This window comes from Anaerohalosphaeraceae bacterium, assembly GCA_035378985.1.
In the GTDB taxonomy this organism is placed as follows: Bacteria; Planctomycetota; Phycisphaerae; order Sedimentisphaerales; family Anaerohalosphaeraceae; genus JAHDQI01.
The window spans coordinates 115344-173014 of sequence record DAOSUR010000004.1; the positions used below are offsets into that span (position 1 = coordinate 115344).

The 57671-nt window shown below is 54.0% G+C and carries 51 protein-coding genes and 1 tRNA gene (2 of these 52 cut by a window edge); 33 read left to right on the top strand and 19 right to left on the bottom strand.

Going from position 1 to position 57671, the window contains the following annotated elements:
- From PKY88_04890 to PKY88_04900, 3 genes are all read left to right on the top strand, one after another.
- Positions 1–442, top strand: partial view of an HAD family phosphatase gene (locus PKY88_04890; protein HOQ04529.1) — the 3' portion only. Its footprint begins 164 nt before the window's first position; the window shows 442 of its 606 coding nt (coding positions 165–606); the start codon falls outside the window, past its left edge; the stop codon is at positions 440–442.
- A 91-nt stretch (positions 443–533) separates the two neighbouring features.
- The gene (gene surE / locus PKY88_04895; GenBank protein ID HOQ04530.1) at positions 534–1316 is read left to right on the top strand and encodes a 5'/3'-nucleotidase SurE; all 783 of its coding nucleotides are present in this window, start codon (positions 534–536) and stop codon (positions 1314–1316) included.
- Positions 1300–1866, top strand: a complete 567-nt coding sequence (locus PKY88_04900; GenBank protein ID HOQ04531.1) for a nuclear transport factor 2 family protein — start codon at positions 1300–1302, stop codon at positions 1864–1866. Before surE ends, PKY88_04900 begins: the two co-directional genes overlap by 17 nt.
- A gap of 80 nt (positions 1867–1946) precedes the next feature.
- On the opposite strand, the gene PKY88_04905 is transcribed toward PKY88_04900, so the two are convergent.
- The 6 genes from PKY88_04905 to PKY88_04930 all read right to left on the bottom strand — a co-directional run bounded on the left by PKY88_04905 (position 1947) and on the right by PKY88_04930 (position 9807).
- Positions 1947–2369 (bottom strand): response regulator, encoded by a 423-nt coding sequence (locus tag PKY88_04905; protein ID HOQ04532.1) that lies wholly within the window; start codon positions 2367–2369, stop codon positions 1947–1949.
- Between the two features lie 12 nt (positions 2370–2381).
- Positions 2382–4169: an ATP-binding protein gene (locus PKY88_04910; protein ID HOQ04533.1), complete on the bottom strand. Its 1788-nt coding sequence runs from the start codon at positions 4167–4169 to the stop codon at positions 2382–2384.
- A 347-nt stretch (positions 4170–4516) separates the two neighbouring features.
- Positions 4517–7501 carry a glycoside hydrolase family 2 TIM barrel-domain containing protein gene (locus PKY88_04915; protein ID HOQ04534.1) on the bottom strand — a complete coding sequence of 995 codons (2985 nt, stop codon included), beginning with the start codon at positions 7499–7501 and terminating at the stop codon, positions 4517–4519.
- Positions 7502–7513: 12 nt separating this feature from the next.
- Positions 7514–8383: a prepilin-type N-terminal cleavage/methylation domain-containing protein gene (locus PKY88_04920; protein HOQ04535.1), complete on the bottom strand. Its 870-nt coding sequence runs from the start codon at positions 8381–8383 to the stop codon at positions 7514–7516.
- Positions 8384–8443: 60 nt separating this feature from the next.
- Positions 8444–8516 (bottom strand) — tRNA-Ala (locus tag PKY88_04925).
- Positions 8517–8583: 67 nt separating this feature from the next.
- On the bottom strand, positions 8584–9807 hold the full coding sequence (locus tag PKY88_04930) for a CCA tRNA nucleotidyltransferase (GenBank protein ID HOQ04536.1): 1224 nt from the start codon (positions 9805–9807) through the stop codon (positions 8584–8586).
- Positions 9808–10080: 273 nt separating this feature from the next.
- On the opposite strand from PKY88_04930, the gene guaB reads away from it, so the two are divergent.
- The 8 genes from guaB to pheS all read left to right on the top strand — a co-directional run bounded on the left by guaB (position 10081) and on the right by pheS (position 18490).
- Complete coding sequence (gene guaB, locus PKY88_04935) at positions 10081–11556, top strand: IMP dehydrogenase (GenBank protein ID HOQ04537.1); 1476 nt, start codon at positions 10081–10083, stop codon at positions 11554–11556.
- Positions 11557–11567: 11 nt separating this feature from the next.
- Entirely contained in the window at positions 11568–13106 is a 1539-nt protein-coding gene (gene guaA, locus PKY88_04940; GenBank protein HOQ04538.1) for a glutamine-hydrolyzing GMP synthase, read from the top strand.
- Between the two features lie 12 nt (positions 13107–13118).
- On the top strand, positions 13119–14102 hold the full coding sequence (locus PKY88_04945; protein HOQ04539.1) for a lipid A deacylase LpxR family protein: 984 nt from the start codon (positions 13119–13121) through the stop codon (positions 14100–14102).
- 148 nt (positions 14103–14250) lie between these two features.
- Positions 14251–16176, top strand: coding sequence for a threonine--tRNA ligase (gene thrS, locus PKY88_04950; GenBank protein ID HOQ04540.1), 1926 nt, complete (start codon positions 14251–14253; stop codon positions 16174–16176).
- Positions 16177–16245: 69 nt separating this feature from the next.
- Positions 16246–16743, top strand: coding sequence for a translation initiation factor IF-3 (gene infC, locus PKY88_04955; protein ID HOQ04541.1), 498 nt, complete (start codon positions 16246–16248; stop codon positions 16741–16743).
- A 112-nt stretch (positions 16744–16855) separates the two neighbouring features.
- Complete coding sequence (gene rpmI / locus PKY88_04960; protein HOQ04542.1) at positions 16856–17050, top strand: 50S ribosomal protein L35; 195 nt, start codon at positions 16856–16858, stop codon at positions 17048–17050.
- Between the two features lie 90 nt (positions 17051–17140).
- A complete protein-coding gene (gene rplT, locus PKY88_04965) occupies positions 17141–17494 on the top strand; it encodes a 50S ribosomal protein L20 (protein HOQ04543.1) in 354 nt (117 codons plus the stop codon).
- A 9-nt stretch (positions 17495–17503) separates the two neighbouring features.
- Positions 17504–18490 (top strand): phenylalanine--tRNA ligase subunit alpha, encoded by a 987-nt coding sequence (pheS, locus tag PKY88_04970; protein ID HOQ04544.1) that lies wholly within the window; start codon positions 17504–17506, stop codon positions 18488–18490.
- On the opposite strand, the gene PKY88_04975 is transcribed toward pheS, so the two are convergent.
- Entirely contained in the window at positions 18487–19224 is a 738-nt protein-coding gene (locus PKY88_04975; GenBank protein ID HOQ04545.1) for a hypothetical protein, read from the bottom strand. The genes pheS and PKY88_04975 overlap by 4 nt on opposite strands.
- Before the next feature lie 161 nt (positions 19225–19385).
- Between PKY88_04975 and PKY88_04980 the strand changes: the two genes are divergently transcribed.
- The 12 genes from PKY88_04980 to PKY88_05035 all read left to right on the top strand — a co-directional run bounded on the left by PKY88_04980 (position 19386) and on the right by PKY88_05035 (position 31140).
- Positions 19386–21137 (top strand): GspE/PulE family protein, encoded by a 1752-nt coding sequence (locus tag PKY88_04980; GenBank protein ID HOQ04546.1) that lies wholly within the window; start codon positions 19386–19388, stop codon positions 21135–21137.
- A 4-nt stretch (positions 21138–21141) separates the two neighbouring features.
- Positions 21142–22344, top strand: coding sequence for a type II secretion system F family protein (locus PKY88_04985; protein ID HOQ04547.1), 1203 nt, complete (start codon positions 21142–21144; stop codon positions 22342–22344).
- 131 nt (positions 22345–22475) lie between these two features.
- A complete protein-coding gene (locus tag PKY88_04990; protein HOQ04548.1) occupies positions 22476–22784 on the top strand; it encodes a prepilin-type N-terminal cleavage/methylation domain-containing protein in 309 nt (102 codons plus the stop codon).
- A gap of 89 nt (positions 22785–22873) precedes the next feature.
- The gene (locus PKY88_04995; GenBank protein ID HOQ04549.1) at positions 22874–23335 is read left to right on the top strand and encodes a hypothetical protein; all 462 of its coding nucleotides are present in this window, start codon (positions 22874–22876) and stop codon (positions 23333–23335) included.
- Positions 23317–23733 carry a hypothetical protein gene (locus PKY88_05000; GenBank protein HOQ04550.1) on the top strand — a complete coding sequence of 139 codons (417 nt, stop codon included), beginning with the start codon at positions 23317–23319 and terminating at the stop codon, positions 23731–23733. Before PKY88_04995 ends, PKY88_05000 begins: the two co-directional genes overlap by 19 nt.
- An 8-nt stretch (positions 23734–23741) precedes the next feature.
- Positions 23742–24905, top strand: coding sequence for a type II secretion system protein (locus PKY88_05005; GenBank protein ID HOQ04551.1), 1164 nt, complete (start codon positions 23742–23744; stop codon positions 24903–24905).
- A 213-nt stretch (positions 24906–25118) separates the two neighbouring features.
- Positions 25119–25523 (top strand): hypothetical protein, encoded by a 405-nt coding sequence (locus tag PKY88_05010; GenBank protein HOQ04552.1) that lies wholly within the window; start codon positions 25119–25121, stop codon positions 25521–25523.
- Positions 25520–27025, top strand: a complete 1506-nt coding sequence (locus PKY88_05015) for a PilN domain-containing protein (protein HOQ04553.1) — start codon at positions 25520–25522, stop codon at positions 27023–27025. The genes PKY88_05010 and PKY88_05015 overlap by 4 nt, the downstream gene beginning before the upstream one ends.
- Positions 27000–27626 (top strand): hypothetical protein, encoded by a 627-nt coding sequence (locus PKY88_05020; protein HOQ04554.1) that lies wholly within the window; start codon positions 27000–27002, stop codon positions 27624–27626. Before PKY88_05015 ends, PKY88_05020 begins: the two co-directional genes overlap by 26 nt.
- 3 nt (positions 27627–27629) lie before the next feature.
- Positions 27630–28844, top strand: a complete 1215-nt coding sequence (locus tag PKY88_05025; protein ID HOQ04555.1) for a secretin N-terminal domain-containing protein — start codon at positions 27630–27632, stop codon at positions 28842–28844.
- A gap of 316 nt (positions 28845–29160) precedes the next feature.
- On the top strand, positions 29161–30024 hold the full coding sequence (panB, locus tag PKY88_05030; protein HOQ04556.1) for a 3-methyl-2-oxobutanoate hydroxymethyltransferase: 864 nt from the start codon (positions 29161–29163) through the stop codon (positions 30022–30024).
- 6 nt (positions 30025–30030) lie between these two features.
- On the top strand, positions 30031–31140 hold the full coding sequence (locus PKY88_05035; GenBank protein HOQ04557.1) for a glycosyltransferase family 4 protein: 1110 nt from the start codon (positions 30031–30033) through the stop codon (positions 31138–31140).
- On the opposite strand, the gene PKY88_05040 is transcribed toward PKY88_05035, so the two are convergent.
- From PKY88_05040 to greA, 9 genes are all read right to left on the bottom strand, one after another.
- Positions 31076–33511 (bottom strand): glycoside hydrolase family 2 TIM barrel-domain containing protein, encoded by a 2436-nt coding sequence (locus tag PKY88_05040; protein HOQ04558.1) that lies wholly within the window; start codon positions 33509–33511, stop codon positions 31076–31078. The two genes, PKY88_05035 and PKY88_05040, sit on opposite strands and share 65 nt — an antisense overlap.
- 34 nt (positions 33512–33545) lie before the next feature.
- On the bottom strand, positions 33546–36494 hold the full coding sequence (locus PKY88_05045; protein HOQ04559.1) for a DNRLRE domain-containing protein: 2949 nt from the start codon (positions 36492–36494) through the stop codon (positions 33546–33548).
- Positions 36495–36519: 25 nt separating this feature from the next.
- Entirely contained in the window at positions 36520–39477 is a 2958-nt protein-coding gene (locus tag PKY88_05050) for a DUF4982 domain-containing protein (protein HOQ04560.1), read from the bottom strand.
- An 81-nt stretch (positions 39478–39558) separates the two neighbouring features.
- Positions 39559–40413: a type II secretion system protein gene (locus PKY88_05055; GenBank protein ID HOQ04561.1), complete on the bottom strand. Its 855-nt coding sequence runs from the start codon at positions 40411–40413 to the stop codon at positions 39559–39561.
- A gap of 84 nt (positions 40414–40497) precedes the next feature.
- Positions 40498–41214: a DNRLRE domain-containing protein gene (locus PKY88_05060; protein ID HOQ04562.1), complete on the bottom strand. Its 717-nt coding sequence runs from the start codon at positions 41212–41214 to the stop codon at positions 40498–40500.
- 95 nt (positions 41215–41309) lie between these two features.
- On the bottom strand, positions 41310–42719 hold the full coding sequence (locus PKY88_05065) for a DNRLRE domain-containing protein (protein ID HOQ04563.1): 1410 nt from the start codon (positions 42717–42719) through the stop codon (positions 41310–41312).
- 85 nt (positions 42720–42804) lie between these two features.
- On the bottom strand, positions 42805–45093 hold the full coding sequence (locus tag PKY88_05070) for an NPCBM/NEW2 domain-containing protein (GenBank protein ID HOQ04564.1): 2289 nt from the start codon (positions 45091–45093) through the stop codon (positions 42805–42807).
- 2 nt (positions 45094–45095) lie between these two features.
- Entirely contained in the window at positions 45096–45623 is a 528-nt protein-coding gene (locus PKY88_05075) for a sigma-70 family RNA polymerase sigma factor (protein HOQ04565.1), read from the bottom strand.
- 203 nt (positions 45624–45826) lie between these two features.
- Positions 45827–46309, bottom strand: a complete 483-nt coding sequence (gene greA / locus PKY88_05080) for a transcription elongation factor GreA (protein HOQ04566.1) — start codon at positions 46307–46309, stop codon at positions 45827–45829.
- Between the two features lie 215 nt (positions 46310–46524).
- On the opposite strand from greA, the gene ahcY reads away from it, so the two are divergent.
- From ahcY to PKY88_05095, 3 genes are read left to right on the top strand one after another with little or no spacing between them, the layout of a single operon-like run.
- Positions 46525–47976, top strand: coding sequence for an adenosylhomocysteinase (ahcY, locus tag PKY88_05085; GenBank protein ID HOQ04567.1), 1452 nt, complete (start codon positions 46525–46527; stop codon positions 47974–47976).
- Between the two features lie 14 nt (positions 47977–47990).
- Positions 47991–48398, top strand: a complete 408-nt coding sequence (locus PKY88_05090; protein ID HOQ04568.1) for an archease — start codon at positions 47991–47993, stop codon at positions 48396–48398.
- A gap of 9 nt (positions 48399–48407) precedes the next feature.
- A complete protein-coding gene (locus PKY88_05095; GenBank protein HOQ04569.1) occupies positions 48408–49838 on the top strand; it encodes an RtcB family protein in 1431 nt (476 codons plus the stop codon).
- On the opposite strand, the gene PKY88_05100 is transcribed toward PKY88_05095, so the two are convergent.
- Positions 49839–50078, bottom strand: a complete 240-nt coding sequence (locus PKY88_05100) for a hypothetical protein (protein HOQ04570.1) — start codon at positions 50076–50078, stop codon at positions 49839–49841. It lies immediately after the preceding gene.
- Between the two features lie 103 nt (positions 50079–50181).
- Here PKY88_05100 and tatC point away from each other — a divergent pair, with 103 nt between their 5' ends.
- Positions 50182–50928: a twin-arginine translocase subunit TatC gene (gene tatC / locus PKY88_05105; protein HOQ04571.1), complete on the top strand. Its 747-nt coding sequence runs from the start codon at positions 50182–50184 to the stop codon at positions 50926–50928.
- A 65-nt stretch (positions 50929–50993) separates the two neighbouring features.
- On the opposite strand, the gene PKY88_05110 is transcribed toward tatC, so the two are convergent.
- Complete coding sequence (locus tag PKY88_05110; GenBank protein HOQ04572.1) at positions 50994–51206, bottom strand: twin-arginine translocase TatA/TatE family subunit; 213 nt, start codon at positions 51204–51206, stop codon at positions 50994–50996.
- A gap of 239 nt (positions 51207–51445) precedes the next feature.
- Between PKY88_05110 and PKY88_05115 the strand changes: the two genes are divergently transcribed.
- From PKY88_05115 to PKY88_05140, 6 genes are all read left to right on the top strand, one after another.
- Positions 51446–52039, top strand: coding sequence for a thioredoxin family protein (locus tag PKY88_05115; GenBank protein HOQ04573.1), 594 nt, complete (start codon positions 51446–51448; stop codon positions 52037–52039).
- A 12-nt stretch (positions 52040–52051) separates the two neighbouring features.
- Positions 52052–52843 (top strand): hypothetical protein, encoded by a 792-nt coding sequence (locus PKY88_05120; protein ID HOQ04574.1) that lies wholly within the window; start codon positions 52052–52054, stop codon positions 52841–52843.
- Positions 52844–53827, top strand: a complete 984-nt coding sequence (locus tag PKY88_05125; protein HOQ04575.1) for a DUF362 domain-containing protein — start codon at positions 52844–52846, stop codon at positions 53825–53827. It begins immediately after the preceding gene.
- Positions 53828–53960: 133 nt separating this feature from the next.
- Positions 53961–55418 (top strand): MBL fold metallo-hydrolase, encoded by a 1458-nt coding sequence (locus PKY88_05130; protein ID HOQ04576.1) that lies wholly within the window; start codon positions 53961–53963, stop codon positions 55416–55418.
- A 127-nt stretch (positions 55419–55545) separates the two neighbouring features.
- Positions 55546–56511, top strand: a complete 966-nt coding sequence (locus PKY88_05135; protein ID HOQ04577.1) for a PfkB family carbohydrate kinase — start codon at positions 55546–55548, stop codon at positions 56509–56511.
- 157 nt (positions 56512–56668) lie between these two features.
- Positions 56669–57172, top strand: a complete 504-nt coding sequence (locus tag PKY88_05140) for a prepilin-type N-terminal cleavage/methylation domain-containing protein (protein HOQ04578.1) — start codon at positions 56669–56671, stop codon at positions 57170–57172.
- Between the two features lie 6 nt (positions 57173–57178).
- Here PKY88_05140 and PKY88_05145 read toward each other — a convergent pair whose 3' ends face one another.
- On the bottom strand, positions 57179–57671 hold the final stretch of the coding sequence (locus PKY88_05145) for a glycoside hydrolase family 31 protein (protein ID HOQ04579.1). Its footprint extends 2303 nt past the window's final position; 493 of the gene's 2796 nt are visible here — the last part of the coding sequence; its start codon lies off the right edge, out of view; it ends in the stop codon at positions 57179–57181.

Genomic DNA, 57671 nt, shown 5'->3' on the forward strand with positions numbered 1-57671 from the left:
TTCTCCGGATGCTTTTTATGATGTGATGAGGAAACGGTTTTCATTGAGCGGGACATTTGAGGATTTTCACCGGGCCTGGTGCGGAATTTTTACGCCGCGTCCGCCGATGGAGGATTTGGTCCGGCGTCTGGCGGGCCGAGTGCCGCTGGGGCTTCTGTCAGATACCGAGCCGATGCATTGGGATTATCTTCGTCGTCAGTACGGGTTTCTGGAACTGTTTCGAAAGCCGGTGCTCAGTTTTGAGGCGGGGGCGGTCAAGCCGGCGGCGAAGATGTATCAGCTGGCGGCTGAGTCGGTTGGGGTGCCGGCGGAGCGGTGCTTTTATGTGGATGACCTGCCGGAGAATGTGGAAGGGGCCCGGCGGGCGGGGATGAATGCGGCGGTCTTTGAAAGTGCAGAACAGGTGGGGGCTTTCCTGAAAGAGACCGGAATTTGTTTTTGAAAGGATGATGGATGTTTGGGCGGAATTGACAGAAGGAGCGGCGGGGGGTACTATGGCGGAAAATTGAGCGAAGAACGGGTCGGGAGCGGCTATGCACATATTGCTGACGAATGATGACGGAATTTTTGCACCGGGGCTTGCGGCGCTGTACAGCCGGCTGATTCGGCTGGGAAAAGTGACGGTGGCGGCTCCGTCGGATGTGCAGTCGGGAGCCAGCCACAGCATTTCGCTGAAGGAGATTCGGTGTGATTCGGTGGAGCTGGTGGGCAAATTCTGCGGATTTCGGGTGGAAGGTTCGCCGGCGGACTGCGTGAAACTGGCGATGAACGAACTGATTGATGAGTCGGAGCCGGTGGATTTGGTGGTGTCGGGGATGAACTGCGGGGCGAATGTGGGGATTAATGTGTTTTATTCGGGAACGGTGGCCGGGGCGATAGAAGGGGCTTTTTATGGGCTGCCGGCAGTAGCGGTCAGTGCGGCCGTTGATGAACCAATGAATTTTGAAGCCGCGGCGGATTATGCCTTTGCCGTGCTGAAGAAAATCCTGCCGATCCCGGCCGGACAGGTGGTGAATCTGAATATTCCCCGTCTTTCCGCAGGTAAGCCCAAAGGGGTTCTGGTGGTGCCGCAGTCAACGCACGGTTTTGAGGAGTCGTATGATGCCGTGGAGGATGCGAATGGTCAGAGTATTTATCGGCTGACCGGCGGGCCTCATCGGGACCCGCACAGCGAGGAACCCGTGTCGGACACCCAGGCGCTGGCGGCGGGATACATTACTCTAACAGGGCTTCGGCTGGATCTGACGGATACGGCCGTCAACGAATGGCTGAAAAAATCCAATTTGGGCCGGAGGGGATGTGAGTGTGATTTTTGAAAGCCCGTGGCTGCTGCTGGCGATTTCAGCGGTTCTGCTGGCGGGGGTTTCCGCCGTCTGGCAGGTGCGGGGGCGTCGGGGGCGGTGGATGTTTGTTCTTCCGGTTTTGGCGGCGGTATCGGCTGTGGGGCTGGATGTGCTGGTGCAGACGGATTCGGAGCAGATTCAGTCGATGCTCGAAGTGTGTCGGCGGGCGGCTCTGGCGGGGGATGCCGGTTCGATAGCTCCTTTTATCGCTTCCGATTATCGGGATGCTGTCCATTCAACCAGGGCGGAGCTGCTGAAGGCGGCGGAGGATGTTTTTCGTCGAGCGGCCCTGGAAAGAGTGGTGGAGCGGGGTCATAAACTTCAGATTGAGGGAGATACAGCCCAAAGCCGGGTGCGGTATCGTGTGCATCTGGATCCGCAGCGAAGTGTTTATGCGGCGGGGGGGACTCTGCTGTTTGTGGTGCTGGAAATTGACTATCGCCGAAACAGCGGACGCTGGCAAATCCAGCGGGTTGTTTTGGTGAGCGTAAATGACACGCCGATGGGGTGGAAAGACGTTTAGCTTAAAAAAATCGGAGCCATGCACGGTGGGTTGTACCAGACCTGCACAGCTCCGGGTTTTGTCGAAGAAAATCCGATTTCTTAATTGCGGGCCAGGGCCTTGCGCTGTTCGACAATGCTTTCGATTTTTTCGAGCAGTTCGCTCAGGTCGAACGGTTTGACGATATAGTCGTCAATGCCGCACGAGTTGGCACGAGCGATATCCTGGGTCTGGCTGCGGGCGGTGAGCATGATGACGGAGATATCCTGACCCCAGGGCTGCCGACGAAGCGTTTCGAGCATCTCGTGGCCGTCCATCACCGGCATAATCACATCCAGAAGAATGACATCCGGCATTTCTTTTTCGGCCTGCTGAAGCCCTTCGCGTCCATCGTGGGCGGTCACAACCTCGTACTCGTTCATTTCAAGCCGGTCTTTAAGGGTTTGAACGATGTTGGGTTCGTCATCCACCACGAGGATTTTGGTTTTTTTTGTTTTTTTCTTAATTCCAAAAAAGTCAAACATGGTTCCTTCTCCCTATTTTTTATTGCCCGGACATGTTTGCATGTCCCTATTAGACATTTTGATTCGTGCGATTTCCGGCAGCTGATTCGGATTCTTTGTGTCGGCCGGATATTTCGCCATTCCCATCATCGGCAAAATGGGCAAAACGGAAAAGTTCTTTTTGATAGAAAGCTGAATCATTTTTTCAATTCTTTTTCGGACATTGTCTATCTTTTGGTGAGTGGATTCGTTTATCACAAAGGTAATTTCCGACTCGCCGGTTTGAAGGGCCAAATCGGTGCTGCAGGTCAGATAAAAACGGCTTTGAGCGAGCAAATCATGGATGATTTTTTCCGCGGCGTCGCGCGTGTCTGCTTCGGGCTTTGCGGAGTCAAAGCAGATAATCAGGACGGCAGTCTGCCTATCAGCATTTTTTGTTTTTGGGATGGCTTCGAGATGTTTTGTGAGAATAAACTGCGGGTCGGCCTTCGGCAGGGAGAAATAGAAGCTGCTTCCTTTGGAAGGAGTGCTTTCAAACCAGATGGACCCGCCGTGAATTTGAATGATTCCTTTGCTGATGGCCAGTCCCAGTCCGCTGCCTTTGGAGCCCGGGCCGGCCTGCCGGGCGACCTGGTAAAATTTGGTAAAGATGTATTTCTGAATTTCCGGCGGGATTCCGACACCGGTATCCTGAACGCAGGCAATGATATCGTTCCCCTCGGTTTTTAAGGAGACGGTAATTGTGCCTCCGGAGGGGGTAAATTGAATGGCATTTCGGATGAGGTTGACCAGAACCTGTCGGAGCCGTTTGATATCGGCGTAAACGGGGATGATGGTTCCTTGGGTTTGCGCGGATATTCTGATGCCGGCTTTTTGGGCTTCCTGTTCAAACTCTTTGACGGTCATCCGAATGAGGGCGTCCATGTCCATGACCTTGCAGGTGATGGGCATGTTGCCGGCTTCGAGCTTGGCAATGTCGAGCAGGTCGTTGATGAGATCGGCGAAACGGCGGCAGTCCTGCTGCATGGATTGAAGGTATTCCCGTGTTTTGCCTGCGACTTTTCCGGTGACGCCGGCCAGGATATTGGAAACGGCGTTTTGGATGCTGGTCAGCGGGGTTCGCAGTTCGTGAGAGATGGCGGTGATGAAGTCATTTTTTGTGTTTTCGGCGATGAGTTCGTTGGTAATATCCCGGAGGTAAACGGCGGTGCCGATGATATGCTCCCATTCGTCGCGGATGCGTGTCCAGCGGACTCTCAGGAGGCGCTGTGTGCCGGATTTAACCTGAAATTCACCCTGTGTGGGAGCCGCCAGTTCGCCGGGCTGCATCAGTTCCGCAAAACCGAGATGAGCGAGCGTTTCGGTTACAGCTGCACTGTCGGCTTCCGCCGGCAGGCCGAGCAGCCGAAGGGCTACCTGATTGCATTCCTCTATCTGCCCTTTTTCATTCAGCAGAATCATTCCGTCTATCAGATTGTGGACGGCGGATTCGAGTTTGTGTTTGCGGGCTTCGAGAAGGCAGGCGGCGCCGACCTCCATCAATTCAATTTGGTTGGCCAGCTGATGTTCCAGCTGGGACTGAAGTTCATTGACCTTTTTTTGGATGTTGTCCAGCTCCCGGAGCATCAGCTCGAGCAGCTGGGCACGGTTCAGATAGACAGGTTTTTCATAGTCGGGCAGGGCGATTCCGAGCGCATCGGCACCGGTATCGATAACCGCTCGGACCACCTGCTGAATGGGCATATCGCCGTTCACGATGAGTGCCCCGGGTTCTTCGAGGAATTCCGCAGGTTGTTCAATCAAGTCTGCGATTCGCGTCACAAACTTCCCCTTTCGGACATTGGACTTTTTTCGGCGTTTTCTTGCTACGGAGACTATCGGAGATAGCAACCAAAGCTTTTAGGAAGAAAATTTCAGGGCTTTGGGGCGGATGGAGCGAGGGAGAGGGAATTTTTCTGATGCTTTCGGGCGCAAAAGGTGAAAATCCCAGCAGGCGGTTTTTTCAGTTTTTCAGCGGTTTTCTTTATCAGACCCAGCCGGTTCAAAATGGAGCAGCCTGCCGGAAAAGGAAAGCCGGACGCATCATTCTGCTAAAATTTTAGCAAACCGAAGTTCCTATAATTCGGCCTCCGATGAAGTTTTACCGGACCGAGACCGCCCTGAAAAAGTTATTTCAGAAGACGGTCCATTAGCCCATGAGGCAAAAGCAAAATTCGAAAACGGCCTTTGAGGGGCTGGAGGGCGGCGGCCTCCAGGCGTGCTTCCGGGAGGGCGAATTTGGTTCCCAACCCTGACAGGGCGGCGTTGTGGAAGACCAGCAGGCCGTTTCGGGTTTTTTCCCAGCCCAGATGACTCGGCGGGCAGACAATTCCTAAACGGCTGCCGCCCAGGGAAAAGAACGCCATTTCTACATCCATTCGGTTTCCCTCAAAGAAGGGAAAGTCCGACGAAATCGTATGAACCCCCCAGCGGCACAGTTCGCTTTTGTCCGGATAAGCCGGATAAGGGCCCAGCCCCTGCCAGGTGATGGCGGAGAGGGGCTGCGGCAGCTCAAACGCCAGACCGCACTCGAGCAGCGCACCTTCCGCAGTTTTCGGAGTCAGGGTGTATTCTACATCAACCCACCCCTTCGGAGAGAGGGTATAGGAAATCTGTGCGTCGATGGTTTTTGTATCGTCCGGGCTGCGGAAGAGCAGATGAAAGTGCAGAACAGTCCCCGCGGAGGTCTGTTCTTCTGAATGCTTGAGGATTTCTGTTTTCTCGAACAGAGGCGGCTCCCAGATTTGAAGTTTTGCGGAAGCATAGGTTCGGCGTTCGGCCATGGTGGGCTGTCGGCCTGCCCGCAGATAGGGGCCTTTGAGGAGAATTTGGGTTTGGTCTTTGAGGGTCAGCCGCCCATTGGATTCAGCCAGCAGAGAGATGCCGTTTTGTCCCCACTGCCAAATCTGTCCCTTTTTGGAGAGAGAAGACGGAGCAATTTTTTGCTCAAGCCAGGCCATCCAATTCGGTTTATTTCCGTCTGGAAGGAGTCGAACGGAGTATTCGGCCACGGGCTGCTTTCGGCTGTTTTGAAAGATGATTTCCATCCAAAAGGCATCTTCAGAAAGGTTGTCGGGCACAGTCAGAGGAATGGAAAGGGACTGTGTCGAATGGGGCGGAGCGGCCAGGGAAAGAGTCTGTTCGCTCAGCAGGGTGCTGTTTTGAAAAAGCCGGCAGATTCCTGTACATTCTTTCAGGTCTGTAAAATCATACCGGTTTTCGACGCTCAGGGTAATGGTTTGAGTACCGGGCCGGACGGAGATTTGCTTTTCAAGAATCCGGATGGGGCTGTATACCGCGCGGGTCTGAAAATAATCGGTCTGAGGTCTTCTGTCGGCATAGACGATTCCGTCTGTGCCGTATTGGCCGTGGCTGTCGAGAATCGTGTCCGCATCCAGATAGACATCGCCTGACAAGTCCGAGGGGCCGAGGTTTTCGATGTCCCGATAGGAATTGTGGACGGGCCGTCCGCGGATGGAGCGTCGAATTCCCTGATCGGCCCACAGCCAGATGAAGCCGCCGGCGATATGCGGTGTTTTCTGAATCAATTCCCACTTCGGGTCTAGTCCTCCAAAAGCAGTGTCAAGGGCGTGGCTGTATTCGGAATACAGATAGGGGATGGGAACGGTTGTATTTTGTACATGCTGTTCGATGTGTGTCAGCTGGGGGTAATGGCGGGAGAAGAGGTCGATAAAAGAGGCGTGTCCGGTGTCGGCGGTGGATTTGGAGGAGCGGAAGTCGCCGCCGGGGTAGTACACGAGCCGGCTGGGGTCCATTCGTTTGACGTACTGAGCGGTCTTTTCGAGATTGACCGTTAGAGGATTTTCGTTGCCGATGCCCCAGGCGATGACGGAGGGGTGCAGGCGGTCCCGGCGAACGGCGGCATCCGCTCTGGACAGCATGGCCTCCAGACCTCTCGGGTCGGCCTGAAAGCGTTCGCCGAAACAGATGGGCACTTCGTCAAAAACGTACAGCCCGTATTCGTCGCACAGTTCGAGAAAACGCGGATGAGGGGTATAATGAGAGCAGCGAACGGCGTTGATATTGGCGGCTTTCATCATTTCGATGTCCTGCCGCCAATGTTTTTCCTGCAGGGCCCGTCCGACGTCGGGATGCGTTTCGTGTCGGCAGACGCCTCGCAGTTTGACGGGGCTGCCGTTGATTTTCAGGACGCGGTTGTCAACAGAGACCTCACGGAAGCCGATTTTTCGGCGGATGCAGTGTGTTTCCTTCTCCTCCGCCAGCAGGGTCAGCGTCAGTTCATACAGAAAAGGAGTCTCTGCATTCCAGAAGCGTGCATTTTCGACGAGGATGCGGAAGGACTGATGAGGGAAAAAATCGGAGTTTTGGGAGGTAAACAGATATTGCTGCCGGAAGATTTGCCGGTGGTTGGGGTCGGTTAATTCCACATTGAGCTGAAGCGGGGGCAAGGGGCCTTTGGGGTTCTCAGGGCGGCGAAAGAAGCGGATATCGACCTGTCCTTCGAGCAGACCGGATCGGCGGGCGGTGTCTATGCGGGTCTCAAGGCTCAGATTGTCGAGAAAGTACAGAGGAGGCGAAAACAGGTAAACTTCGCGGAAGATGCCGGACAAGGCCCAGTCGTCGCTGCAGTCAAAGGGGGTTTGGGGCAGATCTCGGCGGCATTGCAGGGCGATGAGATTTTCTCCTTTTTGAATATACGGAGTAAGGTCAAATTGGCAAGGCAGGAATGTGTGCTCAAAACCGCCGACTTCTTTGCCGTTTACGTAGAGGGTATAGCCGAAGGCCACCCCTTCAAAATGGACAAAGACCTGGCGGCCCTCCCAGGAAGAGGGAATGGAGAATTCTTTGCGGTAGAGTCCGACTTTTTCAGGGTCGGGGTAATCGTATCGGGGTTCTTCAAATCCCTGCAGTTCCCAGTTGGACGGAACAGGGATGGTTTTGAAGTCGTTGTCGCTGAAATCGGGTTGGAAAAAGGTTTCCAGAAGGGACTGCTGCGAGCGGTCGGCCAGAAAGAACTTCCAGTTGGAGTTCAGCGAAAGCGTCCACGGAGAGTCGGGCTCAAAGGTAACGGCGACGGCAGAGACGGTCCAGAAGAGAAAGAGAAATCCGTATGATTTTATCCTGTTTGTCAATCTGTTTTCCTCTCATTTGCCGGGGATGTAGGAGCGTTTGAACCAGAGATAATCTTCAGAAACGGTGCCGTTTGGATTGAGAGCAGACCAGTTTTTCTGCTGGGCTTTGGCCATTTCGAGGGTATTTTTGGAGACCCATTTGTGGCGTTCGGCGTGTCCGTCGGCAAAGGCCAGCGTGCTGCTGCCGTTGTGCCAGATGGCAAAGGGGTCCACCCACTGCGGGGAATTCAGATTCATATTCCAGGTGCGGTGATTCCAGCCGTAGCCGTCGGACTCCTCCAGAAAGACAATTTTGTTTCCGGGTGCAGAAAACTGGGACAGTTTGGTGATGGTGTAGGCATCTTCGCCGGTTCCGCCGTCGGGCCGCTGGGAGAGGACTTTTCCGATAGAATAGCTGCGGTATCCGCCCATCCAGTCGGGGTCATAGTTGCTTGCGCTGTTGCCTTTGTAGGTGGCGGGTTTGGTGTATCGTGTATCGACAGGGCAGTTATAGACCTTGGGGGCATCAATGTATCGCCAGAGGGCACCGGCCTGAAAGCCGCGAACCTTGTCATCGAGAGTTTTGTTGACATCTTCGCGATTGGGGCCCATCGGCCTTCCGACCCAGTTCCAGACGCGGACGGAACGGCTGCTGATGGTGTAGTAATTGTATCCGGGTTCGGTCAAACTGTCCGAAGTGTCTCCGTCGACGATTCTGGCGGAGCTGTCTTCCGCATAGAGGAGCCATGCCTTAATCAGCTGGCTTTCATTGCCCAGGCAGACGGAGGCCGCTGCGAGGTTTTTGGCGCTTTTGAGGGCCGGGATGATGATAGCCAGAAGCAAACCGATAATGGCGATGACAACCAGCAGTTCGATCAGTGTAAAGGCCTTTTTGAACTTCATGGAGCCAATCCTTTCCTACGTTTCGGCTTTTCGGCAAGTTTTCGGCCCCCTCTGAGGAAATGGAGCCGATGAGATTCGAACTCACGACCTCTTGCATGCCATGCAAGCGCTCTCCCAACTGAGCTACGGCCCCGTTCAGAGAGGGACTATACCATAGTTTAAATATCCTGACAAGTCCTGATTTGCCGAAAAAAGAGGGATTATTCGTTTTTGGATTCGGTGTGATTTTCAAGCCATTGCTGAACCCACCGGCGGGCCTGCTGGGGGGTTTGGATTTCCTCGGCAAGCTGGGCGATATACAGTTCGCGGGCCAGCCGGCCGACCATCGGACCGGGAACAGCCCCCAGAGCGATAAGCTGATGGCCGTCCAGCAAGGGTTTGGGGCGAAGGATTTTGCCTTTCAGGGCGGCGGCCCTTTTTTGAATCGTTTTCAGGGGGCTGATGGACTGACCTTCAGACAAAAGAAGGGCCTTGCGAAGGTGGACTAAGTCCTCCCAATAGGGTTCAGCCATAAGCATCTTCAATTGGGCCAAAAGAAGTTCCGCGTCTGCCAGGACGTCTTTGTGTTCGAGCAGGTATCGGATATGTTTTATCGTGGAATTGCTGAGCCGAATTGATTTGGCCCATTCCATACTTTTATCGATGGGGGCTGCTGCCCAATAAGCTGCTAAAGCCAGAGACAAATCGACTTCTTCCGGCAAATGCCGAAGCATTTTGCCCCCGAAAAGCCGGCAGGGTTCTTCAAAACCGGTAAAGATGGTTTGGGCCAGCCCGGAATCGTTCAGGAGACGTGCGCCGCGAGCCCTGTTCGGATGGGTCAGGATTTGCTCCAGCTCCATCGCAATCCGCTCGGGACTGATTTGACGGATTTTGGGGGCATGTCGGCAAACGGCCTGCCAGGTTTGTTCTTCGATATCGAAATCCAGCTGGACGGCAAAACGCACCGCCCGCAGGAGCCGCAGGTAATCTTCGCCGAATCGCTCGTCGGGGTTACCGATGGTGCGGATGATTTTCTTCTGAAGGTCTTCCCGGCCGCCGACAAAATCGAGGGTCTGCCGACTGATGGGGTCAAAGAACATCCCATTGATGGTGAAATCTCGACGCAGGGCGTCTTCTTTTGCCGTGGCGAACTCAACCTTTTCGGGATGACGGCCGTCCTGATAATCGGATTCCGTTCGAAAGGTAGCCACCTCCACCTGTTTGCCTTCGAGGATGACAATCACCACACCGAAACGAGCGCCGATTTTGAGTGTTTTTCGAAACAGCGGGATGATTTGGTCCGGGACCGCATCGGTGACAACATCATAGTCTTTGGGGTGTCTTCCGAGCAGGTAATCTCGCACGCAGCCGCCGGCAAAAAGGGCCTGATAGCCCTCCTGGCGGAGCCGTTTGAGTACTTTTAATGCCTGAGCACGATTCGACATTCCCAGTTGTTCCAATTTTAGGACTTTGCTGAAGGCCTTATTCTTTCAGCCGCAGGCCGGACTGTCAAATTGTTCTTTGGCGGAACAACTGTTTTTTCAGTTTTTGAAAGCAGAGGATTGACAGGGTTTGTTTTGTCAGGTACAGTATTGTATGGTTACAAAAAGAACAGCATATCAAAACAGCTCACGTCAAATTGTCTTTGACGCACCTCCATTATGCAGATATATTCTGTCTTCTAAAAGGGTCTGTTTGTCTGTCATCGGAGACTGTCTATGAATATAGAAGAAAAAATCGTTGGGGAAGGAATTACGTTTGATGATGTGCTGCTGATTCCGGCCCGCAGTGATTTTGTGCCGGCTGAGGCCGATACGAGCAGCCGTTTGACCCGGCGGATTCCGCTGAATATCCCGATTGTTTCGGCGGCGATGGACACGGTGACGGAATCGGCCCTGGCGATTGCTCTGGCCCAGGAGGGCGGCATCGGGATTATTCATAAAAATCTTTCCATCGAGGCCCAGAAGCGGGAGGTCATCAAGGTCAAACGCTCGGAAAACGGGATTATTCTGGACCCGGTGACGCTCACGCCCGATATGTCTGTCGCCAAAGCCCGGGAGGTGATGCAGGAGCAGAATGTCTCGGGGATTCCGATTGTAGAAGGGGGGAAACTGGCGGGGATTCTGACCCGGCGGGATTTGAAGTTTCTGGCGGATGATTCGGTGCCGATTCGGCAGGTGATGACCAAGGACAATCTGGTTACGGGCCCTGCCGAAACCACGCTGGAGGAGGCCAAAAAGATTCTCCAGAAGCATAAGGTTGAGAAGCTGCTGCTGGTGGATAAAGAAGGGCGGCTGGCCGGACTGATTACCATGCGGGATATTGACCGGGTGCAGCAGTTCCCGTCGGCGGTTCGGGATTCGCGCGGGCGGCTGCGGGTTGGGGCGGCGGTGGGGGTGCGGGACCACGACCGGGTGCGGGCGCTGATTGAAGCCGAAGTGGATGTGCTGGTGGTGGATACAGCGCACGGGCATTCCAAGAATGTGATTGAGATGGTGCGATGGATCAAGAAGCATTTTGATATTGATGTGATTGCGGGCAATATCGCCACGGCGGAGGCGGCCAAAGATTTGATTCTGGCCGGTGCAGATGCCGTGAAGGTGGGCATCGGTCCCGGTGCTATCTGCACGACGCGGATTATTTCGGGGGTAGGGGTGCCGCAGATTTCCGCTGTGATGAATGCGGTTTCGTATGCGGACAAAGAGGGGGTGCCGGTGATTGCCGACGGCGGCATCCGTCATTCGGGCGACATTACCAAGGCGATTGCGGCGGGGGCGTCCAGTGTGATGCTCGGGTCGCTGTTTGCCGGACTGGCGGAAAGCCCCGGCCAGCTGGTCATTTACAAGGGCCGTCAGTTTAAAGAGTACCGCGGAATGGGCTCGATTGGCGCGATGATTCAGGGCTCGGCGGACCGCTACGGACAGAGCGGAACTGCCGAGCGGGACAAACTGGTGCCGGAGGGAGTCGAAGGACGGGTGCCGTATCGGGGGACGCTGAGCAATTTTGTGTACCAGCTGGTCGGCGGACTGCGGGCCGGAATGGGCTACTGCGGCACGCGGACGATTGAGGAGCTTCGACAGCGGGGACGGTTTGTGCGAATCAGTCCGGCCGGCGTGAGCGAGTCGCATCCGCACGATATTGTGATTACCAAAGAGTCGCCGAACTATTCGGGATATGTGCCGTTTGACAGCTGATGGTTGAATCGATGCATGAGCAGATTGTCATTGTAGATTTCGGCAGTCAGTATGTTCAGCTGATTGCCCGTCGGGTGCGGGAGCATAAGGTTTATTCGGAGATTGTCCAGCCGAGTCTGCCGCTGGAGAAGATTCTGCGTCCGGGTCTGAAGGGGATTATCCTTTCGGGGGGGCCGGCCAGCGTCTATGCCCCGAATGCTCCGATGTGCGACCGTCGGCTGTTTGAGGCGGGCGTGCCGATTTTGGGGATTTGCTACGGGATGCAGGCAGGGTGCAAACTGCTGGGGGCGCAGGTCTCTTCGGCACCGGCCCGCGAGTACGGACGCACGGCCCTGAGAATCCTCTGTCCGGATGACTTGTTTCGGGGGCTTCCGGAGCATACAACCGTCTGGATGAGCCACGGCGACCAGGTGCAGCAGCTTCCGGATGACTTTATCCCGCTGGCCGAGACGCCGACCTGTCCTGTTGCGGCGGTTCGCCACAAAAACGGGCGGTTCTGGGGGGTTCAGTTTCATCCGGAAGTGACGCATACGCCGCGCGGACAGGAAATTATCCGAAACTTCCTGTATGACATCTGCGGCTGCCGGGGCGACTGGCAGGTGAGCGATTTTGTCCAGGAGGCGATTGAGGCCGTCCGTCGAAAAGTGGGCTCCTCGAGGGTGATTTGCGGCCTGTCGGGCGGGGTCGATTCGGCGGTGACGGCGACCCTGCTGCACAAGGCCATAGGCGACCAGCTGGTCTGCATCTTTGTCGATAACGGACTGCTGCGGAAAAACGAGCGGGAAGGCGTTGTGGCGACCTTCCGCAACCATTTTCATATTGACCTGCGGGTGGTGGACTGGGGAAAGCAGTTTCTGGCGAAGCTGGCCGGTGTGACGGACCCGCAGCAGAAGCGCAAAATCATTGGAGCAGAGTTTATTGAGGCATTCAAATCTGAGGCCGCCAAAATCCCGGATGCACATTTTCTTGCACAAGGGACGCTGTATCCGGATGTGATTGAATCGGGCAAAAAGGACGGCAATCTGGCGGCAAATATCAAGCTGCATCACAATGTCGGCGGGCTGCCGGAGCAGCTGGGGTTTGAACTGGTTGAACCGCTGCGGGATTTGTTCAAGGATGAGGTGCGGCTGGTTGGAGAGTATCTGGGGCTGCCGGAGGAGATGGTCTGGCGGCACCCATTCCCCGGACCGGGACTGGCGGTGCGGATTATCGGCGAGGTAACCGAGCCGAAGCTGGCTATTCTGCGGGAGGCGGACGATATTCTGATTGAGGAAATCAAAGCGGCGGGACTCTATCGGAGCGTCAGCCAAACGCTGGCGGTCCTGCTGCCGATCGGGACGGTCGGCGTGATGGGGGACGAACGCAGCTACGAGCATGTGATTGCCATTCGTTCGGTGGATACAACGGACTTTATGACGGCGGATTTCTCGCGGATTCCTTATGAGGTACTCGGCCGGATTGCCAACCGGATTATCAATGAAGTGCGCGGGGTCAATCGCGTAGTGTATGACATTTCGAGCAAGCCGCCGGCGACAATTGAGTGGGAGTAAGGGGAAAACAAAATGGCAAACAGCTGGTTTAGGGCACTTGGGGGGCTGGTGGTGCCGGCAGTGATGGTCCTAAGCTCGGCGGGACGAGCGGAGACCTTTACGATTTATGCTGAAAACGACAGCCGATATCTGAAACCCAATCACAACACCGACCGCCATTACACCAACGGGTTTAAACTGGTATACGGCTTCAAGCCGAGCTGGCAGTGGCTGGAAGGGTACGGACAGATGGATGTGCCTTTCTTTCCGACTCCTCAGGGGCCTGTTGAGACAGCGGCCGGCATCTTTTTGGGCCAGAATATCTATACCCCCGATTATGTGGATGAACCCGCTCGACGGCGGCTGAAGGATATGCGGTTTGCCGGATGGCTTTACAGCGGTCTTTTTGTTCAGCGGGCTAATGAACAGGTTCTGGACCAGGCGGAATTGAGCTTGGGCGTCATTGGGCCTTCTGCCAAAGGACGCCAGATTCAGACCTGTGTTCACGAAGCGATGCATTCCGGAAAACCAATCGGCTGGGACAGCCAGCTGGGAGACCGTCCGGCGGTGGATTTTTCCTGGTACCGCAAACATCGCTTGCAGGGGACGTTTTGGAAGCCGTCCGAAAAGATAGATTTTCTTTCGGAGTATGGGTTTACGGCAGGTTCGGTCTTTTGTCATCTGCAGGCAAGCGTAATCGGCCGGTTTGGATTTTGGGAATTGCCGAAGGATTGGGGGCCGGACCGGCTGGAATTGCCTGCCGGAGCCGTAACTGAGGCATTCCGTAAGGAAAAAGCGGGGTACTTCTTTATTCGGGTTGGCGGAAGGGCCGTCGGATATAACCAGTTTTTGACGGATTTGGATCCGGAACCGTTTGTCGGGCACCTTCAGGTGGGCTGTGTCATTCAACTCTGTTCGTTGGAACTGGGATACTCGCAGACCTATCTGACTCAGGAATATAAGGAACAAAATTATTTCGACAGCTACGGGGCTCTGACCGTAAAATGGGATTTTTAGAGGGGGAGAATCTGTTTCTAGGGGAATCAGCAGGTTTTATAAAGACCTATAAAAGCGATATTTGTGGTTGAACTTTTTCTGAAAATGTGTATATTTTTTGAAGATTGTCGATAATAAAAAAGAAGATTCATTCAGGATGAAAGGATAAATGGCAAAACTGACACTCCCGGATGGGAAAGTGCTGGAAGCGGCCGACGGAATACGAGCCGAACAGGCGGTTGAACTTATTGGACCAGGGCTGGCCAAAGCCGCTCTGGCTGTCAAAATAAACGGAAAACTTTCCGATTTGTCTGTCCCTTTGCAGGGGGATGTTTCCTTTGAAGTGCTCACAGCCCGCCAGCCGGAAGGACTGGAGGTAATGCGGCATAGTTGTGCGCATATTATGGCGGAGGCAATCTGCCGGATTTGGCCGAAGGCCAAACTGGTTTACGGGCCGACGGTTGCCGACGGGTTTTATTACGATATTGACCTGGATGAGCCGATTCGTCCGGAGGACTTTGAGAAAATCGAAGAGGAGATGCGGAAAATCATCCAATCCAATCAGCCCTTCATTCGGATTGAGATGAGCCGACAGGAGGCCCTCCGGAAAATGGCCCATGACCCATATAAACTGGATAACATCCAGCGGGCCAGCGGGGATGTTATCAGTTTTTACCGGCACGGCGACAGCAATTTTGAAGACCTTTGCCGGGGGCCGCATATTCCGAGAACCGGCTGTATCGACCCGAAGGCCTTTAAGATTATGAGTGTGGCCGGCGCCTATTGGCACGGAGATGCCAGCCAGAAGATGCTTCAGCGGGTCTATGGAACCGTCTGGCCGACCAAGAAGGAGCTGGATGCCTATCTCGAACGGCTCGAAGAAGCCAAAAAGCGGGACCATCGGCTTATTGGAAAGCAGATGGAACTGTTCAGCTTCCACGAAGAAGGGCCGGGATTTGCTTTTCTGCATCCGAAGGGGATGATTATCTGGAACGAAATCATCGACTTCTGGCGGCAGGTGCACCGACGGTACAAATATGTGGAGGTCAAGACTCCGATTATTCTCAATGAGTCGCTCTGGCACCGCAGCGGTCACTGGGACCATTACAAAGAGAATATATATTTTACTTCCGTGGACGGGGTCAATTACGCTATCAAGCCGATGAATTGCCCGGGCGGGCTTTTGATTTACAATTCGAGGAAGCATTCGTATCGGGAGTTTCCGATGCGGGTGGCGGAGTTGGGGCTGGTTCACCGCTACGAGGCCAGCGGGCAGATGCACGGGCTGGTGCGGGTGCGGCAGTTTACGCAGGATGATGCCCATATTTTCTGTACCCCCGAGCAGATTGAAAGCGAAATTATCGGCGTGATTAATCTGGTGCAGGAGATTTACTCGACCTTCGGGTTTGAGGATTATCATATTGAGCTGTCCACCAAGCCGGAAAAGCATATCGGCTCAGATGAAATCTGGGAGCTGGCGACGAATGCGCTGGCCGGAGCCCTGAAGCACAAAGGGCTGGTCTTTCAGATAAACGAAGGTGATGGGGCGTTTTACGGGCCGAAGATTGATTTTCATATCAATGACTGTTTGGGACGCTCCTGGCAGCTGGGGACAATTCAGCTGGATTTTTCGATGCCGCAGCGGTTCAATCTGGTCTATTCCGACCGGGATAATACCGAGAAAACACCTGTGATGATTCATCGGGCGATTTTGGGGTCGCTGGAGCGTTTTTTGGGGATTCTGATTGAACATTACGGCGGACATTTTCCGGTCTGGCTGGCTCCAGAGCAGGTGCGGGTTTTGTCCATCAGCGAAAAAACAAATGCCTATGCCGAGCAGGTGCAGCGGCGGCTGGAAGAAGCGGGGATTCGCTGTTCGGCGGACCTGACGGATGACAAGATTGGGGCCAAAATCGCCCGGGCTCATTCCGACCGGATTCCGTATATGGCGGTGATCGGCCCGAAGGAAGAGGAGACGGGCACGCTGACCGTTCGGCTTCGCCAGTCCAAAGAAAGCTGTTCAATGAATGTAGAAGCATTTCTATCCGGCGTGCAGGAAAAAATCCGCAGCCGTTCTTTGTCGTTGACGTTATGAACAGGTCAGAAACGGTTTCACAGACTTTTTGGAAAGGGAAACACTATCACTAAAGAGATTAATTTCCGGATTAATGAGCGGATTCGGGTCAGCCCGGTTCGGCTGATCGATGAAAACAATCAACAGGTTGGGGTTGTGTCGATTGAGGAGGCCCGAAACCGGGCGATGGAAGCGGGACTGGATTTGGTGGAGGTGTCGCCGACGTCGAATCCGCCGGTTTGCCGAATTATGGATTACGGCAAATTTCTGTATCAGCAGAAACGCAAGGCCAAAGAAAGCCAGAAAAAACAGCATGTCGTCACGCTCAAGGAGATTCGGATTCGCCCGAAAATCGACGACCATGACCGCCAGATTAAGCTGGCCCAGGCCGTCAAGTTCTTCGAAAAGGGGCATAAAGTCCAGTTTACAATGCCGTTTCGCGGGCGGGAAATGGCCCATGTGGAGCAGGGCTACCAAATGATGGAGGAGATTGTGCAGGCCCTTCAGGAGGTTGCCAAGATTGAGCGGCCGGCGCAGATGCTGGGCAAGCGGATTACAATGGTGCTGGGGCCTGCCAAGGGCAGTTAGACCTGGGGAAAAATCTTGGTTCTTTTGTCATTTTTGGGTTGACGAATCTGTCGGCCGAAGATAAACTTCTTACCTCTTATTTTTCGAAAAATGTTTTTGAGGGACAGACTCGATGCCAAAGTTGAAAACACATAAAGGACTTGCCAAGCGGGTGAAGATAACCGGAACCGGAAAGGTGAAGCGCAAACGCTGCGGCGGCGGGCACTTGCTCAGTGACAAGAGCGCCAAGCGGCGGCGGCGTTTCGGTTCAACCACTCTGGTTAAGGGCGTTCGCGCCAAGAAAATCCGGGTTCTGCTCGGGCAGTAAGTTAGAGAAAGACAAGTCGATTCCGCCTGCTTCCCGGCTTCATCAGCTGCCGCAGCGGGCGCAAGAAACGGAAACGAAAGGAAAGCTGGTATGCCGAGAGTACGTCGCGGCGCTGCACGGCGCCAAGCCAAAAAGAGGATTTTTCAGGTCGTTAAGGGACATCGCGGTCCGGATGGCAAGCTGCTGCGTCTGGCCAAAGAAGCCGCTGTTCGGGCCAACGTGAACGCCCGAATCGGAAGAAAGCAGAAAAAGAGGACCTATCGGGGGCTGTGGATTATTCGGCTCAGTGCCGCCTGCCGGCAGCGCGGAATCAGCTACAGCCATTTCATCAACGGCTGCAAGAAGGCCGGAATCGGGCTGAACCGCAAGATGCTCAGCGAGCTGGCCATTGCCGACCCGACCGCTTTTGACCAGATTGTGGAAAAAGCCAAAGCCGCCCTGTAGGGTTGGATTATGCTCGAACAGTTCGAACAAATCGGCCGAGCGGCTCTGCAGGAGCTGGAGACGGTTTCAAGCGCCGAACAGCTGGAGGCCTTCCGCATCAAATATCTGGGCCGCAAGGGACAGGTAACCCTGATGCTCAGTCAGATTGGTGCACTGCCTGCAGAATTAAAAAAGCAGGGCGGGCAGCTGGCCAATCGAATTAAAAACGAGGTGACGGAAGCGTTCGAACGGAAAAAGAGCTCACTGGGCACTGTGCATCGGGGCGGGCCGATTCTCGATGTAACGCTGCCGGGCCTTCCGGTTCGACAGGGCAAGAGCCATATCATCTCTCAGACTATCAGCGAACTTCTGGAGATTTTCGGGCGGATGGGGTTTGCGGTGGCTTATGGGCCGGAGGTCGAGGATGAATGGCATAATTTTATCGCCCTGAATATTCCGCCGGAGCATCCGGCCCGCGACCCGATGGACAATTTTTACATTGATGACCGGCGGTTGCTTCGCAGTCAGACCTCGACGATTCAGATTCGGGTGATGGAGCGGCAGAAGCCCCCCATTCGGGTGGTTGCGCCGGGACGGGTGTATCGGCCGGATACGGTGGATGCCACGCATATGTTTATGTTCCATCAGCTGGAGGCCCTCGTGGTGGATGAAGGGGTCAGCATGGTGGACCTGAAAAGTACAATTCATCAGTTTATTCAAATCTTTTTCGGAGCCGGCACGAAATGGCAGTTTCGGCCGAGTTTCTTTCCGTTTACGGAGCCCAGCTGCGAGGTGGATATCCTCTGGACGGACAAGGACGGCAGCGAACACTGGATGGAAATCGGCGGCTGCGGGATGGTCGATCCGAATGTCTTTGATGCGGTTGGAATCGACAGCGAGAAATACACCGGCTGGGCGTTTGGATTCGGCATTGAGCGGCTGGCAATGAAAAAATTCGGCATTTCAGATATTCGGCTTCTGTTCGAAAACGACATCCGCTTTCTGAATCAATTCTAAAGACAAGTACAATCAACTTTTTCAAACGGCTGCGGAGGCAGATACAGCCGCAAGAGGGAGATTTTTCCCTCTTGGACTGCCTCGATGTGCCCTTGGTGCTGAGAGAGAATTCGTGCTGCCAGCGGTAAATCCAATCCTGTCCCCCATTGGGCTCCTTTCGGTTCGGCGGGTTCAAAAAGATTGTTGGGATTTTCCGGCAGGCGGCCTTGCCAGGCAAAAGAGATAAGCCATTCCGGTGTCTGCGGCTGGGAACGGATTTCGACGGAGATTGAATCGGTTTTCTGGTCCAGCAGAAAAATGAGAATGTGCCGAAACATCCGGCGGATTTTGTCCGGGTCCAGATAAGCGGCGGGCATGGGGCTATCGGTTTGCAGCGTAATGGCAGGGAGCTTTTCCTTCATCACATCGGGCAAATCCGCAACAGCCTCTTCCCAAAGTGTTTTCAGACTGCACGGGAGCGCTTCAATGGGACGAATTCGGCTGTATTCGCACAAATCGAGGAGGGTCCGGCGAAGCCGCTCGAAATTGGGCACAAGCAAAGCGAGACTTTTTTCGAGGCCTTTGGAGTTGCCGGTTTGGGCGGCTGTATGGGCGATTTCGGCACTGCCGCCGACCATTTGAAGGATGTTTTTGATAAAGTGAGAGAGGGTTCTGATTGCCTCCCCTGTCTGTAGAAGGGTCTGTTCTTCTGTAATCCGGCCGGATTCAGGAGTAAAAGTTTCCGGTTTATTCATTATATATCCTAACGATAATATCCAGAATATTCCATTCCTGTTTTTTTTACAACGTCATCATATCGGTTAAAAACCCATTTGGTTTTTGCAGAAATCTTTTTCCTGTGCGTAAAGCCGCGGACAATCGGCGGTTAAGCGGAGCGGTTATTCGGTCGAAAAGAATGTGGAAACGTTTTGATTGTCTGCGCGTGGAGTATCGAATGAAAGCGACTCCTTCGGGGATTGAGGAACAAAACGCGGCGGTCTTGGATGCCTTGCGGCAGCATCATCTTCTGTCGGAAGAGCAGATTCAGGAGGTGCTGTCTGAACAGGAAAAAACGGGAGAGAGTCTTTTTCATCTGCTTCGGCAGAAAGAGCTGCTGGATGAAGACGCTCTGACTCAGCTGGCGGCCGTCAGCAACGGAATCGAATATGTTCAGCTGAATCCGGAGATGGTGGACCCGTCAGCTCTGAAACTGATTCCGCTGGAAACGGCCCGCCGCTATGTTTTGATACCCCTTCGTGTAGAAGGGGATACACTCCTTGTGGCGATGAGCAGTCCGCTGAATCTGTCGGTTCGTCAGATGATTGCGGCGCGAACCGGCTATCAGGTTCGGCCGGTGGCGGCGAGTGCGGAGGCGATTCGCCAGGCCCTGCAGAGACATTTCAATGTGGAAAACCTGACTCGGCAGGACATTGTGGCGATGCGTCTGAAGAACAAACCCGCCGAGGAGAAAAAAAATGCACCGGTGCGGCAGGCGGCCAAATCCGCTGATGCGCTGATTGTGCGGCTGGTGGAATCGATTTTGACGGGGGCGATTGACAATCGGGCCAGCGATATTCATCTGGAGCCGCGGCAGCCGGATATGAAAGTACGCTACCGGATTGACGGACTTCTTCAGGATGCACTGGAGGTTCCTTCTTCGGTGCAGCGTCAGGTGGTTTCGCATATCAAAATTCTGGCGAATATGGACATTTCGGAACGGCGGCTGCCGCAGGATGGGCATATTGCTCTGGAGCAGGGGGGAAAACTGTATGATTTGCGTGTTTCTTCGCTGCCGGCGGTCGGAGGAGAGAAGATTGTTATACGAATTCTGGATTCGCAAACCGGTCTGCGTCGGCTGGAGGAGCTGGTGAGCGAGCCGTCGGATTTGGAAAAGTTTTGTTCCCTGCTGAGCAATCCGTACGGAATGATTCTGCTGACAGGACCTACAGGAAGCGGCAAGACCACTACACTGTATTCGATGATTCAGCATTTGAATCGTCCTGAGCGGAATATTGTTACCGTGGAGGACCCGGTGGAATATCAGATTGCCGGGATTACCCAGGTTCAGGTCAAGCCGGAGATTCGGCTGACGTTTGCTTCGGCTCTGCGAAGCATTCTTCGCCAGGACCCGGATATTATTCTGATTGGGGAAATTCGGGATGAGGAAACGGCGGAGATTGCGGTCAGTGCGGCCCAAACCGGCCATTTGGTGCTGAGTACGCTGCATACGAACACGGCGGTCGGGGTTATTCCTCGGTTTCTGAATTTGGGGACGGCTGCTCATCAGCTGGCCGGTGCCCTGCTGGGGGTGATTACGCAGCGGCTTGTTCGAACGATTTGCCCGCGATGCCGTCGGCCGTATAAACCCGAGCCGGAAGCCCGGAAGATTTTGAAATTATCGGACATGAAGGCCGAACTTTATCGGGGGGCGGGCTGTGAATACTGCCGTCAAACGGGCTATCTGGGACGGACTGCGGTCTATGAGATTTTGATGATGACGCCGTCGATTCGACATCGGATTGTTTCGGGAGGGTCGGAAGATGATTTGAGGGAAGAGGCGATTCGAGAGGGAATGAAAACGCTGAAGATGCAGGGGCTGGAGGCGGTCCGGCAGGGCCGAACCACGCTGGAGGAAGTGATGCGGGTGATTGATATGCGGGAGAGATGAGCGAATGCCTTCGTATCAGTATATTGCGGAAAACAGCCGAGGGGTTCGGCTGGCGGGTATTTATGAAGATGCGGCGGATGCAGCCCATCTGGAGGCGGATTTAAGAAAGCTGGGCTGCCGTCTGCTGGAGGCCAAGCCGGTGGAGCGGAAGGAGGGGGGCGGAGGAAAAGGAAAGATTCGGCCGACGGAAATTGTGGCGTTCGCCTATGAATTCTCCGGGATGTTTGCGGCGGGGCTGACGGTGGTTCGGTGTCTGGAGACCCTGGAGGAACAGGCCTCGAATGAGGAACTTAAGTCCATTTTAAATTCGGTTCGACGCTCCATTGAAGCCGGTTCCTCTGTGGCATCCGCCTTTGAACCCTATCGGGGTGTGTTTGGAGATTTCTTTTTGGGAATGCTGGAGGCCGGACAGACCGGCGGCAAACTGGCCGAGACGCTCCGGAAGGCGGCGGAGTATTATGAAAAGCAGCTGGAAGTGAAAACGAAGGTAAAGGGGGCTTTTTTGTATCCGGCCGTAGTGGGTTTGCTTTGTGTGTGCATCCTGACGGCCATTGTGATTTTTGTGATTCCGGTTTTTCAGCGGCTTTATCAGCAGCTGCATATCGAACTGCCCTGGCCGACGCAGATTCTGATTGGGCTCAGTGAGCTGGTCCGGCATTATTTTTGGATTTTTCCGCTGTTGACAGGGTTTGTTTACTGGGGCTGGAAACGATGGAGGAATCATCCTGGGCTTCGGGCGGCCTGGGATGAGGCGATTCTAAAACTGCCGATAATCGGACCGCTTGTGGAGATGATACTGGTCAGCCGGTATATTCGGACATTTGCGATGATGTCGTCAGCCGGCGTCGGAATTGTTCAGGCCCTTCAGCAGGCCCGTCAGGTCTGCCGCAACAGTGTTCTGAATCAAGTCGGGGAAGAAATTGAACAGGAGATTATGACCGGCGGTTCGCTGGCACAGCTGCTGGCGGAACATCCGATATTTCCGCCGGTGATTGTGCAGCTGGCCCATGCCGGCGAAGAGGCGGGACTCGTGGCGGAGATGCTCACCAAAGGGGCGGATTATCTGGACAATGCCGTCCAGCGGCGGACGGCGGCGCTTTTGGTGAAGCTGGAGCCGATGTTATCGGTCATTATGGGGGCGGCGGTTGGGCTGATTCTGCTGGGAGTTTACCTGCCGATGTTTGATTATATGAGCCATATCAAATAAGCCGACGCGGCAGGAAAGGTATTGTTAAAAAAAAACGGGTTTCCGTGCAAAAGTCGGGTTTGTTTTTGGACGAAGAAAAGGGTGCACGGTGGAAGCGGAACAGACAGAGAATAGAACAGAAAGGTACGGCCATGAAGGATAAGAAAGGTATTACGCTGGTGGAACTGCTGATTGTCGTAATGATTTTGGGGGCATTGGCTGCGATAGCACTGCCGCGAATTTCGCAGAGTGCCAGCAATGCACGTCAGCGGGCTTGTGATACAAACATCAGCTTAATTAATTCAGCCATTGAAATGTATTATGTTGATACCGGCAGTTATCCGGCGGCGTTAACGAACGTCACGAACAACACGACGTATTTTCCGGATGGAGCGCCGGTTTGTCCGCTGGGCGGCACCTATACAATGAATGCCAATCATCGCGTGACGTGCAATCACTGATTGATTTTAAGCGGCTGTCTTTTCCCAAAGCGATCAGCAGGGATACCGCCTTTTCGATGCGGTGTCCCTCTTTTTTTGAGGGCTAAGAGGTGAAAAGGGTATCGGCGGGCATCAGCATCATTGAATTGCTGTTTGTCATTCTTTTGGCGGGGCTTCTGGCGGCAGTTGCGGTTCCGCATCTGCCGATGGGGGCTGTTGGGAAGCAGTCGGCCAAGACAGCCGCCCGTCAGCTGGCCGCCGACCTTCGCTGGACCCGCCAGCTGGCGCTGGCGGACGCTGCCGGCAATCCTTCCGGCTATGAACTTCGGATGGAAGGCAGTGAGCCCTACAGCGGTTATTCGGTGCGAAATCGCCAAAGCGGACTGACGCTGACGAATTGTTCGTTTTCCGCCGGAGTGCTTTGCACAGGCGGGCGGAGTTTCGCTTTTGGTCCGCTGGGCAACCTTCTGAGCGGCAGCGACAGTGCAATCCGTCTTTCTGCGGGCGATATTCAATATTCCATTACCTTGATTCCGGCGACAGGAGCCGTTTTATGCCGGAAAGAAGATTGAAGCATTACTCAGGGAATTGTTGGCGTACGGGGATGACCTTTACAGAGATTCTGATCTCCACGCTCATTCTTTCGCTGGCGATGGTGCCGGTTTTGCAGGCAATGAGCCGGGTGCATTTCTTTACGACCCGAACGGAAAAAGTTACCCGCTCGCTGATTTTGGCTCAGAACCAGATGGAGGAACTTCGGGCTCGTGCGGCTTCTGATGATTTTACATCTTCCTGGTCGTTTTCCAGTCAAGCGTTGGGAGGGGGGTATCTGGGAACTGTGAATGCGGATACAGACCCGCTTCTCCGGACGGTTTCCATATTGGTTGGATACGATGAAAATCACAACAGTATTTTGGACGGGTCAGAGGTGTTGGCCGTGCTTCGGAGCCGGATTGCCCGACTTCAATAAGGGACAGGATGAGACCGCAAATCGCAAAACCGGAACGATTCAGAGGCGGCTGGACGCTGGTGGAAATGATTCTGGCCCTGTCGCTGGTTTCGACGGTGTTTCTGGTGATTCTGCCGCAGTTTCGGCTTCTGCAGGCGGGGTGGGACTCCAAAGAATCTGCTTCGGAGATTCAGCAGAATGCCCGGGTTCTTCAGGAGCATCTGAATCGTCATTTGGCGGCGGCTCGTTCGATATCCGCCGTCAGCGGCACCGCCCAGACCCTCGGATTTGTGGAGTTTCAGGATGCATCGGGGCAAACGTACCGTTATGAAGTCGGTCCTGATGGATACGTCTATTTTGGTCCGGCAGGGGATTTGTCGCTGCTGGCCGGGCCGGTCAGCCGTTTTCAGATAACCGGTTTTTCTCTTGATGATTTCGTCAATCCAGCCGAGGAGGCGTCTTCGATTCGGCTGATTCGGGTCGATTCGGTCATTGCCGCCGCGGGAGGGCGAAGTGAATCCTATGATTTTTCTGTTTACCTGCGGACGGAGCCGGAGCCGACCGCCCTGCGTATTCTGCTGGTTGTGGGCAATCCCTCTTCTTTGACGGTGTATGAACAGCGGCTTTACCAGCGGTTGGAGGGCTGGGGGTATGAGATTTCGCTTTTGGACGATCATTCAAGCCAAGCGCAGATTGATACAGCAGCTTCTGCAGCTGATGCAGTGTTTATCCCCTCCAGCTGCGGCTGTCAAAATCTCGGTTCGAAACTGGCACTGGTTCCAATTGGTGTGATAATGGAGCATCAGAATTGTCATGATGATATGAAGATTTCGAATCAGGAAGGGACGACCTATTTGGCCTGGGGCGTGCGGATTGTGAACACTGCACATCCTATTACAGATTCCTATGCGATGAATGATTATGTAATCGTTTTATCCTACTTGCTGGGGGATTTAGTTCGAATGAGAGGTTCGGCGGCGGGGGGACTGATTCCGTTGGGGATGCGGCTTTTACAGTCGCAGGTGAACCTGGCGGCTGTGGAGGCGGGCGGCGCCCTTTGGGGCGGACAGCCGGCACCGGCTCGCCGGGTGGTCCTCCCATGGGGCTACAGCGGGTTTAACAACAGCTGGCTGACGGAGGAAGGCTGGCAGATTCTTCATCGCTCAATTGAATGGGCTGCCGGGCGGATGTAGGGAATTTATCGGACCTGGTTTTTCTATTTTGAAGGTGTTTCCGAAAAGAATGCAGGGTTCCGATAAGGTTTTGATGGACAGGTTTTTTCGGTCTTTTTACCGCTCTCTTACGGGCTGTCAATCCGATTAAAAAGCTGCTTAATCGAAACTGCTGTATAGACGATGAACACAAGGAGACAGATTCTATCTTGAGGAACAGAGACAGACGTGTTTGTGAGAAAAAAGACAGACAGTTCCGGGAGTGTTTTGCTGATTGTGGTCTTCCTGCTGGCCCTCACAGCGGCTCTGGTTGTTGGGATGCTCCATTTGACCACCGAGGAACTTCTGCAGGTCAAAAATCAGATGGAAATGGCCCGAGCCCTGGCGGTCGCGGAAGCCGGACTGAATGATGCCATTGCGGCGATCCGGCAGGATGTCTCTTGGGACAGCGGTTTTTCCAATAAGCCGTTTTTTGATGATTTCTATACCGTTTCGGTAGCCGGAAGTCCGCCTTTGCTCACGATTGAGTCTATTGGGATGACCGCGGCCGGCTATCAGGCCCGGCTTCGCGCCGAAGTGCGTACAGGGTTGTCTTTGCCCTATCCGGTTTCGATCCAGTCTTTGCAAATCAATCCATGAGAGGCCAACGAAAAAAAGAATCGCTGGGAATTGTGCTGACGGACACCTATGCGGAGGCCGTGTGGGTGGAAGCGGTCGGGTCAAAGGTTGTCCGCCTGCGTTCGGGCCGTACGGAATTGCCGGCGGGGGAGGTCTGCGGAGGATGGGTTGAGCATCCTGCTCGTACGGCAGGTCTGATTCGAAAGATGCTGAAAGCGGCGCGGATCGGGCTTCGGCGGGCTGTTGTGGTGATTCCGGATGGCCAGACGGCGGCGCAGATTCTGGATTTGCCGGCGGAGATTCCCTCCAATATGCAGAAATTTATTCATACGGAGATGCGATTCAGCCCGATTCTGGTGAAACGGACGGCCTATGCGGATTACTGTTCCCTTGGGGCTGATGAGGAAGGCAAAGAAAAAATCCTGGCGGGTCTTACGACGCGGGAGTGCATCCGCAATCTGACGGAGACCTTCCGGCTTGCCGGCGTGGAGATTCAATCGCTTCAGATGGATTTCTGCGCCGTGTATCGGGCGATTGAGGCGTTTTGGGAAGAGGCCCGCAAGACTAAAAATCTTCTGACCGCTTCCTTGACCGGGCAGACGCTGACGGTTTGCGCCTATTTGAATCGAAAGCTGGATTTTGTGCAGAGATTTTCATGGGAAGGGGGTTTGGAAGAGCTTTCCTCCTTTATTCTTGAGCAAGTTCGGACGATTCAGCAGTTTTACGAACTGGAGAAGGGTTTTTCGTTTCAGCATCACTGGCAGGTGATAGTCGTTTTGGATGAAAGGAAGGATGCGTTCGAAGGCCTGCAAGCCGGCCTGGAGTCCCTGTTCGGGGACAGGGTGGTTTTGATTACGCCGGAGCGTCGGCCTAAAGGCATAGAACTCAAGGAGGATGAACGGGTCTGGCCGGCGGCACTGGGAGCCGCCTGGAAAGGAATTGAGCCGGCGACCCAGTTGGTACCGGAGCTGCTCCCGCCGGAGGTGCTGGAACAATATGCCTGGCAGAGAAGTTTTTGGAAAACCGTGGCAGCGGCGGCCCTGATGCTCGGGGGGTTTTATCTTTCCACCTGGCTGATGCCTTTCGATGCACAGGCGCTTTCTGATTCTCAGAAGCCGCTGCCTTTGATTCAGACAGCGGAGCGTCAAAGACAGGTTAAAGAAAAGATCGATGCCCTCCGGGCGTTGCAGCGAGTCAGTGAGGAAATGAACCGTCAACGGGCGGCCTTTTCTTTTTCTTCCGTTTTTGAGGAGATTCGCAGGGGGATACCGCCGGCCCTTCAAATCACCACTCTTGAAATGGAGCGAAACGGGATGATGGAGCTTTCAGGCAGAGCCCTTTCGATTCAGGCTATTTATCAGTTTGCCGCACGGCTGGGACAGAGTTCCCTGATTTCGAGTGCCGCTGTGGCGGAAAGCCGGCTCAGTGCAGGTTCGGGACGGGTGTATGAGTATCGCATCATCTGCCGTCTGAAATCTTTTGAAACAGGAGAAGAATATGATGCAGATGCCGTCTCTGACTAAACGGCTGGTTCTGATTCGGGAGCGGCTGCCTTGGCTGACGGCGGGGGTGATTCTGGCGGCGGCTTATCCGGTCTTTCTGCATCCTTATTTCCAGTCGGCGCAGGCCCGCTCCCGCAGTCGGGATTTCGAAGGCCTTTATGCGGAACGATTGGCGTCGATGGAAAGAGTCGGAGAGCGTCTGGCGGTTCAGCTTCAACGGCTTGAAGAATGGAAGAAAAAGGAGCCGTTTTCTGTTTTTACACCAGCGGAGGCGGAAGCATTTTTTGCCTGGCTGGAACAAGGAGCTGCTCAGACAGGCTGTCATTTGGCGGCGCTGGAATATGACCTTGCTCCGAAAGGCCGTTCCGTTTTGCCGGATGAACCGCAGGCAGCGGAAATCCGGGCGGTAAAAATGCAGTTGTACGGTACCTACGATGCCTGGTTTCAATGGGTTCGGCTGATGGAATCCTATCCTCGATGTGTGCTGCTGGAGTCTTTGAAAATTGAGTCGGCCCGAGAGCGTCCGGGGATGCTGGCCGGGCGGGTTTGCCTGCTGGTGCCGATTGCAAGAGATACGGACAGGCGAGAGCCGTCTGCGACGGAGAAGTCAAAGGAGCAATAAGGTATGAATGGAATAATAAAGACCATTTTGCCGGGATTTTTGCTGTTTGGAATGTTTGTGTATGCCCAGGAAACAACGGTTTCCCGTGATCCGTTTGGCAGTTTAACGGCTGAAGAGTCTGCGGTGCAGCCCGCTGAATCGGTTGCCGCTGCCATCGACGGGCGGCAGATGGCCGTTCAGACAGTGATGCTGAAGTTTCTTCGTGCGGAAAATCTGAAAGACCTGGTCAGCGGAATGCTTTCTCCGGCCGGCAAGGTATCGATTGATGCAGCTACCAACTCGCTGCTGTTGTGCGATTTGCCCGACTATCTGGAACGGATAGTCAGCGAGGTGCGTCAGGCAGACCGAATGCCGGAACAGATTCTGATTGAGGTGGTGATTGCGGATGTGATGCTTGTTGATGATACCGAAATCGGCGTCAACTGGCAGTTTCTGCTGGGCGGTGCGGAAGGCAGAGGAACGACCTCCAAGCAGATTTTGCTGGATACCTTTGACACGGTCTCGCCGGCCGCAGCGGGGATGGACCTTACGTTTCTCAACGGGGATTTGACGGCGACGCTGCATGCCCTTCAGGAGCAGCGGCACGTGGAGCTGCTGGCGACCCCGCGGATTGTTGTACTCAGCGGACAGGAGGCGGAAATCAAAACCGTCGAGGAAATTCCGTATACGGAGACCAGCGATACATCCGGCGGCGGAACGTTGACGAGCACGAAATTTAAGGAAGTGGGCGTAACGCTGACGGTCAAGGCGGTTGTGACGGATGAACGGAAAATCCAGATGACAATTCAGCCCAAGCAGAATGTGACATCGGGCAAGTCGTCCACCAATGTGCCCATTGTCAATACTCGGCAGGCCCGGACAACGCTGTTGGTAGAGGACGGTCAGGTGATTGTTTTAGGCGGTTTGCGCCGAAAGGATACGCTGATTACGACCCAGAAGGTACCCCTGTTAGGGGATTTGCCGCTTCTGGGGATTCTGTTTTCGAGCGAAAGGAAGGAAAAAACCAACTCGGAATTGCTGATTATGCTTGCTCCGCATCTGAATAAGGGATTTGAGCCGACAGCGGAGCAGGGAGAGCAATATCGAACTTTTCTTCATGAACCGACGCTCAAAATTGCTCCTGAACAAACCAATCTGGCTCCGGCCTATCAGCCGGTGGACGCCATCCTTGAATGGCTTGGCAGCCAGCCGCTGATAGAATCTGGGAAAAACGGATAAAATAGGGTTTTATTGTTGGTGTTTTGCTTGTAAAGATAAAAAAAATAAAGCCAGATCCCAAACGAGTCAGAATCTGGCTTCGGAGGAGGGTGATGAAAAGCCTGAAAAGTACTCTCTATAAGACCCTGAAAGACCCTTCTATATGCTATAGTCATATCGAACAGATTTTGTTCAGAACTTTAACAAAATTTTAATGCATCTTTAAGGACATATTGTGTCTTGATTGATTAAGCAGAAAACGGTTCCCCTTCATGATTTTTTCCGCTTGCAAAAAAAAAGAGAGTAAGTTATTGTAAAATAAAACGTTGTGGAAGATATGGGTGCAAGAAAGAACATTTTGACTTTGCTGGAGATGAAGCAAACCGGCCGGAAGATTACAGCGGTTGCCTGCTATGACTATACAACCGCCCAATGGGTCAGCCGGGCCGGAGTGGATATGATTCTGGTGGGGGATTCGGCGGCCCAGGTTATCTTTGGATATGAATCAACCCTGCCGGCCACTATGGATATGATGGTGATGCTTACGGCAGCCGTGCGGAGGGGGGCACCGGATGTCTGTCTGGCGGCGGATATGCCGTTCCTTTCCTATCAGACCTGTCCGGCGGATGCAGTCCGAAATGCAGGCCGTTTTGTCCGGGAAGCGGATGTTCAAATCATCAAAATGGAGGTCTCTGCAGCCTATCTGGATGCCGTCAAGGCCGTCAGCGATGCCGGCATGGCGGTGATGGCTCATATCGGAATTCGTCCCCAGAGCATTACGAAACTCGGACGGCTGAAAGCCGAGGGCACAACGGCGGAGCTGGCCTATGAGCTGCTTGAATTGAGCGAAAATATGGTCCGGGCCGGTGCCGGTGCACTCCTGCTGGAAGGCACAGCTCGAGAGGCTGCTGCTTTGATTGCCCGGCAAAGCCCTGTTCCGGTTATCAGCTGCGGCTCCGGGCCGGACTGTGACGGTCAGATTTTGGTCATCTCTGACATTCTTGGGCTGAGCACGGGACCAATGCCGAAGTTTTCCAGGCGTTTTGCCGATTTGGGTCAAGCGGTTGAGCAGGCCGTAGCCGCCTATGCTCAGGAAATCCGAGAAGGCCGGTTTCCTGATGATTCGCAGTGCTACCATATCAAAGCGGGCGAACTGGAAAAATTGACGCAAATCCTGACGCAGCGCACCAAAAATCAGTAAAGGATTATGCCTCCTGATGAAAACAATACCGGCGGTTTGTGTCGGAAGGTTTGCAGACCTCTGCTTTTTGTCCGGCCGGAGGTGCTTCGGCTGTATCCGGGGCTCTTTCGCAGCATGTTGGTAGGGCTGGTAGGGTCTTCCTATCGCCCGGCGCTGGCAGGACCGCAGGGAAGCGATTTTTACAAAGTTTTGTGTCCATCCGTGGAGGTTTTTGAATATCCTCAGAACTGGCAGTTTCGGCGTCGAAGCCGAGCCATGCAGGAATTTATCGAATGCCTCCGATATTATCGACCGACGGTGCTGCACGGCGTTTGGCCGGCCCATGCGCGTCTGCTGCATTTTCTTTCCGAGTGCTTTGAGGTTCCTTATATCCTGTCTTTTTTTGACTTTCCCCAAAAACTGTTTTGCCGGCTGTTTCCTTTTGAGCAGGCGGATGCCCTGACAGCCGCCAGTGAGCCGATTCTGCAGGTCCTCCAACAAAGCGGACGCGGACAGCTGCCTCCGATTCACCTGATACGGCCCGGCTGCTATACGGAGGATGCGTGTGTCTGTTTTTCCGACTCCTCCCGTCTGCCGAGTCTGATTCTGGTGCATCCGCTGGACCGAGCGGATGCTTTGGAGCCGTTTCTTCAGGCCCTGCGTCATCTGCGGCTGGATGGTTTTGATTTTTTTGCAGCGATTCTCGGTTCCGGTCGGGCAGAGCATGCGGTCCGCCGAAGAGTTCGAACTCTTGGATTGCGGTCGAATTTAAGCGTGGTTCCGATGGAGGAATCGATTCGGGATGTCTTGTCCGGAGCGGATATCTTTGTGTATCTGAATCCGGTACGGCGGTTCGAACCGCTCCTGCTGGAGGTCATGGGAACGGGCCTGGCCATAGCGGGTACCCCTGACCCGGCAGGGGGCCTGCTGCAGGACGGTGTAACGGCTCTTTGGGTGGAACCGAACAATGAATTGAGCATTTATGCGGCTTTGAAAAAACTTCTAAGCCGGCCGGAGCTGGCTCGTCAGCTGGCGTCGGCTGCGCAGAATTACGTTCGCCGCAATCACCCCGTCAGCGGGATGATTGAGCAGCTGATAGATCTTTATTTATCGATTCACAAGCGGCCGTTTGAATAACCACGGCAGCCTCTTTTAATCCGTCTGCTCGGGCCCGAAGAGTGATTGCTCCTTCCTGCCGGGCGGACTGAATAATCACCAGAGCACGCCCTTGAAACACCTTCCGTTCAGAGGCCTGGTAAGATTCCATACTGGTCAAATCCCCGTTATCGACCCCGAGAATCGTCCCGGGTCCATCCAGGAAGTACCGGATTGTATGCGCCGCATTGGGAACAACAACTCCTTCTGCGTCTTGAATCTGTACCTCCACATGGCTGACATCCTGTCCGTCGGCCCGAAGAACGTTTCGGTCTGCCAGCAGGCAGATTTGAGTCGGCCGGCCGGCTGTCCGGAGCTGATATGTGCAAAGTGTTTTCTCCTCTTTCAGCCCCCGAGCTTCAATCCGTCCGGGAATATACGGAATCTTCCAAATCATCATCCCGTCCGGAAAATGGCAGCGTTCCTTGCGTCCCATTGACTGTCCATTCAAAAAAACTTCCGCAGTCGGGCAGTTTGAAAAAACCGCAATTTTTACTAGCTGACCTTCCGGAACAGGCACAGTCCAGTGAGACGCCATTTTGGGCCAGCCCCAGTGGTCCTTTGTCGGGTTGGGTTCTTCCAGTGAATCATCCAGAACGGCCAAATATACCATCGGTTCTTTTGACCAGAAACTGCGAACAAGATGCCCGACGGGACGAACAAAACCGCAGGTGTCGATCAGACTGCAATTCCATCCATGATACGGCCAGCCCGCCTCTGCTTCACCCAGATAATCTATTCCTGTCCAATAAAAAGTTCCCAGTACGTAATCATGCTTTTCCGCCTCGAGCCACGGATTGAGCGGTTCAAATGCCTTATAACTCATTTCCTTGCCTCGATAAAACGGATAACTTTCGCTGGCGATAATCAGAATCTCCGGATACTCTTTTCGATAATCTTCAAACCACTGCTCTTGGTAGTTGCAGGATACCACGTCCATGGCTTTGGCGATTTGAGCAATAATCTGCGCATTTTCTTCCCGTGAGCGGATGTCAAAAGGACGCAGCGCACAGGTCACCGGACGTGTCGGGTCATGACGGCGTGTTTCATCGACCAGACGGCTGAGCTGTTCCATGAACCTTTCTCCGCCCTGACCCGAGACTTCGTTCCCTACGCTCCAGATGACAACAGACGGATGATTGCGGTCTCGTTGAATCATATCCACCAGATCCTGCTTCCACCACGATTCAAACCAGCGCCCGTACCGTCCGTCCCACTTGTCAAAGGCCTCCTCGATAACCAGAAAACCCATTCGATCGCACAGGTCCGGCAGTTCCGGTGCCGGCGGATTGTGGCTGGTCCGAATGGCATTGCAGCCGATGGACTGGAGAATCTCCAGCCGTCTTTCCCACACCCGAACAGGAACTGCCGCTCCCAGAGAACCGGCGTCATGGTGAATACAGACTCCCTTCATTTTCACAGGAACTCCGTTCAGCAGAAATCCTCTGTTGGAATCGAGGGCAATTCGGCGGATACCGAAGGGAGTTTCATAAATGTCACAGAGACGCTCCGGTGTTCGAACAAGACTGCGAACGGTGTACAAGTTGGGTTGGTCCGGTGACCACAATTCCGGACGGCTGATTTCTATTTGTTCTTCGAAACGGGAGTGTTCACCGGCTCGGAGCAGACGAACGGATCGGGTTTCTGCTGCCGTTTTGCCTTTTGGATCGATTACTTGTGTAAGAAGTATGCACTCTTGCGGCTGCGGATAGGCATTTTGCACCTCCGTACAGACCTTTATCGATGCACGCTTCTCGTCAATCTGCGGGGTGGTCACAGCCGTGCCCCAGCTGACCACGCAGAGTTTATCCGTGATGAGGAGACGCACACGCCGGTAAATGCCGGAACCGCTGTACCATCGGCAGTTAGGCTGATCGCTGTTGTCCACACGCACAGATAGAACATTATCCTGACCGATTCGCAAGTAGTCAGTCAGGTCGTGCTCAAAATGAATATACCCGTAAGGGCGCCTCCCCAGAGAACGTCCGTTTATCCAGACTTCGCTATTGTGATAGACTTCATCAAATTGTACCAAAACTTTTTTGTCAGCGGCCTCCGGCGAAAGGCGGAACCGCTTGCGATACCAGCCGATGCCGCCGGGAAAGTATCCGTTCTGTCGGCCGCCCGGATTCCGGCGGTCTTTCGGACCTTCAATACTCCAGTCATGCGGCAGCGAAACCGTTCTCCAAGCCGAATCATCAAAATCGGGACGGTAAGCATCCAGCGCGTCTCCTTTAAAAAATTTCCAGTCGAGGCAGAAATCGGATTCCTGAATCATTCGAGAGCCGGCCCAAACAGTGGTTCCGCAGACTATCGCTGTCAAAATCTGCAGCTGGATTTGGCTTCTCTGCATAAACTTTTGTCCTTGCGAAAGCATTGAACGAGCATCAGTCTGAATCTTCAGTCAGCCAGTTCTCACAGAACGATGCCAGGTCGGCCAGATTGACTTGCCCGTCCCCGCCAACAGGCGCTAAATCCGCCGATGGAGCCGCAGGGGAGTTTCTCCATTGTGAAGACATGACGGCAAAGTCGTTCAAGTCAATTTTTCCGTCTCGAACCAAATCCGTTGGATGGAAAGGAACACCCGCCAGGCGAATCGGCGGCTTGGGCGGTGTGCTCATTCCATGTCCCAGATAAAAATCGACATGATGCGACTGCATATATCCCTTGACTGTCATGCCGTTTCGATAGGCCGGGTTGTGCGGCAGGGCGTAAATCCGCCGGCTGGTGGGGACATTTGTGGTAAAAATCCCCAGCTTGGTATAATTGCTGTTTGTCACGATGACCTCTTCCCGCCAGTCTCCGAGAATATCACCGTAAAACATCGGACAGCCCCGGTCGCTGCGGGTGTAAGTTTCGTAATTCCAAGTGGTTACAAGCCGCGAAACGGAACTCGTACTGTAAATCCACTTCTCAATCTTGCCGTCATTGTAGCTTTCACTCAGTTCATCTCCGTCCCACCAGAGACGCAGACAGGGCCACGGGGCGCTCGGAGCAATCTGAATCCCTGCCGGGCCGTTCCACATGCCGTCAAATGCCCAGCATTCGAAACCCGGATACTGCGGGTCTGTATCCCCGACATCTCCGCGTCCCACATCCACCACGGATGCAGAATAAGACCAGAGAATCTGTCCGGTTCCGGCGTCGTAGTAGTAAAACCGCAGGCCGCTCGGATTGCTTTGCTGAATGCCGTATCCCTGAAGGCCGGGCCGGCTGGGGTCGAATTTGCCGATATGCCAGCGGTCTCCGTGAACAATTCCCTGCTCTCCGAGATTGTAAAGCAGCGTTCCGTTGTTCCGAAGGACAAAGCCGAGATTACAGACCTCATCCATTCCATCCCCATCGACATCGATGATGCGGATTTGATGGCCGTCCGGGCAGTTTTGAGACCCGCGAAGCCATTTCCATCGCTGGGTCAGTGCCGTCCCGTCAAAGTCCCAGGCACAAATCATCATATTAAAATCTCCATCGCCGATACGGTTTTTCATCGTGGCAATGATGCTCGGCGTTTTGCCGTTCAGATAGCCGATACCCATGTGCGCTCCCATCGGGCCGTCTGCAATGTAGTCGGTTGGAATCTGAATTCGAGCTCGCTCCGTTCCGGTCATTCCGTTTAAAACAGAAATGAACTGAACCAGGTCATCGGGGGCTGTCAAAACGGTTCCATCCCCAAAAACCACACCCCGGGCGGTTCGAAGCACAACCTCCGCCTTTCTGTCGCAGTCCAGGTCGTACACCGTGACCCCATCCCAGTGTCCTACATCAATGGTGGCCGAACCGGGTTCGATTGTATAGGTATTCGTGCTGTTGGGACCCAGATTGACGGACCATAAAAAAGAGCCGTCCCGCCGGTATGCCTCGATGGACTGAGGGCGGCCCTCCCAGTTCAGACGGTCCAGCACAAAATCATATTCGCCGTCCCCATCCAGGTCTCCTACCCAGACAAAGTGAATCTCATCCGTATTGGTTGTCTGCAGAGGAATCACAATCAGCGGCTGGACCGGGCTGTTGGCGGGCAGTGTATAAGAACCGCTTGCCGCCTGTTCCGCTCCGTTGAGAACTGGTCTGATAAAGTAGGTATTGTTCACAGAAAGATTGGCCGTCGTATCGGTAAAGTTCGTCCCGCCGGTCAGAACAGAGTTGTTCAGTCTGACAGGGGAGCCGCCGGCTGCAGAACGGTAAAGATTGAATCCGATGTCTTCCGGGTCAGTTCCCAGCAGACGCCAGCTGACAAAAACTCCGCTGCTGTTTCGCACAGCAGCCACACCGCGTCCTAAATTTTCCATATACCGGCGGGGAGGCGCCGACTGCTCCGTTTCAAAACGCCAGACCGGCCCTAAGATTGTCTCCGGCGCCGCTGCCTGGGAACCATAAACGGATTCATCAACACGCCAGTAAACCACCTGATTCTTTGAAAAGGCAAGACCGGGACTGGATATCGGATATTGTTCCCGCTCCTGCGTGCCTCGCGGAACATAGACGGGTGTTACGCCGGAAAAATCAGGAGTTTGAGGCTCCGAATTCCGAGGATATTGAATCCAGTATAGATAAAAGCCCGTAATTTTCGGGTCGGCAATTGTCTGTCCGGGTTCCGTGGGATGAGGAATCTGCCCTGGCCGCCAGCTGAAAACTACATTGTCTCCGGAAACGGGTTGAGTGCCGTCCGGCTGCGGCTGATTGGCCGGCTCAATCCAATAGGCATTCGGCAAAATGATGGCAGGGGCGGAAATCCCTTCCTTCGTGGCGGCGTAATACTGCGAACCGCTGCCGTCTGCCGGGCCAATCAGAACAAACGTTACCAGCCCATTCGTATCGCCGGCAAGAAAAGAATCCAGATTCAGAGAAGACGGACTGGAAGTCAGCGTATAATTCGAACCGGCCGGGACATACAGGGTTCCCAGAAAAGTCACCTTCGCTTCATTCAGAGCAAAATTGCCCAATGCGGCCGGAAGCATCCATGGGCTGTTGTTGTATGTGATGGTCATTTCATTCCAGAAGTCGTCTGAACCGTCATTGACTCCGTAGATATTCCATGTTTTGGAGTTCTGGGCGGAGGTGATGAACAGCCGAAGCTGAGCCCCCGACAGATTCCGACTGCGGATGGGATTGAGGTCAAATCGGACATATCCGATATGGGCCCGCACACCCGTGTAATTGCGAATGTCCATTGTAGAAGAGCTGCCGTAGTTGCTGTTGGGACCTTTATTGCTGTCGTTGCCGACGAAGGTATCGGCCCCATTTCCATCTGCCGTGGATAAAATAACTTCCGGAAAAGCGGCAGCTCCAATAAGAAACAACGCTAATATGCTTGGCCGAATGACTGTTCCGAATTTCATAAAACCCCCAAAATAAAGAGCTGTTTTACAGTTTGTTCGCCGGAGCGTAGATTTCCAGTTCGAGAATCTTCAGAGTCCCTCTGGCCGTTGATGCGGCTGTTTCCTTTCCGGCCTCGTCTTTTTGACCGGTGACTTCCACAAGCCCGAAGGCATCCTGTTCCTCGGAGCGGCCGGTCAGCTCGATTGTCAGGCTCCGCCCCGGAACCGGCTCAAATCGGACGGTATAATAGCCGAGATTCTGGCGAGTCCTTCCCTCAAAGACGATTTTGTCATCGACTCGAATACGGATTGGATATGTCCGCCTTCGCCAGTCGCCAAACTTGATATCCACTTCGCTGACGAGGGTTTCTCCGGAAAATTCGTATTTGAGCCATGCCGTCCGACGTGTTCCGTCATTTTCCCAGCCCGTCCGTTCATTATCATCGACAGTCAAAGCCGTCTGTTCCGGATTGGCTCCGGCCGCAATCCGGGCAGCAGAAATCGGAATGCGGCTGATTTGGAACGATGGACCTTTCGGTGTCGGACCGCGGTCTAAATAGCCGACAAGCTCGGCATCCGGCATCTGGGCATACAGACCATTGACGACTTCGACGGGAAGGGACGTGATTTCAATCTGAGCTTCCTCCAGGCCCTCCGAAGCGGCGGTCAAAACGATTTGTCCCGCCTGTACGGTGGAACGAATCATCACCCGGTTTACACCGCACTCAACAGGCAGTTCTTTGGACAGGATATAATTGTCCGGGCCCTGCGCGATGCCGCCCACCCATTCTGCAGGTCCGGTCAGCTCAAACCGAATCAGGTTTAAGGCCGTTGGGCAGCGGCGGCCTTCGGCATCCACCACTTCCACGTCGATCAGAGCCATATCAGCTCCGTCCGCTCGAAGTCCCTTCGGTCCTGTGCGAGCCGTTAACCGAATCCGTTTCGGCGGACCGGCTGTGGTTTTCTCCGTTCGGCAGACTTCCCGGCCCTGGGCATCATAACCCACAGCCCAAATCGTCCCCGGCTCCCAGTTGATATCGCGGAATGTAAAGAGAAACCGACAGCTTTGCTCTCCAAAGCCCATTGAACGGCCGTTGATGAATAATTCGACTTTTTCGGCGCTGGAAACGGCGTAAATATTCTTCTTGACACCCGGCTGGTAGTTCCAGTGTCCCAGCAGATGAATTCGCGGCCGCTCAACATCCACCCAGCCGTCCCAGATCACCTGATGTGCAAACCAGCCGTCTTTCGGCAGCCGCACCGCGTTAACTTCCCCGCTTCGGCGGTAATTTTCCGCTCCGCGATAATGCGTATTCGTATCGGAAAAAATAATATTAGCGCCTCCGGAACTGACCCGACGGCCTGTTCCCGGTCGATGTTCCCAGTAATCGTACCAGCGAATCACATTTTCGATTGCGTGAGAGTCCTGATTGCGGTTGTACGGCTCCGGCGGTGTATTGCCCCGACGAGGCCCTTCGCCGTCTTTGTGATAGGGGGGCGAGTACTCATCCCAGTATTTCCGCAGCCCCTCATCCCGTGAATATTCCATCGCCCACACCGGGATACGAGCGCTTTTGTTGAGATAGAGCATTTCTCCGCCGTATTCGGCAATTTGACTGTCGAGCATCTCTCGGCAGCCTATCGCTCGTCCCCCATGCGGGTCCCAGCAGTCCCGGATGTGCTTCATTTCCGCCATATGGGCTTCGCTGATTCCCTTGTTGCCAGCCTCATAAAACAGAATGCTCGGATTGTTCCGATTATAAATGATTGCATCCCGCATGACTTCCAGCCGATGCTCCCACCGCCGCCCGCTCACATCCGATTCCGCATCCCCCGCCGGCATCGCCTGAATCAGCCCGATGCGGTCGCAGGATTCTATATCCTGTTTGCTGGGGGTAATATGCATCCAGCGGACCAGATTGGCATTGCTTTCCACCATCAAATGGTTGCTGAAATCGCTCATCCATGGGGGCACGGAAACCCCGACGGCAGGCCACTCGTTGGTGCTTCGCTGGGCATATCCTTTCACCTGAATGACCCGGTCATTCAGGAAAATCATCCCGTCGCGAAACTCGGTTTTCCGAAAACCGGTCCGCGTGCGAACCTCATCGACCGCCGTTTCGTCTTTGATTAATCGTGTAATCACATCGTACAAATACCCGTATCCCCAACTCCAGAAATGCAGCCCCTCAACCCGTGCGGAGGCCTGTACAACGGCTGTGCCTCCCGGTGCCAGCGTATAGGGAATGCTCGTAAAGGTCTTTACAATTTGCCCGTTCACATCCCGAATGCTCACTTCGAAGTGAAAGGTCTGAGCCGAATCGGTTTCGTTTCGGACCTGGGATTCTGCATACACAACGGCCGTTTGATTCGGAATATCAAAATCCCGGGCGTAGATATACACACCGGTCGTTCCGAGTGTAGTATAGAGAGGAAGGGTCTGATATAGTTTTCCGGCAATATGCAGTTTGACATTTTTGGTGATTCCGCCGTAGTTGGCGTTGAAATTTCGGTCGTTCCACTGATAACGGCTGTTGGTCGCCTTTTCCCGATAGTCCCAGCTGTTGTCTATCCGGACAGCCAAAACATTGGTTTCCGGAGCCGGTTTGGCCAGATTGCTGATGTCAAACCCAAACGCCGTCACACCGTTTTCATGACGCCCGAGGAAACGGCCGTTCAGATAAAACTCACCGGCCTGACGGATGCCTTCGAATTCGAGAAAAACCTTCTGTCCGGCTGTTCCTTCCGGCAGGACAAAACGCTTGCGGTACCAGGCAATTCCTGTCGAAAGGTCCCGAATGTCTTTTCGAAAGGCCTCCTCCTGGTTCCATGCATAAGGCAGAGTCACCGGTTTCCATGCGGAGTCATCGAAATCCGGCCTTGGAGCGTCCGCCGAATCCCCGACAAAAACTCTCCAGCCGGGATTGAAATTATACACCTTCCGGCCGGCAGATAAATTATCCCCGTGAAGACAAACAGGACCGAGCAGCAGGAAAATCAGCATAGAACATCTTTTCGGAAGCATTCGATAGTCTCTCTGTCCTGGGACCGCTTTGATAAAAGGATTTTGCCTCGCAAAGGAGCCTTACCGAGGTTTCGGCCGCAGCGCCCAGCCGGTGGACAGCCATTCGATGTCTTCACTGCGTGTCCCGGCAGGCGGATAGGTTACCCCGTACAGCTCCCCGGGTTTCATATTCGCCCCTTTGGCATAGTGCTCCAGCACAACCGTGTCTTTCCACTTGCGGATTTCCGAATGACCGTCTGCGAAACCGAATACGGCGCTGCTTCCATGGCTGACGGCCAGCGGGTCATGCAGTCCCCACGGCTCGGACGTGGTGCTGGGGGCCGCCAGCGACCACCACCCGTTCCAGGTCCAGTTGCGGGACCCGTATGTGCCGATTTCCACAAAGACAAACCGTTCGCTGGGCGGATTGATTTCCCCCATCTTTCGGATGGAATTACTGGTGCCGTTGTTCAGACAATAGGGCATCGCATAACTCACAAACAAGGGCGTGCCGTCGCATCCTTTGCGCAGTTTGTCTGCCGGACAGTGATAGACTTCAGGCGTGCCCAGATAAGGAAACAGTTTCCCCTTCTGAAGGCCCCGGATTTCATCCTCATCGGTGACCGGCGGGGCCGTCTGCGTCATCGACAGAGACGAGCTTGCGGTGTCGGTCTCCTGATGCGGCTGTCCGATCCAGCCCTGCTGGCAGGCGGTCTGGGTCCCGACGTTTTCCATTCGGCAGCTCATAATTCGCCCCCCGTTCTCATCCTGATACATAAACCAGCCGGTGGACATCTGCCGCAGATTGCTGAAGCAGACTGCCGAGGCTGCCTTCTTTTTGGCCAAATTCAGAGCGGGCATTACAATCGTCAGCAGCAGGGCAATGACGGCAATTACGACCAGCAGTTCAATCAGCGTAAAACCGCTTTTGCGCATCGTTTCACTCCTTGAAGGAAGGTTGCGGTTATAGAAGGGCATTTGCAGACCTTCCTAATGCCTGCAAATGCCCCGTGAACGCGCCTACCGTTTTTGTTTTCTTGCAAGACACAGCAAACTGCCGGCCGCCAGAAGCATCAGCGAGGCAGGTTCCGGCACGGCATTCGGCAGAATCAGCGTCGGAGCTGACCAGGTCGGGTTGGATGCAAGACCTTCTTTGGCCGCAACATAAAACTGCCGGTCCGCTCCTGTGGGAATCAGCACGAGGGTGACCAGTTTGTTTGCGTCCGATGTCAGAAATGAATCCAGATTCAGACTCGCGGTGCTGGAGGTCACCAGAACCGGCTGTGTATTCGGAACCAGAACCGTCCCAAGCAGGGTCAGCTTGGTGTCATCAATGATGTACGTCCCGTTGGCCTGCGGGTCCGTCGGAAGCATCCCGGGAGCTGTGTTGTATGTTATGCTCATTTCGCCCCAAAAATCATCTGGACCGTCGATTAAACCATAAATGTTCCAGGTTCGGGTCGCTCCGCCCTGTGTCACATAAAACTGCAGCTGGGCTCCGCTCAAATCACCGCTGACACTGCTCAGGTCAAATCGGATGTAGCCGATGTGAGCCCGCACTCCCGGATTGTTGCGGATATCCAGGGTTCCTCCGGCGCCGTAATTGTTATTGGGCCCCTTGTTGCTGTCATTGCCCACAAAAGTATCAGCCCCATTTCCGTCTGCGGTGGTAATCAAAATGGCCTGGGCCGCAGAAACCCAAAGGACCATCGTCAGAATCAAAAGAACTCTTTTCATCTTTCCAACCTCCTGAAACAGAGTTTCTGAAAAGGCGGGCGGCCTCGCATCCGCCCGCCGGTTTATGACCTTTCTGCCTTCTATGCATCGTCCCGTTACGGGCAGGACAGGCTTCGGCAGTCCATCCACTGGGCGGCAAAGGTTGCCAAATCAGCCAGATTGACCAGACAGTCGCTATTGAAGTCCATCCGATTTGCGGCAAATCCGGGCACCGCTTTGGCCGCCGCACAGGCGTCCGCCCCAACAAAAATCCGCACGGAATCCGAATTGGATTCCGCCCCGTCACTGGCGGTCAGACGGAAGGTATAGTCTCCAGCCTCTGTAAAGACCACCGTAATATCTTCGACATTATTGGGACTGATTGTGACAGCCGGACCGCTCAGCTGTTCCCATAAATAAGTCAGCGGTCCAGGCAGACCGTCATCCGTTACGGTTGCATTCAAGAAAGCGGCGGCAACACCGGGGGTCCCCTGATGTCCTAACCAGATGTACTGATCGGCTCCGGTGTTGACAGAAGGTCCAAGGTTGAATGTATTAAACGACCAAACTCGGCCGCGATGGAGAATACCCGGCTGGGAAGAATCACGCACATCCACAACCCAGTAATAGCGTGTAAACTGAGCCAGACTGACCGGCAGCGAAACACAGGTGTTTGTCGTATTGACGGCCAGTGTATATTCCAAATCATAATTCGGCGCCAGACGATTCGGCTCCCGGGTGCCGAAATAGACGTCGCAGGTAATGATGCCGCCGGGCGAGTTGGGCTCCGGATTGCTCCAGCACAGCTGGTTCAGATTGGTGGAAACAACCTGATTCATCGCAGGGTTCGGATTGGCCGCCCAAAACGGATTGGGAACGGCAGGCAAAACCAGCCGCGGTGCCACAAACGCCGGGTCTGTTGCACCGGCCTGCCCTTCCTTCGTCAGAACGTAGTACTGGGTGCCGCTTCCATCCGCCGGACCTACCAGAATCAGCGTAATCAGATTGTTCGTGTCCTGCTTAATGAAAGAGGCCAAATCCAGAGAAGCCGGGTCTGATGTGCGCAGCTGGTTGCCCCCGGCCGGCACAAACATGGTTCCCAGCAAAGTCACCTTCGTTTCATCCAGAGCAAAATTGCCTGACGAAGCCGGAAGCATCCACGGGCTGTTGTTGTAGGTAATCGTCATTTCATTCCAGAAATCATTCGGACCGTCCTTGACCCCGTAAATGTTCCAGGTTCGAGAGTTTTGAGCCTGCGTGAGAAACAGCTGCAGACGAGCTCCCGTCGGATCCACGCCTCCGATGCTCGTGATGTCGAACCGCACATATCCAATGTGGGCACGCACATTGGTATAATTGCGAATGTCCAGTGTGGTGCTGGCGCCGTAGTTGTTGTTCGGACCTTTGTTGCTGTCATTGCCGACGAAGGTATCCGCACCGTTTCCGTCCGCAGTGGAGACAATCATGTCCGCCCGTGCCGATAATCCGACCATACACAACAAAACAATCGCCCATGCCGTTCTCATAAGGAAATCCTCCAAAAAAAAGTTACAATGAATAAAACATCTTTTTGTTTTCATTCCGGTCTTCATCTTTAAAACCTTTCTGCCTTCAATTCCCTGCTCCTTCCAGATGAATCCTGGGTTTGGCAAACAGGCACAAGTCATTGTCGATAGAATCATCAGACCCTTCCGCAGCAATCAGGGTCAGACAGCGGCTTTCCGGCGGCAGGGAGATATGAATTGGTTTGGGGGCATCGTCGGGTGTCATATCTTCAGCTGCAAAAACCTCCCGTCCATCCAGAAGGACATAAAAACCGGCTTTGGGGACGCTGGTTCGGCTTTCTTGGGAACCGGCCGGCGACAGTCCGCACAGAGCCGTGAAGGATTTCAGGCGTCCGTATTCGGCTCGCAGAGCGTTCAGGTCAAACGTAATTCCGGCATTGGCGTGCATCAAAATGGCCGGGTTGTCGGTCCCGCAAATCTGACCGCCGAGCTGAAGACGCACAAACCGCTCCGGGGAAAGCGGGTCGGGAATCTCGTCTGCATTCGTTATGGCAAGGTTCGTCCGGCTTTGCGCTTCCGCTGCAACCCACTGAAGCGAACTGTCCGAAACAATCGAAATCGGCCTGCGGGAGGCTCGATTGTCCACTACACGGAAAACTCCCAGCTCTTTCCAGGCCGCCTCATCCAGCTCAAAGCGTCCGAAGGGAGCGCTCTTGAAACCCGGCGCTGTGCGGTAATCTATCTCACTCTCATTCCAGAGGTCCTCCGGACCGTCTCGAAGACCGTAAACTGACAAGCTCCGTTTGCGGTTGCCGCTGTCCAGACAAAGATTTAAAACAGCTCCGGTTACGTCCTCTACCTGACGGATGTCAAATCGCAGCAAAATCATTCGAACCCGCTGGTCCTGGATATAGCGGCAGTGCAGAAATTGGGAGCCGCCGTACCGGCGCCAGGTCTGGTTCATCACATCATTGGTCAGGTAGGTGTCGGCTCCATCCCCGTCTGCTGTTGTCACAAAAACAGGCTGACCGTTCCGGCCCCGCGGGAAATACAACGAAGGCATTTTTGCCGGATCTCCCTGGGCTCCCTCTTTAGAGAAAAACCAATAAATCGAGGCATCATCCGAACCTTTTTTCATCACCATCAGCGTAACCAGGCCGTTGGTATCTTCTTTCAGGAAGGCATCGAGATTCAGTTCTGCATTTTCAGAGCGAAGAGGGGTCGGTTCCCCCTGACTGTTCGGAATGAAAATTCCGTCAATGTAAGGGCTGAACCGAACGGGAATATAGGACCGAAGGCTTTGAACAGACGGTTTAATCTGGCGGGCATCCAGAAGACTTTGTCCGTCCCAGGCGATGGCCTGATTGCGTTTTCCGCTGCCGCCGCCGTTTCCTCCGCCTACAATATCAGCCAGGCAGATATAAGATTGCCCCCGCCAGACGGTCTGGTTTTTGGAATCAAACGAGCGGACAAACTTATATTTCTCAAGACGAACTTCTGAAATCTCAAAGGTCTGGTTATTGTATCGAACAGCGTTGTTTTCCCGAACGATCAGACTGATATGAGGCTTATCTTTCGGACCTGCAAACAGCTGCACCGCGCCTTTCATCACATGCAGTTCGGATGAACCGTTCAGGTCTGCCTGCACGCCGAATTCTGTTCCTAAATCAATCATTTTTGCGGTTGGGGTCTGGACTGTAAATCCAATTCCTTCTGCAGAGACCTGCGCATAAAGCCGCCCGTAGGTCAGCAGAATCTCATGGCCTGACTTCATTTCAAATTCCGCCGGACCCTCGATGGTCAGCGAGACGCCCTGGTCTGTTTTCAGGGCGGCGATTCCTTTGGACAAAACCAGATGCTGATGCGTGGACAGCCGGGAAGAATTGCGAAGCAAAAGGGTCGGGTCTGCCCAGACCGCTTTAATGCTGTCCGTTAACGTAGCAACTTCAATGCCTCGTTTGAGAGAAACAATGTGGGCATACCCAATCAGGAATATCAGGGCAGCGGCAGACAGCGCCAGGGAAACAATGGACAGTCGGCTGACTCGCGCGGGAACCCGGCCTGGTTCCGCTTTCGGCTGCGGTTCGAACGTTTCCTTCAGCCCGGCGGGCCGCTCGATCCCCGGTACCGTTTCCTCCTCCCGGGCCATGGCCTTCCAGAACGCCATATCGTGCACAGAATCTCCCGGCTGCGGCAGCACCGTCAGCGCCGGCTCAAAGGCCTTGCCGCTCCGCAGAAGGGCACACATATTGAAGTACTCGTAATAAAACCGGCAGGCCTTTTTGTCCTCCGCCAAAATGCGGTCCAGTTCCTCCACCTCTTCGGGACGGATTGTGCCTTCCCGGACGGCGTCCAGCAGTTCAAACATTCTCTGGATGTCTCGTGCATTTTTCATTGTTATGCGTCCCACCCCATTTGTCTGCGGATGCACTGGAAGAGCTGATAGTGAATCCTCTGATATTCCTTGTAGAGACTGTTGACGCTTTCCTGAATCCGCTGGGAAATCTTCTGGATGGTTGCCCCGTCTTCATACCGCAGAGAAAGAAGCTGCCGGCTTCGTTCTGACATCTTTTTAATGCACTGGCGAAGTGCTTTCAGGGATTCATCCTTCTCGCCTGAAGAGCAAGCAGCTATTTCGCTGATATTTTCTATGGTCTTGCGGCTGAAATACTTGTTTTGAATTTTTTGCTTTTTGATATGTGAAAGCACCTGAAAATGGGCCACTTTCATTGCCCAGGATAAAAAGTCCGTTCCGGGTGCGTATTGTTCGAACTTATTCCAGAGCACGCTCATCGTTTCCTGAAGGATATCGTCTGCCTGATCCCAGTTGCCGATAATGGACATAATGAATCCGTAAATGCGATGCTGGTATGTCGAATAAAGATTTAAGAAAACCTTTACACGCTCATTATCATTAGCGGACATTATTTATCCTTTTTATGGACTTCTCTTTTCTTTCCTGCATTTGCCTATATCTTGAGAAAGAAAATTTGGTAAGAAGAAATGATTTAGGGCAAAAAAACAGTACGGGATAATGTATATCCAGTTCTTTTCGTTTCAAAAAGAAATCAGATTATGAATCGGCTGATTTCGGGGCTGGCGTTGTGGGATTCAAAACACAGTCGAGTTTAACGGATGGGAGATTTCTGGATTTCCAGGACTTCCAGATGAAGTTCGCCTCGTGGTACGTTAACAGAAATACGGCTGCCGACGGTGCATTCGTTCAATGCCTGGCCGACAGGGGAGAGAATGGAAATGCTGTCGTCGGTCAAGTCCGAATCATACGGGCCAAGCAGGTGATAGACATGGATTTTTCCTGTATCGAGGTCTTTGACTTTGACAACCGTACCGAAACCTGCCCGTTCCGTGGGAATCTGGGTACAGTCAATTGCTTTGGAAAAGTTCAGCTTTCCGCGGATTTCGGCCATTCGCCCTTCAATAAAGCCCAGCTGCTGACGGCCGTAAATATATTCGCCGTTTTCCCGCAAATCACCCTGTTCACGTGCCTCTGCGACGCGCTGTCTGACTTCAACGGCTTCTTTTTCTAAACTGCGCAGTTCTTCTCTGAGTTTTTCGTACCCTGTTTGGGATATGGGCATAATCTCCGGCATAAACATTTTCCTGAAAGAAAAAAACTTTTTGAAAACGGCATAGATATATCATTTTTCGTTTTGCTGTAAAGGATTGTTTGTAGAATTAATTTATTCTGTTTGTAAAAAGAATTATCAGGACGGGTTTTGTCCTTTATAAACCTGCTGAGAAGCGTTGCAGGCAGAATGGAAAAGAAGTATGATAACCCTATAAATGATAAAGAAAGGGATTTTGGATGGATACGATTCAGAATACAAAGCGGAAAAAGGTTCGGCCGGTGGATTTGAGTCTGCCGTACCAGGTGGCGGATATTTCACTGGCGGATTGGGGAAGAAGGGAAATGAAACTGGCCGAAAAGGAAATGCCCGGTTTGATGGCTATCCGAAAGAAATACGGGCCCAGTCAGCCCCTCAAAGGTCTGAAAATTACCGGCAGTCTTCATATGACTCTCCAGACGGCGATGCTGATTGAGACGCTGGAGATTTTGGGGGCGAAGGTCCGCTGGGCCTCCTGCAATATTTTTTCCACGCAGGACCATGCCGCCGCAGCGATTGCCAAGGCCGGCTGTACGGCAGTCTTTGCCTGGAAGGGGGAAACGCTGGAGGATTATTGGTGGTGTACCGAACAGGCCCTTACGTGGCCGGACGGCGGGGGGCCGGACATGATTGTCGATGACGGTGGGGATGCTACCCTGATGGTCATCCAGGGGATGCGGGTGGAAAAAGACCCGTCCCTCCTCGAACGCACCTACGACAACAAGGAATTCAGCATCGTAATGGACCGGCTGGCGGCCTCCTATGCACAAAATCCGACCAAGTGGACGCAGATTGCCGCCAACCTTCGAGGGGTTTCCGAGGAAACCACCACGGGGGTTCATCGGCTTTATCAGCTGCAGGCGGCAGGGGACTTACCGTTTGCGGCGATTAACGTTAACGACTCGGTCACCAAGTCCAAGTTTGACAATCTATACGGCTGCCGGGAATCGCTGGCCGACGGCATCAAGCGGGCTACCGGTGTGATGGTGGCCGGCAAGGTCGTTATCGTCTGCGGCTACGGCGATGTCGGCAAGGGATGTGCCCAGTCTATGCGCGGCTTCGGGGCCCGTGTGCTGATTACGGAAATTGACCCGATTTGCGCGCTGCAGGCGATGATGGAAGGCTACGAGGTCACGACAATGGACGAAGCCGCCCCTATCGGAGACATCTTCGTGACGGCGACCGGCTGCTGCGATGTGATTACCGGCGCTCATATGGAGCGGATGAAGGATGAGGCGATTGTCTGCAATATCGGTCATTTTGACAGCGAAATCCAGATGAGCTATCTGGAAAACAACCCCAAGTGCAAAAAGCAGATGATTAAGCCGCAGGTGGACAAGTGGACCCTCGAAAGCGGGCGCTCGATTATAGTCCTGGCGGAGGGGCGTTTGGTGAATCTCGGCTGTGCAGCCGGGCATCCGAGCTTCGTGATGAGCAACAGTTTTACCAATCAGTGCCTGGCCCAGATTATGCTGGCAACGGAGAATCTTAAACCCGGCGTTTATACGTTGCCCAAGAAGCTGGATGAAGAGGTGGCCCGGCTTCACGTTGAGGCCCTCGGAGGCAAGATTACCAAACTGACGCCCAAACAGGCCGAATATCTGGGAGTCCCGATGGAAGGCCCGTACAAACCTGAGCATTACCGCTATTAAGAGAACGCTCTCGTATGTGGGAGCATTTTGCCCATCAGGCGGATATCGGCATCCGGGGAATCGGGGCGACGCTTGAAGAGGCCTTCGCAGAGGCCGCCTATGCCCTGATGGCCGTCATGTGCAATCCGCAGAAGGTTCGCCCCCTCGAGCCGGTATCGGTTTCGGTTCAGATGGACGACAGAGAGCTGCTTTTGGCCGAATGGCTCAACCAGATTTTGTATGAAGCGGACACACGGAAGATGTTTTTTTCCCGCTTTGAGGTGAAGATTTCCGGCGATACCCTCACAGGCGTACTGTGGGGCGAGCGGATGGACCCCGTACGGCACGAGGCGGCCGTCGAGGCCAAGGCGGCAACGTATCAGATGCTGAAAGTCGCCTTTGAGGATGGACGGTGGATTGCCCAGTGTGTTGTAGATGTTTGAGGAGTCTTTATGGACCGCAAACTGGTCAAACGCAGAGATGAATACCGCTGGCTGATTGAGCGAACGGGCAAAATGCACGTGGACGGCCTGATTTTTGCCTCCGAGTCGCTGATTGCCGAGATGGACGACATGGTCGCCCGTCAGGTGGCCAATGTGGCCTGTCTGCCCGGCATCGTCGGCTATTCTTATGCGATGCCCGACGCCCACTGGGGCTACGGCTTCTGTATCGGCGGTGTAGCAGCCTTTGACCCGGACAAGGGCGGGGTCATCTCCGCCGGCGGCGTCGGGTTTGATATTGCCTGCGGCGTGCGGACGATGCATACGGGGCTGAAGGAAAAAGATTTCCTCCCGCATCGCGAGCGCATAGCGGACGCTCTCTTTCGCCATATTCCCGCCGGCGTCGGCAGCACCGGCAAGATTGCCCTTTCCATTCCCAAACTGGATGAAGTGCTGGCGGGTGGGGCGGTATGGGCTGTCCAGCAGGGTTTCGGCACAGCCGAGGACCTTCGCTTTATCGAATCGGGAGGCCGGCTTCCCGGTGCTGACCCCTCCAAAGTCTCCGACCAGGCAAAAAAACGCCAGCAGGAGGAAATGGGCACCCTCGGTTCCGGCAATCATTATCTGGAGATTCAGAAGGTTGAAGAAATCTATGACCCCCAAACCGCCGCGGCCTTTGGTTTGGAGGAGGGCGACATCAAAATCAGCATTCACTGCGGCTCGCGCGGGCTGGGTCATCAAATCGGGACGGATTACCTGAAAAAGATGGCGACGGCGGCCCATGAAGCGGGCATTGAACTGGCCGAGCGGGAACTGGCCTGTGCGCCGCTCAAATCCGAGGTCGGACGCAGCTATCTGGGAGCCATGCGAAGCGGCATCAACTGTGCCCTGGCCAATCGTCAGATTTTGATGCATCTGGTTCGGGAGGTTTTCGAGAAAGAGATGCCCGGCTCGCAAATCCGTCTTCTGTATGATGTCTCGCACAATACCTGTCAGGAGGAGGAACACGAAATCGACGGTCGGCTGTGCCGTCTTTTCGTCCACCGAAAGGGGGCAACCCGTGCCTGGGGACCGGGACATCCGGGACTTCCGACGGAATATCGTTCGGTCGGTCAGCCCGTTCTTATCGGCGGAACGATGGGCACGGCTTCCTATATCCTGGTCGGCACAAAAGAAGCCGAGTCACTTTCGCTTAGTTCCTCCTGCCACGGGGCAGGCCGGCAGATGAGCCGAACCGCCGCCACCAAACGCTGGCACGGCAAGGAAATCATCCGAACTCTTCAGGGACGGGGAATCCTGATTCGAAGTGCTTCGATGCGGGGGCTGGCGGAAGAAGCGCCGGGTGCCTATAAGGATGTCAGCGAGGTTGTCGAGGTCTCCGACAAGGCAGGTTTAGCCCGAAAGGTCGCCAAATTAGTCCCTCTGGTCTGCATCAAGGGCTGATTAGAGAACGGCTCCGAGAAACAGCAGGAGCATTGCGGCGGCAATCAGGGCCATACTGATTTGCAGCCCCCGCTGATACCGCCGCATGGCCGGATGGGCCTCTTCAATTTCGTAATACGTTTCCTCAATCTCGTGCCATTTCGGCTTCAGCTTCAGCCGTACATAAACGTAGGCGGCCAGCCCCGCCGCAAAAAGCAGCCCGCCCGCCGCAATCAGGAGAATTCTTAGAAATCCGCTCATCCCTCTATCTTATCTTTTCGCCTTCTTTTCGAAAAGGGATTTACAGACGGGAAAAAACAGATAAACTGGCTTTCGTTTCAGACGGGACAAGAGGAAAAATCGAATGGAACAGGAAGAAGAACTCAAGTCCATGAGTTTAGGCGACCATCTCGAGGAGCTTCGGGCGCGGCTTATTTTGGCTATTTTAGGTCTGACCGTCGGGATGGGAATTGCCCTGTTCTGGGGACGGGCCTTTCTGCATTTGATACTGCTTCCTTTTGAACAGGCGATGAAAACGTCCAGTCTGGAGCCGTCGCTTCAGGCTATCAAAGTGGCCGAGCCGTTTTTGGTTTACCTGAAGGCCTCTCTTGTGCTGGGGCTGCTTTTGTCTTCTCCATGGGTTTTTTATCAAATCTGGGCCTTTGTTTCGGCGGGGCTGTATCGTCACGAACGGCGCTATGTTTATGTCGTTGCCCCGATCAGTGTGGTTCTTTTTGTCGGCGGGGTTTTGTTTTTTTTGCTGGTAATTGCACCGATTGCCCTGAAATTTTTCGTTCAGTTTAACGCCGGTGTGGAGTATATCCGCTATCAGCCCTCTTTGTCGGATTATGTGTCCTTTATTCTGCTGCTTTCTGTGGTCTTCGGGCTGACGTTTCAAACGCCGATTTTTATCGTGTTTGCGGAGCGAATGGGCCTGATTTCTCTGCAATCGCTCCAAAAGGCCCGCCGGTATATTTTTTTGGCGTCCTTTGTCATTGGAGCGATTGCTACACCGCCGGATGTGATTACGCAGATTGCCCTGGCTGTTCCGCTTTATTTACTTTATGAAGCCGCGATGCTGGTCTGCCGTTTTTGGCGGCGGCGGGGATAAAAAAACAGCCCGCATCATCCGCTGCGGACTGTCAAAGGTCTCGATATCCGAATTGTTTTGCGGAATTACTGGGCGGAATTTTTCGGCAGATTTTTTTCCGCCGTCTTGTCGGAATCTTCGAGGGCTTTATGAATTTCATTTTCAGATTCTTTGATGCCCTTTTTGAATTCCGTGATGCTCCTGCCGATGCTGCGGGCAATCTCCGGCAGACGCCGACCGAATAGAAGCACCGCAATAATCAGGATAACCGCCCATTCCCACTGGCCTATAAAAGCCATAATTTGCATAAAAAGTCCTTTCTTTTGCTTCACAGAAACAACTGACTGAATGATATTGTACTGGAAATACAGAAGACGTCAAGAAAACGATTGTTGAGAATATCGGTTTTTTGTGAAAGTATGTCTACAATGGTTTTTTTGAGATTTTTTGAACCCTTTGCTCTTTGGGGCTAAGAGATTATAATCCTGTTTCTTGCGAATGGAAATCTTTTGAAAATGTTCACAGAACTGAGGGCACGATGGAATCACGTACCGGAATAAGATGGATTCTGCTTGTCTGTGCGGCCGGATTGGCGGCGGTCGGCGGATGTAAAAAACAACCTTCTGTGAATTCTCCTCAACCGGCTTCATCTGCTTCAACCCAGTCTGACGGGCAGCCGCGGCCGGCTACGGCTCAGGAGAATCCTCAGCCCGAGTCTGGGGCTGAACCCGCCCATACAGGGGTACGATGGTACACCAATTTCGAGGAGGCCCTGGCCGCCGCCCAGAAGGAAAACAAGGATTTGCTTATCAATTTTTCGGGCTCTGACTGGTGTATTTTCTGCATTCGGCTGGAAAAAGATGTTTTCGCCCAGGAGGCCTTTGCCAAAGAAGCGGAAAAATATTTTGTCTTTATGCTGGTTGACTTTCCCAATGACCCGTCCAAACAGTCGGAGGAAATCCGCAAGCAAAATCAGCAGCTGGCTCGGCGATACCGTTTTCGAAATCTCTTTCCGACTCTCTATCTGGCTAAGCCGGACGGGACTCCCTATGCGATGGCGGAGTATCAGCCCCTCGGGCCGACGGAATATTTGGATTATCTGCTGAAGATTCGGCGGTACCGGGACAGATAGAGCAGGGCGGCTATGAAGTTCAGCACTTTTCTTTTTCTCTGGTTTGTGGGTTGGCTTGGATTCGGCTGTCAAGCACCTCCGGCCGTTCAAAATCCCGCATCGGCTCCGCTGCCCCGTCTGAAAATTACGGATTTGGCCCCGCAGGAGCAGCCGTCAGTCCAGGTGCAGTCGGCCTTCGCCGTAATTGTCTGGCGGGTTCCGCTGGATAAGATGCAGGACCTGCCCCGCCTCCTCCCGATGCTGTCCTCCAAAGGAATCACCTTTTCGGACCCTTCGGCCTTTGAATCCAACGGTTTGTGGGCTGCAGCGGGTTCCTATGACCAGGCCCCGGCCGTTTTGTCAGCTCTCGAGCAAATCGGGGCCAAACGGCTCGGGACGAAGAAGCTTCTGATCTTTCAGGATTATCCGGAAGAAATTACCGGTTTTCCGGTCGAAGCGGGTCAGACATTGTTCTATTTCGGGACGGATAAGATTCCCGCCGGCAAGCAGGTCCCCGGAGGCCGGATGTCTTTGACACTTCGCGCCAGACCCGATACTCCTCAGCGAGGCTTTGTTTCCGTTCGAATTGAACCTCTTTTTCAGCCCGCCGCAGCCGGATACGGACGAGCCGGTATTTCCCTTTTCGAGAATCTGTCATTTCGAGAAGGCCGGCTCCTGACCTCCATGACGGAAGGAGATTTGCTCGTACTGGCCTCGCCCAAACCCGAAGAGATGAGTGTCTTCAGCCGATTCTTTTCAGCCCCGACAGCCAAAGAGCCGGGGATGCTGCTTTTTTTAATTGTCTGTCAAAAGGCGGGGGACTAAATGTCGGCGGACAGAGACAGGGCCTATCAGCAGCATTCCGCGGCTTCGGGTTATCCTATTGTTCTGTGCCGATGCAGCTCGTATGAAGCTTCCGAGGTTCGAGAAGCCCTCGAACGATTTTGGAATCTGGCGGGCGGAATCGGACAATTTGTCCGGCCGTCCGACCGGGTCCTGATTAAACCCAATCTGATTGTGCCCTCAGAGTCGGACAAGGCGGCCCAAACCCATCCGGCTGTCATCGTTACGCTTGCTCAGATGATGAAAGAGGCGGGAGCAAAACCGATGGTCGGCGATTCACCCGCCTGGGGCGATGTCCGCGCGTGCCTGAAGGCCCTGCAAATCGATACCGTGCTCGATTCGATGCAGGTGCCGATGGTGCAGCTGGATAGGGCCGTGCGGGTCAAGATAGACGGGGTAAGCGTCGGGATAAGCCGCGCCGCCCTCGAGGCGGATGTCATCCTCAATGTCCCCAAATTCAAAATGCATCAGCAGCTGGGCGCAACCTTCGCCGTCAAAAATATGTTCGGCTGCGTCGTCGGCAAGGAGAAACCCCTCTGGCATTTTCTCCGCGGCGGCGATGCAGAAGCCTTCTGCCGTCTGCTGCTTGGGATTTACCGGTACTTGGCGCCGGCAGTCAATCTGGTGGATGCGGTTATTGCAATGGAGGGGCAGGGGCCTATCAGCGGAACCCCCCGGCATTTGGGGTATTTCATCGGCGGTACAGACCCGATTGCCTGCGAATATGCCTGCTGTCGGCTGGTTGGTCTGGAGCCGATGTCCCTGCCGATTCTTCGAACCGCCGCGGCGATAAATTTCGGCTGCCCATCTCCGGAAAGGATAACGGTGCTGGGAGACCCTCTGCCGGAGACGCCCTGTCCGGATTTTCGCTTTGCTCAGCAGACGCCGCTTCGCTTTACTCTGCCCAGAATCTGCAAAAGCATAGCCAAGCAGGCCCTGCTTCTCCTGAAAAACCGTCTGGGTTAAACAGGTTTTCTCCATTGGGGCCAAATGGTTTCATCTTCAGGATTTCAGCAGTTGAGGTTTGAAAAGAATGATGAAGATGGGTAAAATTACAACTCTTACTAAATTTTTGAGTTGACAGGAGCGGCGGTCGCAAATGGGAATTGCATCCTTTTTCAGGTGGAAGCGGAAGGAAACGGCGGAGGGGTTACGAATTCGTCTACGTTTTTTGGGGGCGGCGGGAAACGTGACCGGTTCCCGTCATCTGCTCGAGTTTGACGGCACGAAGGTTCTGATTGACTGCGGACTGTATCAGGAACGCCAGTATCAGAACCGCAACTGGGAGGATTTCGGATTTGAGCCGTCTTCGCTGTCAGCGGTGCTTTTGACGCATGCGCATCTGGACCACTGCGGGCTTCTGCCGAAACTGGTTAAGGAGGGCTTTCGAGGGCCGGTTTACTGCACGCAGGCAACGGCGGAACTGGCCCAAATTGTTCTGCTGGATGCCGGCAAGCTGCAGGAAGAAGATGCCGAGTTCAAGCGAAAACGGCACCGCAAGGCCGGCTATACACCGCCCCGCCCGGTTGAGCCGCTTTATACGATGGAAGAAGCGAAGGCCTGCTTTCAGCAGTTTCGTCCGCTGCCGTTTCATGAGCCGATTCGGCTGGGGCCGGGGCTGGAGGCGGATTTTCACGAGGCGGGACATATTCTGGGGGCCTCGATGATTCGGATAGCGGTCTGTCGACATGGTGAATGCCGGACGCTTGTCTATACGGGGGATTTGGGACGCATCGGCCGACCGATTCTGCGCGACCCGGAAACGTTTGACCGGGCGGATTATCTTCTGGTGGAGTCCACCTACGGCGACCGCGAGCATCAGACTCCGGAGGATACAAAACGGCAGCTGGAGGCGGCGGTCAATCGAACCTGGCAGGCCGGCGGCAATCTGGTTGTCCCCAGTTTTTCCATCGGACGAAGCCAGGAGGTGCTGTACTATATGAATCAGCTGCTTTTGGAGGACCGAATTCCGCATATTATGACGTTTCTGGACAGTCCAATGGCCGTGCGTGCGACACGGGTCTTTGAGAAATACTCCAACCTGTATGACAGTGAAATGTCCCGGCTGGTTTTGAATCATGAATCGCCGTTCAGCTTTCGAGGCCTGAAATTGATCGAATCGCCGCGGGAGTCAAAGGCGATCAATCACATTAAAGGCACGGTTATGATTATTGCCGGCTCCGGGATGTGCACGGGCGGACGCATCAAGCATCATTTGGTCAACAACATTAGCCGGCCGGAGAGCACGATTCTTTTTGTCGGGTACCAGGCGCAGGGAACGCTGGGGCGGAAGATTCTCGATGGGGAGCCGGAGGTGCGGATTTTGGGACAGATGCTGCCGGTGAAGGCGGCGGTTGTGAGGGTTCATGGCTTTTCCGCCCATGCGGACCGACGGGAGATTCTCGAGTGGCTAAAAAAACTGCAAAAAAGCCCCCGAAAGGTCTTTTTGATTCACGGTGAAAAAGACAGTGCAGAAAACTTTAAAACGTATCTAACAGAGAAAACAGGTTGGGATATTCATGTGCCCGCGTTTCAGGAGGAGGCGGTGATTGATTAGGGAGAGTCCGATTAAGGATGTGTATTCTCGGGAATTCAGCCGGCATTCTATAAAAAACTTTCCTTTCAATTGGAGAAAAGATATACTTTACCATCTGATGTGTTTGGAAGGGAAAGGGGAATAAGCGATGGCAGAACGGATTCCCAAGGTGGTCATCATTGGTCCTGCTTATGTAGAAATGGCTGTCAAGTGCGATTCCTGTCCGGAACCCGGGCAAACCAAAGAAGGAATGGGCTTTACGTGTGTCCCGACAGGGCCGGGGGTCAATCGGGCCATACAGGCGGCCCTTTGCGGGTGCGATGTGTTTGTCCTCGGACGGATCGGAGAAGACTGCTTTGGGGAGATGATTAAGCAAAACCTCAGCCGGTATGGAGTCTCGACGGATTTGCTGTATGCGTCACCGGCCATCAGTACGGGGATTATCCTGACGCTGGTCGACGGACGGGGGGCGAATCGTTCCTGCCGTTCAGCGGGGGCCAATAAGGTGTTCGGACGGGATGAGATAGAATATGCGGCGGCGGAGCAGACCATCGGTTCGGCCAATGTGTGTCTGATTCACGACAGTTTTTCGCCGGAAGCCGTTGTGGCGGCTGTCCGATGTGCCCAGATTCACAAGACGCGGACAATTCTTGAGGTCAATCTTCCGATTCCCGACCGCGGGGTGGTGCACGCGATTGACTGGCCGGTTGATTTTTACAATGCGGATATTCTGGTTCTGCGTTTTGCGGGGCTGTGGAGCCGGACGGAACTGGGAGCAAGCGGCGAACAGGATATCAAGTTTATTGCGACCGAACTGGTGGCCAAAGGGGCCGGCTATGTTCTGATTAGTCTGGGCACACACGGGGCTTTGCTGGTGGACCGTCAGGGGACTCACTGGATAAAGGGCATCGCAACTGAAATGGTGGACTATACCGGCTGTGAAGATGCTTTCTGCGGGGCTTTGGCGGCCTGTTATGCCACCGGTGACAATCCTCTGTCAGCGGCTCGTTTTGCAGTGGCGGCGGAGGCCTTGGCCCGCAGCCGCTTCGGTCTGCAGGACGCCCTGCCGGTAAAAGAAGAGATTATTACTCTTCTTCAGGAGCAGCCGGACTAACTTTTTAGACCTATCGATGCAAATCTGTAACTCTACCCAATAGATTCAGGTTTTTCCCTATTGTTATCGGGCCTGACACGTTGGCTTTTTCTTAAGCCCCTCTGCGGATTTGCCGATACTTTTCGGGAAGATGCTCTGCCTGTTTTGGGAAAAAAGAATGACCTCAAAAGGGTTTACCTTATTGGAAGTGCTGATTGTCGTGGCCGTGTTAGGCATTCTTGCGGCGATAGTGATTCCCCAGATGCACGGGCAGACCCTTGCGGCCAAGGAAAGCACGGCGAAGGATACGCTTCAAATCTGGCGAACGCAGATAGAATTGTACAAAATGCAGCACGGTGGACTGGCCCCGGGGTATGTAAAGGGGCCGGTCAGTATGATTTCGGTACCTATTGATAATCAGATAATTGGGACTTCCGATGAAAAGGGGATGGCCCGCACTGATACGGTGCCGACGGCTCCTTATTTATATGGACCTTATTTGAAAAGTCTTCCGAAAAATCCTTTTAATAATCTGAAGACGATTGCCTACGTTGGCGACAGCGAAACGTTTGAATCCAAAGCGGACGGCAAGTCAGGCTGGCTGTATAAACGGTCCACAGCAGATATCCGTCTGAACTGGCCCGGGACGGACAGCCGCGGAGAGAAGTATGTGGATTATTGAGAGGAATTAATCATCCAGATTTAGGGTGATGGTTTTTGTTTCATCTCCTTGAGTTTTTTGGATACCTTTTTCCGTTATCAGTTCCACACTGACCTTTCGCAGAGGCCGCGGCCTTTGCCCTTCCTGACGGCTGATTTGAACCGAGACCGTTTTCCCATCCTGGCGGGCGGTGTATTCTGTGAGCAGGTATTGTCCTTTTTCGAATTCCCAGCCGTCGCCGGCATCTTCATAAAGGGTGCCTTTGGCGGTTCCGTTCTCATCGAGACAAACCAGAAGGGTCAGCTCCTCCAAAAAGTTTTCATCGGTATTCTGGACGACTTTTCCGAGCGGCAAAATGGCTCCGCCGCGAACCTTCAGTTCGCATTGGTACGGGTTGCCGGCGGCGTCACCGTCTACCAGGGAAACGGTTCGCCAGATGCCGGCAGGCAGGGAGGGGTTGACGGCCCAGCGGGGAATCACCAGCAGGTCGCTGCCGAGGAGAAAGGCCTGATCTTCCGTT

Excerpts from the sequence above, each read along its gene's own strand:
- PKY88_05090 (HOQ04568.1), top strand. The coding sequence starts at position 47,991 with ATGTGGGAGCATTTTGCCCATCAGGCGGATATCGGCATCCGGGGAATC.
- PKY88_05140 (HOQ04578.1), top strand. The coding sequence starts at position 56,669 with ATGACCTCAAAAGGGTTTACCTTATTGGAAGTGCTGATTGTCGTGGCC.
- PKY88_05020 (HOQ04554.1), top strand. The coding sequence starts at position 27,000 with ATGATGCAGATGCCGTCTCTGACTAAACGGCTGGTTCTGATTCGGGAG.
- PKY88_05115 (HOQ04573.1), top strand. The coding sequence starts at position 51,446 with ATGGAATCACGTACCGGAATAAGATGGATTCTGCTTGTCTGTGCGGCC.
- PKY88_05130 (HOQ04576.1), top strand. The coding sequence starts at position 53,961 with ATGGGAATTGCATCCTTTTTCAGGTGGAAGCGGAAGGAAACGGCGGAG.
- PKY88_05065 (HOQ04563.1), bottom strand. The coding sequence starts at position 42,719 with ATGAGAACGGCATGGGCGATTGTTTTGTTGTGTATGGTCGGATTATCG.
- PKY88_05135 (HOQ04577.1), top strand. The coding sequence starts at position 55,546 with ATGGCAGAACGGATTCCCAAGGTGGTCATCATTGGTCCTGCTTATGTA.
- thrS (HOQ04540.1), top strand. The coding sequence starts at position 14,251 with ATGGCAAAACTGACACTCCCGGATGGGAAAGTGCTGGAAGCGGCCGAC.
- greA (HOQ04566.1), bottom strand. The coding sequence starts at position 46,309 with ATGCCGGAGATTATGCCCATATCCCAAACAGGGTACGAAAAACTCAGA.
- tatC (HOQ04571.1), top strand. The coding sequence starts at position 50,182 with ATGGAACAGGAAGAAGAACTCAAGTCCATGAGTTTAGGCGACCATCTC.
- PKY88_04920 (HOQ04535.1), bottom strand. The coding sequence starts at position 8,383 with ATGAAGTTCAAAAAGGCCTTTACACTGATCGAACTGCTGGTTGTCATC.
- PKY88_05005 (HOQ04551.1), top strand. The coding sequence starts at position 23,742 with ATGAGACCGCAAATCGCAAAACCGGAACGATTCAGAGGCGGCTGGACG.
- ahcY (HOQ04567.1), top strand. The coding sequence starts at position 46,525 with ATGGATACGATTCAGAATACAAAGCGGAAAAAGGTTCGGCCGGTGGAT.
- PKY88_05060 (HOQ04562.1), bottom strand. The coding sequence starts at position 41,214 with ATGAAAAGAGTTCTTTTGATTCTGACGATGGTCCTTTGGGTTTCTGCG.
- PKY88_04975 (HOQ04545.1), bottom strand. The coding sequence starts at position 19,224 with ATGAATAAACCGGAAACTTTTACTCCTGAATCCGGCCGGATTACAGAA.
- PKY88_04945 (HOQ04539.1), top strand. The coding sequence starts at position 13,119 with ATGGCAAACAGCTGGTTTAGGGCACTTGGGGGGCTGGTGGTGCCGGCA.
- PKY88_04930 (HOQ04536.1), bottom strand. The coding sequence starts at position 9,807 with ATGTCGAATCGTGCTCAGGCATTAAAAGTACTCAAACGGCTCCGCCAG.
- PKY88_05025 (HOQ04555.1), top strand. The coding sequence starts at position 27,630 with ATGAATGGAATAATAAAGACCATTTTGCCGGGATTTTTGCTGTTTGGA.
- PKY88_04905 (HOQ04532.1), bottom strand. The coding sequence starts at position 2,369 with ATGTTTGACTTTTTTGGAATTAAGAAAAAAACAAAAAAAACCAAAATC.
- PKY88_05110 (HOQ04572.1), bottom strand. The coding sequence starts at position 51,206 with ATGGCTTTTATAGGCCAGTGGGAATGGGCGGTTATCCTGATTATTGCG.
- PKY88_05120 (HOQ04574.1), top strand. The coding sequence starts at position 52,052 with ATGAAGTTCAGCACTTTTCTTTTTCTCTGGTTTGTGGGTTGGCTTGGA.
- PKY88_05075 (HOQ04565.1), bottom strand. The coding sequence starts at position 45,623 with ATGTCCGCTAATGATAATGAGCGTGTAAAGGTTTTCTTAAATCTTTAT.
- PKY88_05050 (HOQ04560.1), bottom strand. The coding sequence starts at position 39,477 with ATGCTGATTTTCCTGCTGCTCGGTCCTGTTTGTCTTCACGGGGATAAT.
- PKY88_04985 (HOQ04547.1), top strand. The coding sequence starts at position 21,142 with ATGCCTTCGTATCAGTATATTGCGGAAAACAGCCGAGGGGTTCGGCTG.
- PKY88_05125 (HOQ04575.1), top strand. The coding sequence starts at position 52,844 with ATGTCGGCGGACAGAGACAGGGCCTATCAGCAGCATTCCGCGGCTTCG.
- surE (HOQ04530.1), top strand. The coding sequence starts at position 534 with ATGCACATATTGCTGACGAATGATGACGGAATTTTTGCACCGGGGCTT.
- PKY88_05000 (HOQ04550.1), top strand. The coding sequence starts at position 23,317 with ATGCCGGAAAGAAGATTGAAGCATTACTCAGGGAATTGTTGGCGTACG.
- PKY88_05070 (HOQ04564.1), bottom strand. The coding sequence starts at position 45,093 with ATGAAAAATGCACGAGACATCCAGAGAATGTTTGAACTGCTGGACGCC.
- guaA (HOQ04538.1), top strand. The coding sequence starts at position 11,568 with ATGCATGAGCAGATTGTCATTGTAGATTTCGGCAGTCAGTATGTTCAG.
- PKY88_05095 (HOQ04569.1), top strand. The coding sequence starts at position 48,408 with ATGGACCGCAAACTGGTCAAACGCAGAGATGAATACCGCTGGCTGATT.
- rplT (HOQ04543.1), top strand. The coding sequence starts at position 17,141 with ATGCCGAGAGTACGTCGCGGCGCTGCACGGCGCCAAGCCAAAAAGAGG.
- pheS (HOQ04544.1), top strand. The coding sequence starts at position 17,504 with ATGCTCGAACAGTTCGAACAAATCGGCCGAGCGGCTCTGCAGGAGCTG.
- guaB (HOQ04537.1), top strand. The coding sequence starts at position 10,081 with ATGAATATAGAAGAAAAAATCGTTGGGGAAGGAATTACGTTTGATGAT.
- PKY88_04980 (HOQ04546.1), top strand. The coding sequence starts at position 19,386 with ATGTGGAAACGTTTTGATTGTCTGCGCGTGGAGTATCGAATGAAAGCG.
- PKY88_05055 (HOQ04561.1), bottom strand. The coding sequence starts at position 40,413 with ATGCGCAAAAGCGGTTTTACGCTGATTGAACTGCTGGTCGTAATTGCC.
- panB (HOQ04556.1), top strand. The coding sequence starts at position 29,161 with ATGGGTGCAAGAAAGAACATTTTGACTTTGCTGGAGATGAAGCAAACC.
- PKY88_04990 (HOQ04548.1), top strand. The coding sequence starts at position 22,476 with ATGAAGGATAAGAAAGGTATTACGCTGGTGGAACTGCTGATTGTCGTA.
- PKY88_05045 (HOQ04559.1), bottom strand. The coding sequence starts at position 36,494 with ATGAAATTCGGAACAGTCATTCGGCCAAGCATATTAGCGTTGTTTCTT.
- PKY88_05015 (HOQ04553.1), top strand. The coding sequence starts at position 25,520 with ATGAGAGGCCAACGAAAAAAAGAATCGCTGGGAATTGTGCTGACGGAC.
- PKY88_05040 (HOQ04558.1), bottom strand. The coding sequence starts at position 33,511 with ATGCAGAGAAGCCAAATCCAGCTGCAGATTTTGACAGCGATAGTCTGC.
- PKY88_05035 (HOQ04557.1), top strand. The coding sequence starts at position 30,031 with ATGCCTCCTGATGAAAACAATACCGGCGGTTTGTGTCGGAAGGTTTGC.
- rpmI (HOQ04542.1), top strand. The coding sequence starts at position 16,856 with ATGCCAAAGTTGAAAACACATAAAGGACTTGCCAAGCGGGTGAAGATA.
- PKY88_05100 (HOQ04570.1), bottom strand. The coding sequence starts at position 50,078 with ATGAGCGGATTTCTAAGAATTCTCCTGATTGCGGCGGGCGGGCTGCTT.